The following is a 56,817-nucleotide window of genomic DNA, read 5'->3' as shown; positions in this document are numbered from 1 at the left end:
GTCGATCAGCGTGCCCTTCTCCCCGCGCACGATCGCCGGAATGTCGGCGAGCGCCCCGATCGCGGCGGTCCGGCCCGTGGTCATGGCGAACCGGCAGGCGGCGTCCACCTTCGGCCCCATGGACCCGGCCGGGAACGTGTGTTGGCCCATCGCCTCCGGGCTCGCGCGGTGGATGGCCCGCGCCTCCGGCGTTCCCCAGCCGAGGAACACCGCCTCGGCATCCGTCGCCATGATCAAAAGGTCGGCGTCCAGTTCGCGCGCCAGCAGCTCCGAGCAGAGATCCTTGTCGATCACCGCCTCGACGCCGACCAGCGTCCGCTCCTTGCCCGGCTGGTACATGGTGGGGATCCCGCCGCCGCCGGCGCAGACCACGACGGTTCCATGATCCAGCAGCCAGCGGATCGGCCGGATCTCGAAGATGCGCTTGGGCGCAGGCGACGGAACGACCCGCCGCCAGGACGCGCCGTCCGGCTTGAACACCCACCCTTTCTCGGCCGCGATGCGCTCGGCCTCGGCGGCGCCGTAGACCGGCCCGACGAACTTGGTCGGATCGCCGAAGGCCGGATCGTCGCCATCGACCTCCACCATGGTCAGCAGCGTGGCGAAGGGCACCTCGAACGGCAGCCGATTGCCCAGCTCCTGCTCGATCATGTAGCCGATCATGCCCTCGGTTTCGGCGCCCAGGACGTCCAGCGGATAGGCCTCGTCCGGCCGGTAGGCGGCGCCTTGGAGCGCCAGAAGCCCGACCTGCGGCCCATTGCCGTGGCTGATCACCAGCTGGTGCTCCCGGGCGACGGGGGCCATGGCCTCGGCAGCGATCCGGACGTTGCGGCGCTGCGCGTCGGCGGTCATCGGCTCGCCGCGTTTCAACAAAGCATTGCCCCCCAGAGCGACGACGACGCGCATGGCCTCATTCTCCCAGCGTGGCGACGAGAAGCGCCTTGATCGTGTGCATGCGGTTCTCCGCCTGCTCGAAGGCGATGTTCGCCTCCGATTCGAAGACCTCGTTGGTCACCTCAAGCCCGTCGGGCATCCCGTAGTCCTCGGCGATCTGCCGGCCCAGCGTCGTCTCGCTGTCGTGGAAGGCCGGCAGACAGTGCATGAACTTCACCTGCGGGTTGCCGCTGGCCGCCATCAGCGCCGGGTTGACCTGATAAGGCTTCAGCAGCGCGATCCGCTCCCGCCACACCTCCTTAGGCTCGCCCATCGAAACCCAGACGTCCGTGTGGATGAAGTCGACCCCGGCCACCGCTTCGGTGGTGTTGTCGGTGATCATCAGCCGCGCGCCGGACGCCGCTGCCAGCCGGCGGGCGATGGCGGTGTACTCCTCCGACGGCCACAGGCTCTGCGGGCCGCAGATGCGTACGTCCATGCCCATCAGGCAGCCGACGATCATCAGCGAGTGCCCCATGTTGGACCGGGTGTCGCCGACATAGGCGTACTTGATGTCGGCGATCGGCTTGTCGCTGTGCTCGCGCATCGTCATGACGTCGGCGAGCATCTGGGTCGGGTGGTATTCGTCGGTGAGGCCGTTGTAGACCGGCACGCCCGCATACTTTGCCAGCTGTTCCACGCCACCCTGCGCGGCGCCACGGTATTCGATGGCGTCGTACATCCGCCCGAGGACGCGCGCCGTGTCCTTGAAGGATTCCTTGTGGCCGATCTGCGAGCCCGCGGGATCGAGGTAGGTGACGTTGGCCCCCTGGTCGTGGCAGGCAACCTCGAAGGCGCAGCGGGTCCGCGTCGACGTCTTTTCGAAGATCAGGCAGATCTCCTTGCCGAGCAGGTGCTGCTGTTCGGTCCTGGCGTACTTCGCACGCTTGAGGTCGCGCGCCAGGTCGAGCACATAACGAAACTCCCGCGGCGTGTAGTCCTGGACGGTGAGCAGCGAACGGTTGCGCAGATTGAAGCTCATCGTTTCCCTCCGGGTTTGGTGTTCGCAGCTGTCCGTCAGTCGGCGGGCTCCCGCCAGATCGGGCAGGTCATGCAGTGGCCGCCGCCCCGGCCGCGGCCGAGTTCCGCCCCACGGACGGTGATGACCTCGACGCCGGCCTTGCGCAGCAGCGTGTTGGTGTGGGTGTTGCGGTCGTAGGCGACGACCACGCCGGGTTCCAAGGCGACGACGTTGTTGCCGTCGTCCCATTGCTCGCGCTCCGCCTCGTAGGCATTCCCGCCGGTGCCGACGACGCGGAGTTTGGGGTAGCCCAGCGCCTCGGCCACGACCTCCAGCAGCGGCGCCGCCTCCGGACGCACCTCGAAGCGTCCCTCGTCGTCCAGGGGATGGGCGCTGTAGCAGCGGATCTGGTCAACGACCTCGCGGAAGACCGTCACCAGATCGCGGTCGCAGAACGAGAAGACCGTGTCCAGGTGCATGGCCGCGCGGCTCTTCGGCATCAGGCAGGCGATGACCCGCGACGCCGCGTTGTTGCGGAACAACGCGCGGGTCACCTGGCCGACCGCCTGGCGGTTGGTGCGCTCACCCATGCCGATGAGGACGACGCCTTTGCCGATCGGCATCACATCGCCGCCCTCCAGTGAGGCGCCGGTGAAGTCCTCGTCGCTGTCGCCCCACCAGATGGTGAAGCCGCCGCCCCGGAAGCGGGGGTGGAACTTGTAGACCGCGCGTTGCAGCAGCGTTTCCGGCTTGCGGGCCGGCCAGAACATCGGGTTGCAGGTCACACCGTTGTAGATCCAGCAGGACGGGTCCCGCTGGAACAGGGTGTTGGGGATCGGCGGCAGCACGAAGTCGGTGCCGCCGAACGCCTCGTGCAGCAGCACGCTCACGCTGTTGTCCGGCAGGTCCGATATGGCGAAGCCGCCGATGAGATGGGCGGCGAGCTGCCTGGACGGCATCTCGTCCAGCCACGGGCGCATGACCTCCACAGCGGCGAGACCAACCGTGTTGGCGGTGACGCGGCGGTCGAGCACGAATTTCCGCGCCTGTGGATCGTCGAGCGTCTGCGCCAACAGGTCGTGCAGGTCCAGAACCTCGACTCCGCGCTCCTCCATTTTCAGCACAAGGTCGTGGTGGTCCTTCTGCGCCTCGTGCACCCAGATGACGTCGTCGAACAGAAGGTCGTGGCAGTTGCCGGGGGTGAGGCGCTGGTGCGCCAGCGATGGCCGGCAAACCAGGACGGTCCGCAGCTTGCCGACTTCCGAGTGCACGCCGACTTCAGACATGACGCGTCTCCCTGCTTAGATGGCCCGAAGGATTCCGCGCGCGGGCCTTGTGCGGTTGTCGTGTACCGTCAGAGGGGGCTGATCGTGCCGGTCCACATGAGCCAGGCGGCGAGCACGGCGAGGATGGCGATGAGCGCCGCGATGACCATCTCCACGCCGGTGAAGGCGCGCTCGCCGCAGTCGCGCCGGGCCCGGGCATAGACCAGGATTCCCGGCGCGAAGAGGACCGCGCACATCAGCAGGTACTGGAGGCCGGCCGCGTAGACGAGCCACAGGCCGTAGGCCGTCGCCAAGGCGCCGATCAGGATGCCCTTCGTCCGCGGTTCGCTGCCGTAGCTCTCGCCGGTCAGAGCCAGCTTCAACGCATAGGCGCCGGACAGGACGTAGGGGGGAAGGATCGCGACCGAGGCGATGAAGTAGAAGAACTGGTACGCGCCGCGCGAAAAGAAACTGAGGGCGAGGAAGAGCTGGATCAGCAGATTGGTCGCCCACAGGGCGTTCACCGGCGACCCGTTGGCGTTCTCGGCGGCGAACCATTTCGGGAAGGTTCCGTCGCGGCCGCAGGTGTAGGGGATCTCCGCGCACAGCAGCGTCCAGGACAGGAACGCGCCGCCGACCGAGATCACCAGGCCGATGTTGATCAGGGCGGCGCCCCACGGGCCGACGAGGGACTCGAACACGCCCGCCATGGAGGGCACCTTGAGGTCGGCGAGTTCGGGTTGCCGCAGGACGCCCGTCGCCAGCAGCGACACCAGCACATAGATTCCCAGCGCGCCGACGAACCCGATCACGGTCGCCCGGCCGACGTCGGAGCGGCGGGCCGCGCGGGCGGAATAGACGCTGGCGCCTTCGATGCCGATGAACACCCACAGGGTCACCAGCATCGTGCTCTTCACCTGATGCAAGACCGAGCCGAGGCCGCCCGTGCCGGCTCCGGCGCCGCTTCCCCAGAAATCGACTGTGAAGCGATCCCAATGAAAGCCGACGATGGCCACCAGGACGAACAGGAACAACGGCACCAGCTTGGCGATCGAGGTGACGACGTTCACGAAGGCCGCCTGCTTGATGCCGCCGAGCACGAGCGCGTGGATCAGCCACAGGCACAGCGACGCGCCGACGATGGAGGGCAGGTTGTTGCCGTCGCCGAAGATGGGGAAGAAGTGGGACAGCGCCGAGAAGATGGCCACCGCGTAGGCCACGTTCCCCAGAAAGGCGCTCAGCCAATAGCCCCAGGCGCTGTTGAAGCCGACGAACGGTCCGAAGCCGGCCTTGGCGTAGGCGTAGGGGCCGGCGTTCAGGTCGGGCTTGCGCACGGCCAGGCTCTGGTACACGAAGGCGAGCATCAGCATGCCGATGCCAGTGATGAACCAGCCAATCAGGATGGCACCGGGCGACGCGCCCTTGGACATGTCCGACGGGAGATTGAAGACCCCGCCGCCAATCATGGAACCGACGACGAGCGCCACCAGCGGGAGCAAGGTCAGCTTGTGTGACTTCTGCGTCTGCGCCGCATCAACCGTGCCCACTGGTGCCAAGCCGTTCACGTCCGCCGTCGTCATCGCCGTCTCCCCGCCGTCCGCATTTCCCTGCCGTCCTCGGGTGGAAGCCCAAATTTTAAGCTCCAGGGTACTGTCACAGAAGATTGATACGGTTTCCGCGCAGCCTCTGCGCCGCTCTCGAAGCTGCCCATTACGACGATAAACCACGCAGACAGAGCGGCGCAATTTGCGGACACGCCGCCAGCAACAGAATGTTACGGTAACTTCACATCTGCTTTTCGGTAACCTAAGAGAGGGGAATTGCCTCGGCACTGCTTATTTCGCAGTTGCGAATTTGCAGTTGCGAATAAACAGCCTTGTCTGCCTGGGACTGCGCTCTTAGCACGAATATTGATTCCAACTTTCAGGTCGGGACAGCTGCGTCGATGTGATTTTTGGCTGCCGCACCCGTCCCGCCAGCCTTTTCTCCGTCAGCATCAAACGCCCTTGGGGATGCCGAGCCTGTGCTTCTCAATTCGGCGGCGCGTTTTGCCCCACCAGCGGAACCACAGTCACCGGCCGCGCCGAAAGCGGGCGGACGGGTGACGGCCTCAATAAGGTAGTGCACCGAACTTTTGAGTGGATGGAAATTATACTTCTAAGTGTATTCCTCCGATTGCAAAATCAGCAATACGATAAAGCGCGCGCTACTTTGTATTGATGCTTAACTACATCGCAGTATCTTAAATTTTTGAAAAATAGACGTTTGCAAACACATTCTTTGACAAGAGGGTTTATTCACAAACCAATCGTTGAAGTTTTTAGCAAAACATTCGCGCACTTTCTGCGAGGCTCCTTTGCGATCCTGAACCCGTTGGTCGTCCACCGGATGTCAGGCGCCAAGAAGGAATACACCCATGCCATGCTTCCTAACAGGATGCGGAAAAACGGGCCGATGCAGCGCCTTCGCCTCTGCTGAGGCTTGAAGATGGCGTTTTGAACGCCCGTTTTGGTCGGGATGGAGCGTTTTTCCTCGCTCCGAGGCTCCCGGAGCCGCCGTTCAGGCGGACTCCGGGCACGATTACGCTGCAGCCAGCAGCTTGGGCAGGCGGATCAGGTTGTAGGCGGCAGCGGTCAGGGTGAACATCCAGCCGACGCGAGCCGTGCCTCGGTGACGGGTCTTGCGCAGCCCGGCCGCTTTGATCCAACCGAACACCTCTTCGATCCGCTTGCGGATCCGAAGGCTGACGGCGTAGCCGGGGTGACGGGTGGTCCGGCCGTCGATCGCCGAGCGGCGGTTGCTGGTGTTCTGCGCGACATGCGGGGCGGCGCCCAACTCGCGCAGGTTCGCCACGAAATCCTTGGTGTCATAGGCCTTGTCGGCGGCCACCGTGATGCGGTGGCGCCCGGGAATGGCCTCGACCATGGAGACCGCCGCCTCGCGTTCGGCCAAGCCGGTGGCCGCGGTGAGCCGGACATCGACCACCAGGGCGTGGCGGTTCTCCATCAGCGCGTGGCCCATGAAGGCCAGTTTCGCCGGCTGCCCGTGGCCCTTGCGGTACAGCCGCGCCTCGGGATCGCTGGTCGAGGCGTGCGTTTCGTTGGACCGCTTCTCGCCATGGAAGTCGCGTTCACCGTTGCGCCCCGGGCCCGGCGGCTCGCCGCTGCCGTCCTTGGGCCGGAAGCTCTTCACCGAGGCCCACGCTTCGATCAACGTGCCGTCCACCGAGAAGTGCTCGTCCGACAACAACGCCTTGACCTTCGGCTGGCCCAGCACGGTGGCCAGGAACTTGGCCGCCACATCGCCGGCCAGCAGACGCTCACGGTTCTTGGTGAAGACCGTCACGTCCCACACCGGGGCATCCATCGACAGGCCGACGAACCAGCGGAACAGCAGATTGTAGTCCAACTGCTCCATCAACTGGCGTTCCGAACGCACCGAGTAGAAGGCCTGGAGCAGCAGCGCACGCAGCAGCTTCTCCGGCGGGATCGAAGGCCGTCCGATCTTCGAGTACAGACCCTCGAAGGCTGGCGACATCACCTCCAGCGCTTCATCCACGATGGCCCGGATCGCTCGCAGCGGGTGGGTGGCCGGAACCCGCGCCTCGCAACTTACGTAGCTGAACAGACCCTCGCTGCGTTCGTCCGAACCCCGCATCGTCCCCTCGCCGGCCGCTTTCTCCACGACCGGAGGGAATCACGACCGCCCGGCCGGGCAAAGCCTTTTTCCGCGTCCTGCTAAACGACACCATTCCGCGCGAGCTGATCGTGGCGGCCCTGGAGCGCATTCTTGCCAGCCGGGAGTTCCGCAACTCCACCCGCAAGCGCCGCTTCATCCAATTTGTCGTGAATGAAGCTCTGGCCGGACGCTCCGACCACATCAAGGGCTACGCCATCGCGCTGGATGTGTTCGACCGTGACGCCGATTTCGATTCGATGCTCGACCCGATCGTCCGCATCCAAGCCGGCCGCATTCGCCGCAGCTTGGAGCGCTATTACGACACTGAGGGGGCCGACACCCAGGTTCGGATCACCATCCCCAAGGGCAGCTATGTCCCATGTTTCTTTCTCGTGGGGAGCGACGCCCCTCCCGCCCTTGAACAACAAAGTGTAAGCGTGGCTCGCACCCTTGCTCCGCCCGTTGTCGCCTCTTGGAGCGGCGCTCCCAAGGCGAACCAGCCGGTCGCCACGCCGCCCCCACGGTCCGTGTTCACCGCGCACACGATCAATCCACGTCTCGTTCTTATCACAGCGGCAGTCCTGGTGTTCGTGACAGCCCTCCTTGTGCCCATGGTGTTGGGCGTTCCATTCCGGACGAGGTTGGCATTGCTGGAGCCTTCGTTCAGCGACACGCGCGCGCCCTCGCTGATGGTGCTGCCCTTCACCAACGGCACCGGCGACCCGGCCCAGGACGTCGTTGCCGATGGCTTCACCGAAGATTTGGCCGGGGCCCTCGTCCAGTCCCAAAGAGTGCGTGTGTTCGGGGCGGACAACCACGAACCCACCCCACCGCCGTTGCACATAAGAATGCCTGACGTTCGTATGGATTACGTGCTTCGGGGCAGCATCAACCAGTCCGGCGAACAGGTCCAGGTCACGACTGTGCTGAGCGACGGCCAGAGCCGCCGCTACCTTTGGGCCGACAACATCCGCCGGGAGGCGAAACCCGACACGATGATCGCGGTGCGGCAGGCCATTGCCGTCGAGGTCGCCCGTGCCCTGACGCAACCGAAAGGCGTGTTCGACACCGAAGCGGTGCGAGGCTCCCTTATTCGCCCGACGGCGGCGCTCTCCACCCCGGAATGCGGGTCATTTCGTACGCTGATGGCTTGGATTGGGCTGACGGCGCCCTGCTGAGGACTGCATTTTAGAGGGGATGTCCATGCGATCTCTGCGACGTGTGCCACCGCTGCGTGGTGCCCTGTCGGCCCTGGCCGGCGTCCTGTTCGTTCTGCTCACCGCCACGGGCTGCGGCACGCCCACGCGCCTCGACGCGGTGCCGGTCGCCAGCGAGGCCAAGGCCAGCGTCGTCGGCATGCCCGAGGTGCGCTACTGGGGAGACGACGAGGTCAGTGACTTCCAGCGCGATGCCCTGGAGTCCGTGCGTCGGGAGCGGGACCTGCTCCAGCAGGCGGGCCATCGCGGGCCGCTGCCCCCGGCCGACTTCCTGGCGATCTCCGGGGGTGGCGAGGACGGCGCCTTCGGCGCCGGCCTGCTGGTGGGCTGGAGCGCCGCCGGGACGCGGCCGCGCTTCAAGGGCGTCACCGGCATCAGCACCGGGGCGCTGATCGCGCCCTTCGCGTTCCTCGGGCCCGCGTACGACGACAAGCTCAAGGAGGTCTACACGACCATCACGAACAAGGACATCCTCGAACAGCGCGGCTTCCTGGCCGCCCTCAACAACGATGCCATGGCCGACACCGCGCCGCTGCGGAAACTCGTACAACGGATCTTCGACCAGCCGATGCTCGACGCGATCGCGGCCGAGCATGAGAAGGGCCGCATCCTGCTGATCGGCACCACCAACCTCGACGCCCGCCGCCCGGTCATCTGGAACGTCACCAAGATCGCGGCCAGCCGTCACCCGCTGGCGCTGGAGCTGGTGCAAACCCTCCTGGTGGCCTCGGCGGCCATTCCCGGCGCCTTCCCCCCGGTCATGATCAGCGTCGAGGCGGACGGCAAGAGGTTTGAGGAGATGCACGTGGACGGCGGCGCCACGGCGCAGGTGTTCGTCTATCCGCCCGGCTTGAACCTGAAGGCGGAAGCGCAGCGGGCGGGGATCGTGCGCCAGCGGCGTCTCTACGTCATCCGCAACGCCCGGCTCGATCCGGACTGGGCCCAGGTCGATCGCCAGACCTTGAGCATCGCCAACCGCGCCATCGCCTCGCTGATCCAGACGCAAGGTGTGGGCGATCTGTACCGCATCTACATCGCCGCCCAGCGCGATGGCATCGACTTCAATCTCGCCTACATTCCCGAGAGCTTCAAGACGCCGCTCCGCGAGCCGTTCGACCCGGTCTACATGAAGGACCTGTTCAAGATCGGCTACGACTTGGCCGCCAACGGCTATCCCTGGGCCAAGACCCCGCCCGGCTACGCCGCGCCGCAGGTGGAGCCGCCGATTCCGCCCACGACGGCCGGGGCGACCAGGGCGGCATCCGCCAAGCGGGCCACGGCGGGGGCCGGCTCCTGAAGGCCGAGCTTCAGTGTTCCATCGCGCCGCCGATCGAAAGGCGACGGGCAAGCCCTGCGGTGTGCGCCCGTTTGGCCAAGGTGACTTGCGCGCGGCGCCCGCCATACTGATCCCTGTCCGTCCTGTCCGCGTCCGAGACGGACCCACAGCGGAGAGCATTCGGTCATGGCACATCCACTGCGTTTCAAGGCTGGCGAGGTGCTGTTTCGACAGGGGGACGCGAGCGACTGCGTGCTCTGGGTCAGGCATGGCGACATCGACGTCCTGCGCGAACACGGGGACGCGTCCATCCTGATCGGCCAAGTGCGGGGCGGCGAATGGCTGGGGGAAATGGGCGTGATCGAAAGCCGCCCCCGCAGCGCCACCGCCCGGGCGTCTATGGACGGCGCGGCCGAGGTGCTGAGCGCGCAGGACTTCCTGGATCGGGTGAGCCGCGACGCCGCGCTGGCGCGCGATCTGATCCAACGGCTCAGCGTTCGCCTGCGGACAATCGAGGACAAAATCGCCGGCGACCTGCTGCCCGAGGCGGCCGGGCCCGCCTCCACCGAGGGCGGCGGGGTGCCGTCCGACACGATGATCCCCGGCGACGCGCCGCTCACCCTGATCGCCCAGTCCGACGCCCTGCGCGGGCGGATCGGCGGAGGTCCCCTCCCCATCACGCGACTGCCGTTTGTCGTCGGCCGGGCTCCGGCCAGGGGTGAAGCCCCGCCGCTGCGGCGACCCGATCTGTGCATCGACGACCACGAGCCCTTTCGCCTCTCGCGCGACCATTTCATGATCGCCGGCAGCCAAGGCCGCCTGCTGGTCACCGATCTCGGCAGCACGCTCGGGACGGTGGTGAACGGGCACGCGATCGGGCAGAATTTCATGAGGGACACGGCCCCTCTGCGCCGTGGCGACAATCGCGTCGTCGCCGGCGGCGGGGGATCTCCCTTCGACTTCGCCGTGGCCGTCGGCTGAAGCGGGGCCGTTGCAAGACCTTCGAGCGTGAGGCGGTCAGCGGACGGCGCTTCCGGGAGACCACGGCCCGCCGCCGCGACCGTATCGGAGGGTTGAGGCCGGAGGGTTGAGGCATGCGCGTTCGTGTCAGCTATCAACTCTCGATCACGTTGATGGTCGGCGTCCTTGTTCTTGGGGTCGGGCTGGGGTTGGTCATCCTAAGCTTCGACCGGGCACGGTCGATCACCCGCTCCGCGGCGCTGACGTTCATCGAGCGCGTCGCGGAGCACACGGCCGACCGCGTCGACGGCGAGTTCAAGGGTGTTCTCGACACGCTGGAGGTGCTGGCGACGCTTCCCGCCATCACGTCCAGCGCCATCGCGAACAATCCCCCGCTGTACGCGGTGATGGCGGCGCTCTTGCGACGGCATGCTCAGCTTTACAACTTGTATGTCGGCTACGACGACGGTGCCTACCTTGAACTCAATGACCTGTCCCGGGTTGGCGACGCGGCACGTGGGCAAATGGGCACGCCGCCTGATTCCGCGTTCCGGCTGGCCGTTATCGGCGATGCGCAAGAGCAGCAAACGCGAGCTCAGGTCACGCAGTATCTATCGGCCGGCCTTGCACCCATAGCGAGTACAGAACGCGAGACCGACTATGATCCACGCGGCCGGCCCTGGTATCGCACAGCGATCGACGACACCGCCGGGGCCGTCACCGCTCCGTATGTGTCCGTACTGACGGCTTTGCCCGGCTACACGGTTCGGCTGCCGTTCCAAGGTGACCGGCACGGAGTCGTGGCAGGAAACATCCTCTTAGCCGACATCGGAGCATTCTTGCGCGCCCAGCAACTTGGCGCGTCGGGGGTCGTGCTGCTGTTCGACGACAACGGGCGTGTCGTCGCCCATCCGCGCATGGCGTCGGTCCTGCACCAACGTGCCCCGGGCGGGCAACTGGAGCTGCCGCACCTCGACCAGATGCTGGATGTCGACATCACGCCTCCCTTGAACGCCTGGATGGCCGGTGGCGCCGCGGAGCAGATTTTCTCGCGGGCGACCGACGGCCGTACGTATGTGGCGGCTTTCCGGTCGGTTCCATCGGCGGGTTCTGCCCACCTGCGGTTGGCCGTCGTCGCTCCGCTTGACGAATTCTTCGCGGCGGTCGAGGCCGGACGGCGTCGCCTGGTCCTGCTCGCCCTCGGGGTCGTTCTCGGAACGCTCCCCGTGGTCTGGTGGATCGGCTCGCGGCTGTCGCGGTCCATGAAGGATTTGGCTAGGGAAACCGAGCGCATTCAGAATTTTGAGACGGCCAGCCCTCGACCAGAGGTCCGATCTTTGATTCGGGAAATCGATGATCTCGGGCGGTCCGTGGCCACCATGCGGACGGTGGTGCTGACCTTCGCCCGGTTCGTACCCAAGCGCCTGGTCCAGCAGCTGGTCACGACGGGCGCGGCGCTGCGGCTGGGCGGCACCCGCCGGGAGGTGACGATCCTCTTCACCGACATCGAGGGATTCACCGCGATCACCGAAAAGGCGGCGCCTGAGCAGGTGATGAACCAGACATCCCGCTACCTCGGCGTGCTGTCCGCTGCGATCATGGAGCATGGCGGCACGGTCGACAAATTCATCGGCGACGCCGTCATGGCGATCTGGAACGCGCCGGCGGACGATCCCGATCACGTCGCCCATGCCTGCGCCGCCGTGCTGGCCTGCCGGACGGCGATCCAGCAGCTCAACGCCGCCTTCGAACAGGAGGGCTGGCCGGCTTACCGGACGCGCTTCGGGCTTCACACCGGCGAGGCCGTGGTCGGCACCATCGGCTCCGCCGACCGCATGGCCTACACCGTGCTCGGCGCGACGGTCAATCTGGCGGCCCGGCTGGAGCCGCTCAACAAGGATTACGGCACGGACATCCTGGTGAGCGCGGCGGTTGCCGAGTGCGTGTCCGACCGCTTTGTGTTCCGCGTGGTGGACACGGTGCTGCCGCGCGGACTTCAGGAGCCCATCGGTATCCTTGAGCTGTGCGCCGCGCGCGACCTCGTCTCGTCGACGCGGCCGATACACCGCGTCCGATGAGATCTTTTGCACTTAAACCGCGGCCAGCTGCTCCGGAGCGTCATCGGACAAAGCCTCGACAACCGGTTCTACCGTCCGACTCCCAAGGCTCTGCATCCGCCGCGGTGGCACGCCCAAAATCCGCACAGGAGGGGGAAACCACGCCATACTCAGCGTCATCGTTACCGTCCAGTCTGAAAACTGCACGTTAATAGGTTTCGCTGCCGGAGAGACCGCCAGGATCACCACCGTTGAGACCTGGACCGACACTGCCAAGACCATCGCTTGGGGCGACATCCGCGAATGCAGGGGGCGCCTCAGGCGAATGGCCCGTGTGCGAAAGTTCCGTGCCATCACGCGTCGGGGCGGCAAGCCCACGCGGTTCACAGACGACGTGGTCCGCGCGGAAGATGGATTGGAAGAGGTTGCACGTGTTCCCGGTGATCAGGTCCAGACCATGGTCGGCGATGGACTTGCCGGACATCCCTACCGAGACGACGTCAGCCACTATGCCGGCCGCACAGCCACACAGCGAAAGCGCGACGACGGAGACACCAGCCCAGACGCAAACGCTACCGCTGGTATGCTGTCTCTCCGATGGATGATAAGGGTTCCGCATCGCACACCTGCCACGGCTTCGTCACGGCATCGGGTCTCCGGTTTGCGGTCCGCGTCGAAAGAAGTCCGCCATTCCGGCGCGCGCGAGGGTGAACAGGGTCTTCAAAAAGGCCGGACGGTCGGCGCGGATGGTGATGGTCTCGTCGGCCCAATACGCTAGGCGCCGGCCGCTGCGGCCCGCCTCGCAGAAGTCGTCGACGCGGCCATCGCCGTTGAGGGCTTGGACGTCGAGCACAAGGCATAAGGCCACGTCCATCGCCAAGCAGCGCGAGACGCGTGCGACCGGCGCGCCATAGTCGAGCGTATCGTAGCATTGGCGGAGGGCGGGAAGGGCCTCGCCGGCACCGTCCGCCTGGTACAGCCTGAGGATCGCCTGAACACCCGGCGTTACGTCGTCTTCGACAAGCGCAGGCGCCCGCCCGCTCTCTTGCGCGAGGGCCGCGTGAGCCCCCAGAGCAAACACCGCCAGGACAAGCCCCCAGAGGATCGCGTCCCACCGCGTGGTGTCTGAGGCGTGAGGCTGGCCCGCCGGAGCGCTCCCCCATAGCTGGCGCAGGCGGGCCGGCCGTTCGGGAGCGGCGGTCACCGTGTTCTTCGGCTAAGTTGAGGTTGCTTAACGACCATCAACCAAGACGGAGACCACGATGACCGAGGACAGGATCGCTCTTCAGGAGCTGATTGGGAAGAGCGCCGATGCCGACTTTCTGCGCGAGATGGTCGGCTTCGCCGCCCAGCGCCTGATGGAGCTGGAGGTGGAGAGCCTGTGCGGCGCCGGGTATGGCGAACGCAGCGAGGACCGCCAGACCAAGCGCAACGGCTACCGGGAGCGGACCTGGGAGACGCGCGCCGGGGCCATCGACCTGCGCATCCCCAAGCTGCGGCGCGGCTCCTACTTCCCGGCCTTCCTGGAGCCGCGCCGCACCGCGGAGAAGGCGCTAATCGCGGTGATTCAGGAGGCCTACGTGCAGGGCATCTCGACGCGCAACGTCGATGATCTGGTCAAGGCGATGGGCATGACCGGCATCTCCAAGAGCCAGGTCAGCCGCCTGTGCCAGGACATCGACGAGCGCGTGCAGGCGTTCCTGAACCGGCCGCTGGAAGGCGACTGGCCCTTTGTGTGGCTGGATGCGACCTACGTGAAAGTGCGCCAGGACGGCCGCATCGTCTCGCTCGCCGCCATACTGGCCATCGGCGTCAACAGCGATGGCCGGCGCGAGGTGCTGGGGCTCGGCCTCGGGCTGTCGGAAGCCGAGACCTTCTGGACCGATTTCCTGCGCACCCTCACCCGCCGGGGCCTACGCGGCGTAAAGCTGGTGATCGCCGATGCGCATCTCGGGCTGAAGGCCGCCGCTTCCAAGGTGCTGGGCGCCACACTTCAACGCTGTCGTGTTCATTGCATGAGGAATCTCCTCGCCTGCGTCGGCAAGGCGCACCAGACGATGGTCGCGGCCACCATTCGCACCGCCTTTGCCCAGGAGACCGCTGAGGCGGCGCATGAGCAGTGGCGCCGGGTGGCCGACAGCCTGCGGCCGCGCTTTTCCAAGCTGGCGGCGCTGATGGACGAGGCGGAGTTCGACGTGCTGGCCTACATGAAGTACCCCAAGGACCTGCGCACCAAATTGCACAGCACGAATCCTCTGGAGCGGCTGAATGGCGAGATCAAGCGGCGCACCAACGTCGTCGGCATCTTCCCTGGCGAAGGGGCGGTTGTGCGCCTCGTCGGCGCCTTGCTGCTGGAGCAGCATGATGAATGGGCGGTGGCCCGGCGCTACATGACCATGGAAAGCCTGGCCGAGCTGTGCCACCCTCACACCCCTGATCCGCTGTCCATCGCAGCGGAGTAGACCGGCGGCCTCAACCCGCCGAAGAGCACAGAGGCCCCCTCAGACACCACGCCTCGGGGCACGATCCGAGCCTCAAACGCAGAGCCTTTTCGCTTGAGTTGGATGCCCATTGAAGCGAGCAGCGAGGGTACGATCCTCGCCAATCTCGGGGCGGCGAGCGCCGGACCAATCAACAACCAATCGCCGTCGGTGCGTACGATCGGCGCATCGAACAGGTCACGCGAATGACGGCCGAAGCTGACGGCGTCAAGGAAGGTATCGGCTTCGGAACTGGACAATGAACACCGGTTAAGGAGCGACAAGAGATCCGCCCTTGGTATTTTGAGAATACCGGAGTGGTTGGCCTTCATTCGCTTTGCAGTCCACGCCGCAAGGCATATGTAGCCCCTGACCCACTGAATGAGGCGGAGTCCTCCAGGCCTCTCCTGATCTTTGACGATTTCGTAGCCAACCGCTTCGCTTAATGAGAGGGCATTCAACGCCTCTTCGTTGGAGATCCAGTCCTGAGGCCCTAGCGCAAGAGGTGCATCAATTCCCTTTGCGATCCCTATCATGTCCATGGTGCTTGTAAGTTCTGCAACAGCGCTGCCTTCACGGTCGATCGCGCGTTCGTTTGCGATGAAATCGACCACGTCGCATTCGGCATCGCGGCTGTAGACAAGGTCTATGTTCTCCGGGCAGCCGGACGGCAGCGTCGAACCTGATAGAACGTGGATTTTATTGTCATGGTATCGGGCCGACTCATGGAGATGCGTCCAGCGGCGCCATGACATGGAGAGCAGCTCGCTATCGCCGGCGAGAAGTATCTCATGATCACTGACGGCCGGTAGAACGGGGAGTTTCAGCCAGCCCTTCTTTCGATCAAACCAGCCGTTCGCAAATCCTTCCATCATCAGGGTTCCACCAAGGGAAGCCACCATACCGGAGATTGTGCCTTCGCTCGAGACGATCCGGCCCGCCTGATCGCGGAGTTCCGGTCCTCCCGGCCAGACAATTCTCTTTGTCTGCTTGAGGGCAGCCTCAGCATCGGCGACGAACGCTGAGAGGTTCGCTTCCATCCGCGCGATCACTGCAGCGGCGCGCACATCAGGTGGCTCAGCCGAGAAGGAACTGCGACCAAGAGCGGCGAGGATGCGATGGTGTCCGTCCTCCGCGAAATGAATCATCTCTGCCGCCTCGTCAAACGACGCGAGATTGGCATCGGAGATGTTAGAGACGAAAAACTCCCGAATGTCCGCGATGAACGCGTCGCGTTTCCCCTGGCCGATTGGATCGGCCTCTGATGTATTAGAGCACCTGCTCGACGTATCAGGCCGGCAAGTTCTTCGATCGTCGATTGATCTGCATCGAGATCGGCCAAGTGGTCAATCAACGTCTTTGCCGCGCACGTCTTTGCAGCGGCGACAAACACCGACTCTTTTATCACATTTTCTTGATCTATATTTTCGCTCATAATGCACTTTTCTTTCATAGGTTGCCAGACAAAGGGTCGGAACCGACCACCGCTCACCAGGGGGGCCCATCATGGGTGCGCTTTCCCGTAGCTGCCCCAGACAGAAATACGATTACGCTGCAGCGCCTTGCGTCTGCCGCCGCCAGCCGCTGACCGCCTCGGCAGCGGCGCCCACGGGCGTCACATCCGCCCACTTGTCCCAGAAGTCGATGGTGCCGCTGTTGGGTGTGTGGGACGGCTTGGCGATGCGGATACGGCTCGGCAGGAGGCTGGCGTCGCCGACTACCAACGCCTCACCGGTGTCCAGGATCGGCAACAGATCGCCGAAGCTTCCAAGGCTGTCCGGCAACAGGCGCTTGATCACGCTCTGGTCCTCACCGTTGGTCAGACGCATGGCCACCACGTTGTTGCACTGGCTGAGCACCGTCCGGTTGACTTCCGACGGCCGCTGGCTGATCACCACCAGCCCCACTCCGTACTTGCGGCCCTCCTTGGCGATCCGCTCGAAGATCCCCACGGAGATGTCGTCCGCCGCCCCGGCGCCCACGCGCTCGGGGATGTAGAGATGCGCCTCATCGCAGAACAGGGCGATCGGATGCCGACGCCCGGGCGCGGTCCACTGCTGCACGGAGAAGGCGAGCTTGGCAACGAGGCTCACGATGAGCGGCAGGATGTCGGAGGGCACCTCAGAAAAGTTGATTATCTTCAAGCCGCCCGTGCCGCCCACCTGGTCCTGGCTGCCGGCGAGGAGCGCCGATACCAGCCGTTCCAACCATTCAAACGCCATCGTGTCGGCGCCTGGGCGGAACAGGAAGCCGAGGCGCCGATCCGACCGCTTGTTCTCCAGGCGGGCGATGAGGCGGCTGAGCTTGCCGTGGTAATCGCCCTGCTTCTCCTTACCGCCAGCGCCCTGCACCATCTCGGCGTTGAGCGCTCCCAGCTCGTCGAGAACCGCACTCAGTTCGAAGGGAACCGGGCTGTCGATGGTGAAGTTGTCGAGGACGTCCCGGTGCCCGCCATCCTCCAGATAGGCGCGCTTGGCGCGGGTTATGGCGCGCTGCATGATCATAGTCTGGTTGGGCGCGTTCTGGTCACTGCGGTCGACGAACATTGTGACCAGAGCTTCGTAGCCGAGCAGCCAGTACGGCAGGTAGAGTACGCCTTCCGCCAGCGAAGCAGCTTGGTCGAGATCGCCCGGCCCGGCGATCCGGAAATGCCGGATGCCGTCGGCCTGCAGCGTCTGGTACTCGCCGTGAATGTCGAACACAATGGCGTTCGCGTTGGGCAGCGCCGCCACCTGCTCGAGCATGCGCGCCGTGGTCCAAGACTTGCCCGAGCCCGTGCTGCCGACGATGACGGCGTGCCGTTGGAAGAACTTGTTGCCGTTCAGGAAGGCTTCCGCGCGGTCATCCAGGGTGTAGCAGCCCAGCGACAGGCGCTGGCCGTCGCTGGCGATGCTGGCGATCACCCGCATGAAGTTGGTGAGGCGCTCGCCTTCGACGGCGTAACAGTTCGCGTCGATTTCAGGGACGGTCTCCAGAGTGCGCAAGAACACGTTGCGCTGCTCGCCGAGCCGATCGACCAGGGTACCAATCAGCGCGATGCGCACAAGATTCAGCTCCGGCGCCACCTCCTCTTCGGCGCCGACGCCGATCTCACCATCGCTCCGGGCGCGCGGCGTTGCGGCGCTGCGCGTGATCTTCTGGATGATGCCAACCAGGTGCTGACCTGGCCGGCTGCTCTCCAGCACGGCCAAGCGGTTCACCTGTAACTGCCGCAGGCGGTCGATATCGGCGACCCTGACGACCACGACGGTCGTGTCGACCGACAGCACGCTGCCGAGAGCGTCGGAGTCCTTGAAGTCGAAGATGCTCACAATGCTCTCCCTACATCACCATCTTGAGAAACTCGTCAAGGCGCCAGACCGGATGATCCGGAATGTCGACACCACCAGGGTGCTCCGCGCTGTAGAGGCGCGAACCAGTGCCACTCTCCTCCAGCGCCATGAAGCGCCGGCACCCTCCCTTGAGCAGGAAGTCCTTGGCCGTGGGCGACACGACCTTGGTAATCAGCACCAACGGCACCGGTTGGGTCCGACAGCGCTCCAGCAGCTTCGGCTGGATGTGCGTGTCGTTGAATCCGTAGCCGATGCATAGGTATGCCCGCGCCGTCGCGAGTGCGGTGTCGGCGCCCGCCAGAATGGTGCGGAACGGCTCGTCGTGCGTGATCCGGTACTTTTCGACACCCGGCGTCACGATGACCGGGGTCATGCCGGCCGGCCGGCTCGGCAGGATCGGCAGCCCCACGGTGGTGCCTTCAGGATCACGGAACCAATCAAGCGAGCCGTGAACCTTCCAGACATTGACGGTGCGCGCCGGGCGCTGGTTCTGCGTGAACTTCAGCGGGTAATCCGTTTGGCGCAGCCGCAGATACCCGTGGCCGAACCCGGTGTGGTGGCAGAGGCCGCCCGCGTCGGCGGCGTACTCGGCGAGCCGGTCGTAGTTCGGGGTGACCACGTTGACTTCTGTGTGGGTGCTCTTCAGAAGGTGCTGGAACAGCCGCGTCAGCGGCAAATGGTGGCGGTCGCGGACCACTTGGTCGAACACCGCCATGTCCGCCGGCGCCAGCAGATCCCAGGTCGCGGCGACGACGTGGGAGGTCAGCGCTTCCGTCAGCGACACCGCGGTCAGCGCCTCCTCGAGATCAAGGGCCGCCGCCGCGTTCAGGAACTCCTGCCAGAGATCGAGTTCGCGCGCTCCGAGACCGGCCGGCAACGTGCTGGCCACGAGATGGTCACGCAGCTGCGGCATGCCAGGGAGCCGGTGCGCGGCGGACGCGCCGCTGCCAAGCACGATCACCGGCGCGCGCTGCACGCACTCCTGGGCGATCTCCAGTGCAAGCTTGAATGCTGTCAACGCGACGCCTCCGATCTCTACGCCATAGAGACCAGGGCAGCATCCAATTCTTAACAACTTGTTTCAAGTTTTCCACCAACGGATGCCGAGCGCCATTACCCCGACAACCGCCATACGAGGGTATGCTGATTGCCTCTTTGTTCCCCGTCGACGTCGTCGGCCGGCGCCGCAGGCCAAGCGTGGTGGATGCTCGGATTCTGCGTTTCCGGCGAATCGGCACGCGGTGGGGCCGCACCGTCTGACGGGCTGCCACAGGAAGGCACCCACGATACCGTGCGTGCGCACCCAACGCTGACGACGCAGGCGTCAACGGACATCTCGACGGTCGAACCACACCCAAACGGTTCCCAGCGGCGCCCTGAAGCAGATCGTCATGCGTCAACCGGCGATGGACATCCGTCTCCTCCCGGAAGTCCGCCAGGCCGTTGCACCCGCGCCGCCGCGCATGGGACCGGCATCTCCGTTCGCGCCGTTGAACCGCAGCACACCCCAGTGGTACACACGACCGTGTATCAGGCCCCTGGATGCCTTGTTCCGCCTGCGTTTGTTGGTTGCGCTGGGTTGTCCCACCCCATCCGCCAGCGGCCTCGCCGGCAGCATTGCGCGCGCGCCTCCGTACGCTCCGAACAGCCCCCGGCCACAGCCCACCCCCCGACCTTGATCCATGTTAAGGAAAAACCGACGGCGTTCTCCGAGGATCAACATCGCTGCCCTTTGCCGCGTCTGCCGGCGGCGTCCCAGTCGGGGAGGATGGCATGCATCCGTTCTTCTTGTTTACGGGCAGCGGCCCGCTGGTCATCCTGACGTCCTATCCGTCGATTGAGGATCCGGCGCTGCTGCGCAAGCTTGCCGCCAAGGGGATCGACAAGTTCATCGCCTTTACGGTGCCGCTATCCTTGGCAAAGGAACGCTATGGCCGGCATTTCGACCATGTCTGCGGGGATTTGAACGAATCGGACGACCTGCGCGTTCTGGACTACAATGGCCAACACGCGCTGCACCTGTTCCACTTCCGTGAACTGGGCGTTCCGCTGCTGCACGAGCCTGCGACATCGCGCTGGTGACAGCCGGTCACTCCAGCCCGGCGCGGCGAGCGGCGACTTTGGCCAGCGCGGCCCAGTCGCGGTCGGCGTCGCCGTGGGCGATGGCTTCCAGGAAGCCGTCGCGCAGCAGGCTGGCGAGCGGCAGCGGCACGTGCGCGGCCTCGCCCGCTGCCAGCGCAAGCCGGACGTCCTTCAGGCCCAGCGTCAGCTTGAAGGCCGCGGGGTCGTAGCGTTCCTCCACGATGATGCCGCCATAGCCCTTGTAGACGGGGGCGTCGAACAGCGTGTTGGTCATTACTCCCATCAGGTCGCCCGCGGGGATGCCGTGGCCGCGCCCCAGCGCCACCGCCTCGCCCATCGCCTCGATCGCGGCGGCGATCATGAAATTGCCGGCGATCTTCACCACGTTGGCGCGCACCGGGTCGTCGCCGAGCCGCCAGGTCTTCTGCCCCATGGCGTCGAGCAGAGGCTGCACGCGGTCGATCGCGGCCGGGTCGCCTGCTGCCAGGATGTTCAGCTTGCCAGCGGCGGCGACGTCCGTCCGGCCGAATACCGGCGCCGCCACATAGCCCAACCCGCGGTCCAGGTGCAGGGCCGCGAACTCCTGGACGAAGGCGGTGGACAGCGTGCCCATGCTGACGTGGACCAAGCCTTTGGCCGCCCGATCGAGCGCCCCGCCCTCCAGGAACACCGCCCGCGTCGCGGCGTCGTCGGCGAGGATGGACAGCACGGCCTCGCCTTGCATGGCGTCCTCGACGCGGGTGACCGGCTCAGCCCCTTCTGCCCGCAACGCCTCGGCCGGTCCGGGCGAGCGGTTCCAGACGCGCACCCGGTGCCCGGCCCTGACGAGGTTGGCGGCCATCCCGCGGCCCATGCCGCCCAATCCGACGAAGCCGATGTCCATGGTTCCATCTCCTCCAACTGGTCAGAGCTTGTCATCGGGGCGGCCGGTCAGAAGGCCAGTGACCTTCAACCGACCGGCTCCGGACTTCGTTTCATGACTCTGCTTGATAGGCCCTATCGCATTCCAGCGGCTAATCGGGCCCGGACGGGCGCACCAGCTCTGTCGGGACAGCATGCCCGGCGCGCGGGTCGCAGGCCGAAGCGGCCTGTGATCGCGGCCGGCCTGTGATCATTCGCCGTTCGCGCCGTTGACACCGGCGTACGTCAAGACCGTCCCCGCAGGCGGCGCAGAGAATGGAAGCACGACATGAACGATTCCCGCCACGATTCCGGCGACCTCGACATGACGCGGCGCGGTCTTTTGCTCGGATCCGCCGCCACCGTGGCGCTCTCCACGGTACCCCTCACGGCCCCGGCGCAGGCCGCGACGCCCGATAGACCACCTGCCGAAAAGCCCGCCTTGGCAACCGTAACCTTCACCGTGAACGGCCGATCACAAAAACTTGAACTGGATACGCGAACGACGTTGCTCGACGCGCTGCGCGACCACCTGCACCTCACCGGCACCAAGAAGGGCTGCGACCACGGCCAGTGCGGCGCCTGCACGGTGATCGTCGACGGACGGCGCATCAATTCCTGCCTGTCGTTGGCCGTGATGCACGAAGGCGACAACATCACCACCATCGAAGGGCTGGGCGCCCCCAGCGGCATGCACCCCATGCAGGCGGCCTTCGTAAAGCATGACGGCTACCAGTGCGGCTACTGCACGCCCGGCCAGGTCTGTTCGGCCGTCGCCATGCTGGACGAGATCAAGGCCGGTATTCCCAGCCACGTCACCGCCGACCTGACCACGGCGCCGCAACTCACCCCCATCGAGTTGCGCGAGCGCATGAGCGGAAACATCTGCCGCTGCGGCGCCTATTCCAACATCGTCGACGCGATCACCGAGGTCGCCGGGAGGGGGGCATGAGGACCTTCACCTACGAGCGCGCCAACTCCCCGGCGGAGGCCGCCGCGGCCGCGGAACGCACGCTGGGCGCCAAGTTCATCGCCGGCGGCACCAACCTGCTCGACCTGATGAAGCTGGAGATCGAGGCGCCGGCGCACCTGATCGACGTCAACGGCCTGGACCTCGACAGTATCGAACCAACCCCGGACGGCGGCCTGCGCATCGGCGCGTTGGTGCGCAACACCGACCTCGCTGCCGATCCGCGCGTGCGGCGCGACTATGGCGTGCTGTCGCGCGCGCTGCTCGCCGGCGCGTCGGGCCAGCTGCGCAACAAGGCGACGACCGCGGGCAACCTGCTCCAGCGCACCCGCTGTCCTTACTTCTACGACACCGCCCAGCCCTGCAACAAACGCCAGCCCGGCAGCGGCTGCGCGGCCATCGGCGGGTTCAACCGGCAGTTGGCGGTGATCGGTGGCAGCGAGGCCTGCATCGCCACCCACCCCAGCGACATGGCGGTAGCCATGCGCGTGCTCGACGCCACGGTGGAAACGGTGCGGCCGGACGGCGCCACGCGGTTCATCCCGATCGCCGACTTCCACCGCCTGCCCGGCGACACGCCGCACATCGAGACGGCGCTGGTTCCCGGCGAGCTGATCACGGCGGTGACCCTGCCCAAGCCAGCCGGCGGCACGCAGGTCTACCGCAAGGTGCGCGACCGCGCCTCCTACGCCTTCGCGCTGGTCTCCGTCGCCGCCATCGTGCAGCGCGACGGCAGCGGCCGGGTGGCGCTGGGCGGCGTCGCCCACAAGCCGTGGCGCGTGGAGGCCGCGGAGGCGGCGATGCCGCAAGGCGCCAAGGCGGTGACGGCGCAGCTTCTGGCCGGCGCCAAGCCGGCGCACGACAACGCGTTCAAGCTGCCCCTGGTCGAGCGCACGCTGGCCTCGGTGCTGACCGAAGCGAAGGGCTGAGACATGAAGTTCGACACACCCGCGACGACCAACCCCATCGACCAGTTGAAGGTGGTCGGCAAGGCGACCGACCGCATCGACGGCCCGCTGAAGACGACCGGCACCGCCCCCTACGCCTACGAGCACCACGACTCGGTGCCCGACGCGGCCTATGGCTACATCGTGGGTTCGGCCATCGCCAAGGGGCGCATCACCGCCATGGACGTGGCCGCAGCCAGGGCGGCGCCCGGCGTGCTCTCCGTCGTCACGGCCGAGAACGCCGGCAAGCTGGGCAAGGGCAAGCGCAACACCGCGACCTTGCTCGGCGGCCCGGAGATCCAGCATTACCACCAGGCCGTCGCGCTGGTCGTGGCGGAAACCTTCGAGCAGGCGCGGGCTGCGGCGACGCTCGTCCGTGTCGACTACGCCCGCGAGGACGGCGCCTTCGACCTCGCCGCCGCCAAGGACAGGGCGAAGCCGAGCGACAAGGATCCGGACTTGACGGTCGGCGACTTCGACGGCGCCTTTACGTCCGCGCCGGTGAAGCTCGACGCAACCTACACCACCCCTGACCAGACCCACGCGATGATGGAGCCGCACGCCTCCATCGCCCACTGGGACGGGGACAAGGTCACCGTCTGGACCTCCAATCAGATGATCGATTGGACGACCAGCGATCTGGCCCAGACGCTCGACATGCCGAAGGAGAAGGTGCGTCTCATCTCGCCCTTCGTCGGCGGCGGCTTCGGCGGCAAGCTGTTCCTGCGGGCCGACACGCTGCTGGCTGCGCTGGGCGCGCGGGAAGCCAAGCGCCCGGTCAAGGTGGCGCTGCCGCGCCCGCTGATGACGAACAACACCACCCACCGGCCGGCGACCATCCAGCGCGTCCGCATCGGCGCCACGCCGGACGGCACGATCACCGCCATCGCGCATGAGAGCTGGTCGGGCAACCTGCCCGGCGGCAATCCGGAGACGGCGGTCGACCAGACGAAGCTGCTCTACGCCGGCGCCAACCGCCTTACCGGGCTCCGGCTGGCGCATCTCGACCTGCCGGAAGGCAACGCCATGCGCGCGCCGGGCGAGGCGCCGGGCCTGATGGCGCTGGAGATCGCCATGGACGAGATGGCGGAAAAGCTGGGTATCGACCCGGTGGAGTTCCGCATCCGCAACGACACGCAGGTCGATCCGACCAAGCCCGACCGCCCCTTCTCGCAACGCCAGCTCGTGCAATGCCTGCGCACCGGGGCGGAGCGCTTCGGCTGGGACAAGCGCAACCCAAAGCCGGCGTCGGTGCGCGACGGGCGCTGGCTGGTCGGGCTGGGCGTGGCCGCCGCCTTCCGCAACAACCTGCTGACCAAGTCGGCGGCGCGGGTGCGGCTGGACAAGCGCGGCGTGGTGACGGTCGAGACCGACATGACGGACATCGGCACGGGGAGCTACACCATCATCGCCCAGACCGCGGCGGAGATGATGGGCGTCGGGCTGGACAAGGTCGTGGTGCGGCTGGGCGATTCCGCCTTTCCGGTGTCGGCCGGCTCCGGCGGCCAGTGGGGCGCCAACAACGCCACCGCCGGCGTCTACGCCGCCTGCGTCAAGCTGCGGGAGGAGGTGGCGCGCGCGCTCGGCTTCAACTCCGCCGACGCGGTCTTCGCCGATGGGCAGGTGCGCCTCGGCAACCGCAGCCTGCCGCTGGCCCAGGCGGCCGGCGACAGCGGCCTCGTCGCCGAGGATGGGATCGAGTACGGCGACCTGTCCAAGACGTACCAGCAGTCCACCTTCGGCGCCCATTACGTGGAGGTCGCCGTCGATTCCGCGACCGGCGAGACACGGGTGCGCCGCATGCTGGCGGTCTGCGCGGCGGGCCGCATCCTCAATCCCAAGTCGGCGCGCAGCCAGGTGATCGGCGCCATGACCATGGGCGTGGGGGCCGCGCTGATGGAGGAGTTGGCCGTGGACAAGCGCGCCGGCTTCTTCGTCAACCACGACCTTGCGTCCTACGAGGTGCCGGTGCACGCCGACATCCCGCACCAGGAGGTCGTCTTCCTGGACGAGACCGACCCGATCTCCTCTCCGATGAAGGCCAAGGGCGTGGGCGAACTCGGCCTCTGCGGCGTCGGCGCGGCGGTCGCCAACGCGATTTACAACGCCACCGGCGTGCGCGTGCGTGACTACCCGATCACGCTCGACAAGCTGCTCGACCGGTTGCCCCAGGTGGCGTAACGCCCGCCAGGGTTAAACCAACCCGGTCCATCGTCCGGACCCCACCGCCGTCCTTTCCGGCGGTGGGGTCCGGACTCCTCCCCAATCGATCGTGGTAGGGGATCGCGGTTCGTGCTCACCTGCACCCGTTCGCCGCATTCCTACCTCATCCGGAATTTCCGGATGTTGTCGCGGGCGTACATCCAGAAAAACTGCACCACCTAAAGAAGATTGCTCAACATCGGCAAGTTTTGTTCAGCGCTTGGACTATTCCTTCTTAGGCAATTGCGAACTCTCCCTCAGAAGTCGCATGTCATCCCGGCGTCGCTCGGCCCGCCATCATCAGGATCGCCGCGATCCAACGCCCCTGCGACCGAACGGACTTCTGAGGAGACTTTCCTTGACCGAGATCATCATCGCGGACGCGGGTTTGGAGGACATCGACAGCCTCCTGTCCTTCAAGCGCGCCGACGTGCAGGTCCTGCGCGTGACGGCGACCGAGGACGCCCACCCGCTGCTCGCGGCGGCGCTGGCCGAGCGGCCCTCGGCGGTGCACATCGTCGCGCACGGCGAACCGGGGCGGGTCCGGCTCGGCGCGCGTCCGCTGGACGCGGACTCCCTGTCCAGCCGCTCCTGGCCGCACGCGGAGGGGACGGAGATCCACATCCACGCCTGCCGCGCCGGGGCGGACGCCGCCGGCCGGCGGTTGGTGAACGGTCTGGCGGCGCGGACAGGCGCGCGGGTGGCGGCCTCGACCCGACCGGTCGGCCACGCGGCCCGCGACGGCAGCTGGGCGCTCGACGTCTCCACCGGTCCGATCCGCAACCCGTCGGCCTTCGTCGGCGCGGAGTCCTGGCCGCACCTGCTGGCCGTCACGGGCACGGCGACAGCGGGCAACGACACGCTGGTCGGCGACAATTCCGGCAACGTGATCAGCGGGCTGGGCGGCGATGACTCGCTGATCGGCGGCACCGGCCGCGACACGCTGCAGGGCGGCGAGGGCAACGACACGCTGAACGGCGGCCCGGGCGGCGACGTGCTGGACGGCGGCGGCGGCTTCGACGCGGTGACCTACGAGAACGCCACCTCCGGCCTTACCCTCAACCTGCTCGACCCGACCAAGAGCACCGGGGAGGCCGCGGGCGACACCTTCAACAGCGTGGAGCGCTGGATCGGCAGCGAGCAGGCCGACACGCTGATCGCCAACGACAGCGGCGTCTGGTTCTGGGGCCACGGAGGCGACGACCTGGAATATGGCGGGGCCGGCAACGACACGCTGGAGAGCGGCAACGGCAACGACACCGTCTATGGCGGCGGCGGCAACGACCTGATGTTCGGCCGCATCGACAACGACCGCGTCTACGGCCAAGCCGGAAACGACACGATTGGCGGCGGCGCCGGTGACGACCTCGTGGACGGCGGCGACGGCAACGACGTGCTGTTCAGCGATTGGGGCAAGGATACCGTCCAGGGCGGCATCGGCGACGACACCATCATGGCGGGCGAGGTCTCGTCCGGCGGCTACAGCGAGGTGCAGGCCGACATCATTTCCGGCGGCGACGGCAACGACACCTACATCGTCGCCAACGGGCTGGAGACCGGGACCGTGTCCTTCGACGGCGGGACCGGCACCGACACGTTGCGCGTCAGCTCCGACGACGTGGTCGATCCGGAAGGCAAGGTCGGCACCGCGACACCCCAGATCAACATCTCCGGCATGACGCTGGCCAGCGTTGAGGTGCTGGGCCTGACCGGCAGCCGCCACCACACCGTCACCATGACCGCGTCCCAGGCCAACGGCTTCACCGGCGGGGTCACCGGGGCCAGCGTTGGCGACGTCTTCAAAATCACCGGCACGGCCATGTCGGGCACCGTCGGCACCGGCAACGGCGCGACCCTGACCGCCGGACAGGTGCAGGCGGAGGTCGTCAACGGCGTCACCCTGCTGCACATCGGCACCAACGCCACGCCGGGCGGCGACGTGACCCTGCGCTTCGCCGGCAGCTTCACCGCCGACCAGTTCCAGGTCAGCGGCACCACCGTGACCCTGGTCCAGGGCGGTGGGTCAACTGGTGGCGGATCAACCGGGGGCGGCTCGACCGGCGGAGGCTCCACGGGCGGCGGGTCCACCGGGGGCGGCTCCACCGGCACCCCGGGCCAGACCCTGACCGGCACAGCAGCGCGCGACGTGATAACCGGCGGGACCGGCAACGATACCATCACCGGCAACGCCGGCAACGACTACATGGAAGGCGGCCTGGGCAGCGACACCTTCGTGCTGAAGCCCGGCGACGGCTGGGACTGCATCGGCGACTTCAAGGCCGGGGCGGGCGGCGACGTCATCAACCTCGGCGGCTGGACGGGCCTGTCCGACCTGACCAAGGTCCTGGCAACCGCGACGGAGGACAGCGGCGGCACCGTGCTGAACTTCAGCCCGACCGACAGTGTCCGGCTGATGGGCGTCACAAAGGCCTCCCTGACCGCCGACAACTTCGTGTTCGGGGGCGCCTCCTCCGGCGACAGCACCGGCGGCGGCAGCACCGGTAGCGGCAGCACCGGTGGCGGCTCCACGGGCGGCGGCTCGACGGGTGGAGGGTCCACCGGCACCCCTGGCCAGACCTTCCTCGGCACCGCCAACCGCGACGTGATCTTCGGCGGGGCCGGCAACGACACCATCACCGGCCTCGGCGGCAACGACTATATGGAAGGCGGGCTGGGCAGCGACACCTTCGTGCTGAAGCCCGGCGATGGCTGGGACTGCATCGGCGACTTCAAGGCCGGAGCCGGCGGCGACGTGCTGGACGTCCGCGCGATCGGCGGCTTGACCAGCCTGTCCGCGGTGCTGGGCCACGCCACCCAGGACAGCGGCGGCGTGTCGATCGACATCGGCGGCAGCAGCTCGATGCGGCTGATGGGCGTCACCCTGAACGGCCTGACCTCCGGCAACTTCCTGTTCTCCAACTCGTGAGGGCCAACGCGCAAGGACCAACGCGCAAGGGGTAATGCTTTTTCCGATGGGGCCGGCGCGATACACTGCGCCGGCCCACCCGGATCGAAGCCTGCTCCCTTGTCGCGCGCCGAACGCCTTCTCGACCTGATCCAGATCCTGCGCCGCCACCGCCGGCCGGTGAGCGGCCGTTCGCTTGCGGAGGAGCTGGATGTCAGCCTCCGCACTCTCTACCGCGACATCGCGACCCTCCAGGCCCAGGGAGCGCGCATCGACGGGGAACCGGGCGTCGGCTACATCCTGCGCCCCGGCTTCCTGCTGCCCCCGCTGATGTTCTCGGAGGAGGAGATCGAGGCGCTGGTGCTGGGCTCCCGCTGGGTGGCGGAACGCGGCGACCACCGCCTGGGCTCGGCGGCGCGCAACGCGCTCGCCAAGATCGCGGCGGTGCTGCCCGCCGACCTGCGCGACGACCTGGACGGCTCCGCCCTGCTCGTCGGGCCGGGGGAGCCCATCGCGGCCGGCGACGCGGACCTTACCACCATCCGGCAGGCGATCCGGACGGAGCGCAAGCTCGCCATCGCCTACCGCGATGGGGCCTCATCGGAGAGCCGGCGCACCATCTGGCCCTTTGCGCTCGGCTTCTTCGACAAGGTGCGCGTGGTCGTCGCCTGGTGCGAGATGCGTCAAGCGATCCGCCACTTCCGCACCGACCGCATCCTGGCCATCACCCCGACGGAAGACCGCTACCCGCGCCGCCGCCAAACGCTCCTGAAGGAATGGCGGGAGGCGGAGGGCATTCGCCCGCAACGAGCCTAAAAACGCGAGAGTTTGCCGCGCGCCGCCTGTTGCCCCTTCACACGGCAAGATTTCACCTCGGAGGTGGCGCATGAGCGACAAGATGCAGGACAGCACGCCGAAACCGGCCGACGGCGGCACCCACCCGCCGCGCAGTTACGACCCCGACCGCGAAAAGCCGGTCGGCAAGCGCGACGAAGCCGCCCCCGGCACACCCGGCACCGGCGAGGACATCGACCCCAAGACGGGCGAGACGTTTACCGAGGGGATTGGGGGGGCGTGAGTCCTACCCCCACCCCAACCCTCCCCCACTGGGCGGGGGAGGGAGACAGGACCTTTGCAACGCTCCAGCGGCAGTCCCCTCCCCCGCCCAGCGGGGGAGGGTTGGGGTGGGGGTAAACGCCTCCCTCAATGCGCGTGCTGACCGCGCGCGTGCCGGACCTTCTCCCACACATCCGTCGGAAGCTGGCTCATCAGCCCGATCGGCAGAAGGAACAGCGCGAAGTTCGTCCAGCAGAACCGCCGCTCGCCCGCCGTGGTCCCGCCGGAACGCCGCGCCCACGCCGCCCGCGGCCCCGACCCCGTACGCTCCATCCAGCCGCCGCTGGCCTCGTGGTATTCCGGCATCGGGTTCAGCACCGCGCCGGTCGTGTCGCGGGCCGGGCGGTTCTCGAACATGTTGCGGTCGATCATGTGGGCCATGACCCGCTCCGTCATCGCCGGGGCGACGGCGTTCTGGAAGGCGGCAACGCGGCCGACGTTGCCAACGAAGACGTCGCGCTTGGCCGGATTCTCGGCCATCGCCACGATGGCGTCGGCCACCTGCTCCGGCGGGTAGAGCGGGGTCATTGCCTTGATGGCACGGCCGGTGTAGTTGGCGGCGTGCTGCCATAGGGGCGTGTCGATCGGCCCCGGCATGACGGTGCAGAGGTGGATGTTCGGCTCCTCCACCAGCTCCTGCCGCAGGGTCTCGGTGAAGCCGCGCACGGCGAATTTGCTGGCGGCGTAGCTGGTCGTGTAGCGCTGTCCGACGGTCGAGGCCATGGACGACATGTTGATGATCGTCCCCTCGCCCCGGTCCAGGAAATGTGGCAGCACCGCCCGGCAGCCGTTGGCCGTGCCGAAGAAGTTGGTGCGCATCACTTCCTCGAAGACGTCCTGCGGCATCTCCTCGAACTGGCCGAAGGCGATTACGCCGGCGTTGTTCACCCAGACGTCGATGCCGCCGAAGGCGTCGATGGCGCGCTGGGCCAGGCGGTTCACCTGATCCTGGTCGCGCACATCGGTCGGCACGACCATGGCCCGCCCGCCGGCCGCGATGCATTCCTCCGCCACCTCGTGCAGGGCGGCGTGCCGCCGCGCCGCCAGAACCACCGCGGCACCACGCTGCGCAAAGGCCACCGCCGTCGCGTGGCCGATGCCGCTGGACGCCCCGGTGATGACGACCACCTTGTCGAAGTGCCCCTGCGCCATGGATCTGTTCCCGCCCCGTTGCGTTCCTGTCGTTCCTGTTCAACACCTTCGGGCAGCAAAGGTGCCGTGCGGGGCCGGGACCACCGCAACTGTGGAGACGCGGGCGCGAACCCGCTACAGTCCTGCTGTCGAAATCGGGTGGCGATCCCACCGAACGATCAAGGAAAGAGGGAGCGGCCGTGGCGGCAAAGGAACTCGACGTGAAGGGGCTGCACTGCCCGCTTCCCATCCTGCGGACCCGCGCCCTTCTGGACAAGATGGCCGCGGGGGAGGAGATCATCGTCTACGCCACCGACCCGGCGTCGATCATCGACTTCAAGCACTTCTGCAACACGACCGACAACCTGCTGCTGGCCCACGAGACGCGCGGCGAGGTGTTTGTCTACCACATACGCCGCGGCGTTTCCCGGGCGTAGGTCCACAATGATGGAGGCCGCATCCATGGCGACATCCCCGCCGAATCTGGGCCTGCGCCCCGCGGTCCCGCCGCCCCTGCGCCCCGGCGCCGTGATCCACGGCCCCGGTTCGCTCGCCGTGGACGAGTTGCTCGACCGCTTCGCCACGGAACTGCGGCGCCGCGGCTTCCGCGTGGGCGGGGTGGTGCAGCGCAATTACGGCGCGCTCGACGACTGCGCCGACCGGATGGAGCTGGTCGACGTCGCCACCGGCAAGGCCTTCAACATCTCGCAGAACCTGGGGCGCGAGTCGCAGTCCTGCCGGGTCGATCCCTCGGGCGTGGCCGACGCCAGCCAGGCGCTGCGCCGCGCCATCAATGAGCGCGCCGACCTACTGGTCGTCAACAAGTTCGCCGGGCTGGAGGCGCACGGCAAGGGCCTCGCCGACGAGCTGCTGTCCGCCATCGCGGAAGGCATCCCGGTCCTGACCAGCGTCGGCAGCCGCTACCTGAACGAATGGCAGGGCTTCACCGGCGGCTTCACCACCCTGCTCTCCCCCGACGAGGACGCGCTGTGGCGCTGGTGGGGCACGCACCGGCTCTACGACGACCTGCTGCACGGGGTGGAGGACGCGCCGGTCCGCCGCGTGACCATCGGCGCCAAGTGGATCATGGTGGAAACCGACCGCACCGTCGGCCTCGCCGCCCGTCCGTCCGCCTCCTTGGTGGGCGCCGACCTTCCCCCTCCGGAGCGCTGGGCCGGCGTCGGGCTCAAGGCGCTCGCCCTGCCCGCCGCCCGATCCTGGGACCCGCTGGAAACCGCCGTCGGCATCGCCGCCCTGAACGCCCATTACAACCACCCCGGCGTGACCGGCGATGCCGCGAACGGGCTGGACCTGTTCACGGGCATGGACGGGCGCGTGGTGGTGATCGGCGCCTTCCCGCAGCTCGCCAAGCGGCTGCCGAACGCCCAGGTGATCGAGATGAAGCCGGGCGCGGACGAATACCCGGAGGCCGCCGCCGAATGGCTGTTGCCGGGGGCGGAGGGGGCGGCGATCACCTCGTCCTCGCTTGCCAACCGCACGCTGCCGCGCCTGCTGTCGGCCGCCGTCGGCGCGCGAGTCGCTCTGGTCGGGCCGGGCACGCCGCTGACCGGCCGGCTGTTCCGCTACGGCATCGATTCGCTGGCCGGCTTCGTGGTGGAGAATCGCGAGGCGGTGCGCAGCGCCATCCTCGACGGCGGCTCCTCGCAGGGCTTCCACCGCTTCGGCCGATTCGTCACGCTGCACAACACGTAAGCAAATTCAGGAGGATCCAGAGATGGACGAACAAACCCGCATCGAGTTGGAGGCCGCCGCCTTCCGCGGCCTGGTCGAGCACCTGCGCAAGCGCACCGACGTACAGAACATCGACCTGATGAACCTCGCCGGCTTCTGCCGCAACTGCCTGTCGAAGTGGTACGCGGCGGCGGCCAAGGAGCGCAACGTCCCCCTGACCGACGAGGAAGCGCGCGTCGCCGTCTACGGCATGCCCTATTCGGAGTGGAAGGCGAAGCACCAGAAGGAAGCCACCCCCGAACAGCAGCAGACGTTCGAGGACACCAAGCCCCTGCACGCCGAAATCAGCGGCCACATGCCGAAGAAGTAAATCCCCCAGTCCCCTCTCCCCGGAGGGGAGAGGGAGAGAGGCTTACGCAAACAATCCCGTAAACGGCAAAAACTCCACCATATCCCCCGGCCGGATCGCCGTGGCGTCCGCGGGCATGTCGACCAGGCCGTCCGCCTCCACCATGGAGGTCAGCACGCCGGAGCTGTCGCTGGGGAACTTGTGGGCAACCGGACGGCCATCGGCGCCCAACGCCAGCCGGGCGCGCAGGAACTCCCGCCGGCCCGCCTTCTTGCGGAACTCGAAGCTGGAGACCACAAGGCAACGCGGAGTCGGCGCGCTCTCCGCCCCGGACAGGCGCAGCACCAGCGGCCGGCCCACCAGCATGAAAGTCACCATGGCCGAGACCGGGTTGCCCGGCAGGCCGAGGAAGGGCGTGTTGCCGATCCGGCCCAGCGCCAGCGGCTTGCCCGGCTTGATGGCCAGCTTCCACAGGTCGATGGCGCCCAGCGCGCCGACCGCCGCCTTCACGTGGTCCTCCTCCCCCACCGACACGCCGCCGGACGTGACCAGCAGGTCCGCCGTGTCGGCCGCCGCGGCGAGCGCCGCGCGGGTGGCCTCGCGCTTGTCCGGCAGGATGCCAAGGTCGCGCACCTCCACCCCAAGCGCGTCGAGCTGGGCGGCCAGCGTGTAGCGGTTGGCGTCGTAGATGGCGCCGTCCGGCTTGGCCGTGCCCGGCTCGCGCAGTTCGTCACCGGTCGAGAACAGCACGACCCGCAGCCGCTTGCGCACCGACAGGTGGGACCGTCCGACCGCGGCGGCGAGCCCGATTTCCTGCGCGCGCAGGCGCCGGCCGGGGGTCAGGACCACCGCGCCCGCCGCCATGTCCTCCCCCGCCTCGCGGATGTTGGCACAGCGCTTCACGTTGGCCGGGACCAGCACCGCGGCGTCTCCGTCGGCCCGGCAGTCCTCCTGCATAGCGACCGCGTCGACGTCTGCTGGCACCGGCGCGCCGGTGAAGATGCGCACCGCCTCGCCCGGCCCGACCATGCCGCCGAACACCACGCCTGCCGGCACGCGCCCGACCACGGCGAGCCGCACCGGCCCCTCGCCCGCGGTGTCCGCCGCACGGAAGCCCCAGCCGTCCATGGCCGACACCGCCATGGGCGGCACGTTGCCCGGCGCCGTCACCGATTCGGCCAGGATGCGGCCGAGCGCTGAGCGCAGCGGCACGCTCTCCGGCTCCGTCGCGGGGCCATAGGCGGCTTGGACACGGGCAAGCGCCTCGTCCAACGGCAGCGGAGCGGAGCCGGGAGCGGCGAAGCAGTCCATGCGATGTCCTTTCCCTGGGGCGTGCCAGCATGACCGCGGACGCCCAGTCGATTCAAGGGAGCTGTTCAAGATGGATATGCCGGCCCAGCGCGCCGGGCCACCTTGACCAGCGTCAAAATGCGGCGCCGAACAGGCGTCCCGGCCACTCCGGAAATCTGCGCGATTTTCCTCCGGAGACGGAACGAATGGTGGTTACACAAATTATTTTTCGCAGCGCTGCGTTTTCCGTCTTGCGCATTTGGATCGATCCAAATAGGGTCTGAACAAACGGCTGGGAAAGACGGGCACTCAGCCCGCGAACCGAGATGGCAATCCGCCGAAAGGGCAAGAAGCCCGGCGTGGTTGTGGAGGGATGCCCGTGAACTACAAATTTGATTTCGACGCGGTCCTCGCGTCGTGGGACTATCTGCTCGAAGGCGCATGGCTGACCGTCCAGCTGTCCTTCGGCGCGATGGCCATCGGCCTCGTGGTGGCGATTCTCTGCGCGCTCGGCAAGACCTCCGGGCCGAAGCCGGTGCGCTGGCTGATCAACGCCTACATCGAGGTGATCCGGAACACGCCCTTCCTGGTGCAGATCTTCCTGATCTTCTTCGGGCTGCCGACCGCCGCGGCATCCGGCTGTCGCCGGATCTGGCCGCGCTGATCGCCATGGTGGTCAACGTCGGCGCCTACGCGACGGAGATCATCCGCGCCGGCATCGAATCGATCCAAAAAGGCCAGATCGAAGCCGGACTCGCGCTGGGCCTGAAGCCGTTGCAGGTCTTCCGCTACGTCGTCATCAAGCCGGCGCTGCGCACCGTCTACCCGGCGCTGACCAGCCAGTTCATCCTGCTGATGCTCAGCTCCAGCGTGGTGTCGGCGATCTCGGCGGACGAGCTGACCTCGGTTGCGAACAACATCCAGTCGCAGACCTTCCGCAGCTTCGAGATCTACATCGTCGTGACGGCCGTCTACCTGTGCCTGGCCCTGATGTTCTCGGCGCTGTTCGCCGGCATCTACCGGCTGGCCTTCGCCTACGACACCGACCGCCGCTGAGGAGCCCCGCGCCATGATCCGCTCCTTCGGGTACAACGAGTTCCTGTTCCTGCTCAGCGCCGTGCAATGGACGCTGGCCCTGTCGGTGATCGCCTTCATCGGCGGCGCGACCGTGGGCCTGTTCGTCGCGCTGGGCCGCACTTCCACGATCAAGCCGGTCCGCCTGCTCGCCACCGGCTACATCCAGCTGTTCCAGGGCACGCCGCTGCTGATGCAGCTGTTCCTGGTCTTCTTCGGCGCGACCGTCATGGGGATCGACATGAACCCCTGGGCCGCGGCGGCGCTGGGCCTGACGCTGAACGCCAGCGCCTTCCTGGGCGAGATCTGGCGCGGCTGCATCCAGGCCGTGCCGCGCGGCCAGTGGGAGGCGGCCTCCGCGCTCGGCCTGCGCTTTCCGGGGCTGATGCGCTACGTCATCCTGCCGCAGGCGGTGAAGGTCGCGGTGCCGCCGACCGTCGGCTTCCTGGTGCAGCTGATCAAGAGCACGTCGCTGGCCGCCATCATCGGCTTCACCGAACTGACCCGCGCCGGCCAGATCGTCAACAACGCCACCTTCCAGCCCTTCCTGGTGTTCGGGATCGTCGCCGCGATCTACTTCGTCCTGTGCTGGCCGCTGTCGCTGCTGAGCGCCCGGCTGGAGCAGCGCTACGCGGCACCCGCCCGCTGAGATCGTTCAAAAATCAAAACGTGAGGGAATCGTCCATGAGCATCTCGATCACCCGCCGCCTCGTCGTCGCCGGCGCCCTGATGGCCGCCACCACCATGATGACGGCCGCCTACGTGGCCCCCGCCGCCGCCCAGACCGTCGACGAGATCAAGTCCAAGGGCAAGCTGACCATCGGCATGCTGGTGGACTTCCCGCCCTTCGGCATCACCACGTCGGACGGCAAGCCCGACGGCTACGACGCCGACGTCGCCAAGCTGCTGGGCAAGCACATGGGCGTTCCGGTCGAGATCGTCCCGGTCACCGGCCCGAACCGCATTCCCTACCTGCTGACCAACAAGGTCGACCTGCTCGTCGCCTCGCTCGGCATCACGGCGGAGCGCGCCAAGCAGGTGCAATTCTCCGAGCCCTACGCCGCCATCGAGATCGGCCTCGTCGCCCCGGCCAGCACCAAGATCAAGGAGGCCGCGGAGCTGTCCGGCAAGCGCGTCGGCGTCGCCCGCGCCAGCACCCAGGACAACGCCCTGACCGCCGTCGCCCCGAAGGACGCGCGCATCATGCGCTTCGACGACGACGCCAGCGCCGTGCAGGCGATGCTGTCCGGCCAGGTGGACGCGCTGGGCCTCAGCAACGTGGTCGCCAAGGAGATCAAGAAGCTGGCCCCGCAGTCCAACTACGAGATGAAGTTCGTGCTGAACCGTCAGGTGCAGGGCATCGCCATGCGCCAGGGCCAGGACGCCCTGCTGAAGTGGGTCAACGACTTCATCGAGCAGACCAAGGCCAACGGCGAGTTGAACGCCATCCACCAGAAGTGGCTGGGCACCGACCTGCCCCCGCTGACCAAGTCCTGATTTGCGCTTATTCCCCTCTCCTGGCCCTGCCGGGAGAGGGGAAGGGCACCCTGTTCCCAAGGAGTCCACCCATGGCGATGGCTTTCGATCACGCGGGCGATGGCGCGCCGCGCCCCATCAGCAGCGAGGTCGTCATCCGCATGGATGGCGTCCAGAAATGGTACGACAGCTTCCAGGTGCTGAAGAACATCAACCTGGAGGTCCACAAGGGCGAGCGCATCGTCATCTGCGGCCCGTCCGGCTCCGGCAAGTCGACCCTGATCCGCTGCATCAACCAGCTGGAAAAGCACCAGCAGGGCACGATCACCGTGAACGGGATCACGCTCGACAGTCAGCACCGCCACCTGGACCAGGTGCGGCGGGAGGTCGGCATGGTGTTCCAGCAGTTCAACCTGTTCCCGCACCTGACCGTTTTGCAGAACTGCATGCTGGCGCCGATGAAGGTCCGCGGCACCACAAAGGCGGAGGCCGAGGCCATCGCCATGAAGTACCTGCAGCGCGTCCGCATCCCCGACCAGGCGCACAAGCATCCGGGCCAGCTGTCCGGCGGCCAGCAGCAGCGCGTCGCGATCGCCCGCTCGCTCTGCATGAACCCCAAGGTCATGCTGTTTGACGAGCCGACCTCCGCGCTTGACCCGGAGATGGTCAAGGAGGTGCTCGACACCATGATCGGGCTGGCCGAGGACGGCATGACCATGCTCTGCGTCACGCACGAGATGGGCTTCGCCAAGTCGGTCGCCGACCGCGTCATCTTCATGGACCGCGGCGAGATCGTCGAGGAGGCGTCCCCGGCGGAGTTCTTCACCAACCCGAAGTCCGAGCGGACGCGCAACTTCCTCGGCCAAATCCTCTCCCATTAAGGACCGTTTTGCGATGAAGCCCGAGATCCTTCTGGTCGAGCCCATGATGCCGGGCATCGAGGCGGCGCTCGACGCAGACTACACCGTGCACCGCCTGTCGTCCGCGCCCGACCGTGAGCGCTTCATGGCGGAGGTGGGGCCGCGCGTCCGCGCCGTTGTCACAGGCGGCGGCACCGGTGTCAGCAACGCCGTGATGGACGCCTGCACCAACCTGGGCATCGTCACCATCAACGGCGTCGGCACCGACGCGGTCGACCTGAAGCACGCCCAGGCGAAGGGCGTGCGCGTCACCAACACGCCGGACGTGCTGAACGACGACGTGGCCGACCTCGCCATCGGGCTGATGATCATGGCGTCGCGCCGCATGGCCGTGGGCGACCGCTTCGTCCGCGCCGGCCAGTGGCCGACGGGCAAGCTGCCGCTCGCCCGCAAGGTGACCGGCAAGCGGCTGGGCATCCTCGGCCTCGGCCGCATCGGCTTGGCGATCGCGGAGCGCGCGGCCGGCTTCGGCATGGCGATTTCCTACACCAACCGCAAGCCGCGCACCGACGTGCCCTACCGTTTCGTGGCCTCGCCGGTCGATCTGGCGCGGGACAGCGATATCCTGATCGTCGCCGCCTCGGCCGGGCCGGAGTCCCGCAACATGGTCAACCGCGCGGTGATCGAGGCGCTGGGGCCGGACGGCCTGCTGGTCAACGTCGCCCGCGGCAGCGTGGTGGACGAGCCGGAACTGGTCGCCGCCCTCCAGGACGGCCGCCTGGGCGGCGCCGGCCTCGACGTCTTCGCCAACGAGCCGCACGCGCCGGAAGCCCTGTTCGCGCTTGACAACGTCGCCCTGCAACCGCACCAAGCCAGCGCAACCGTGGAGACGCGCATGGCGATGGGCAATCTCGTGCTCGACAACCTGAAGGCCTTCTTCGCCGGCCAGCCGCTGCTGACGCCGGTGGTGTAGGTTACCGAAAGCGCCTGATGACGATCCTGGACGAACGCGAAAACCGTGGCCCCAACCGCATCACCCTGACGGAGGTGGCAAGCCACGCGGGCGTGTCGCGATCGACGGTTTCGCTGGTGCTGCGCGACAGCCCGCTGGTCGCAGCCGACACCCGCGACCGCGTCCAGGCCGCCATCAAGGAGCTTGGCTACGTCTACAACCGCGGCGCGGCGACGCTGCGCGCCGCCCGCACCAACACGGTCGGGCTGCTGGTCTGTGAGATCAGCAACGCCTTCTACGGCGAACTGACCGCCGGCGTGGACGAGGTGCTGGGGGAGGAGGGCGTCGTCGCCTTCCTCGCCAACACCGCTGAATCACCGGAACGGCAGGACCGCTTCCTCCAACGGATGCGGGAGCACAACGTCGACGGCGTCATCCTCTGCCCCACCGCCGGTACCCAGCCCGACCTGCTCGACCGCCTGCACCAGTGGCAACTGCCCTTCGTCCAGGCACTCCGCTTCGTCTCGGCGCGCAACGGCGACTATGCCGGCGTGGATTACGAGTTCGGCATGGAGATGATGACGGAGCATCTGATCCGTCTCGGCCACCGCCGCATCGCCTTCGTCGGCGGCAACCTCACCCACTCCGCGACCGCCGCCCGCCGCACCGGCTTCGGCACCGCCATGCGCCGGCACGGCCTGTCGGCCGACCTGATCGTGCGCTGCGCGCCGACCCGCCGGGCCGGGGTGGACGCCATCGGCCCCTTGCTCGATCTGCCCGATCCGCCGACCGCGGCGCTTTGTTACAACGACATGGTCGCCTTCGGCGTCATGCTGGGGCTTGAGGCGCGCGGGCTGAAGGCCGGACACGACATCGCCGTGACCGGCTTCGACGATGTGGCCGAAGCGGCCTTCAGCCGGCCGGCCCTGACCACCATTTCCACCTCCGCCCGCCAGATCGGGCAGGAGGCGGCACGGTTGTTGCTGCGCCGCATCGCGGATCCGCAGGGCGCTCCGGAACGGGTGATCCTGCCCGCACGCCTTGTCGTCCGCGAATCCTGCGGCGCGATGAGCCAGCGAACAATCAACCAACGAACAAACACCCAGAGGTTCCCGAAATGAACACCACCGTCGACGCGCTGCTGGAAGCGCGCCGCACCCGCAACTGGCTGACGGCCCTTCCCGCTCCCCCCGTCAGCGAGGCCGACGCCTACGCCATCCAGGACGCCGTCGCCCGGCGCCTCGGCCCCGTCGTCGCCTGGAAGGTCGGCGCCCGCACGCCCGATTCGGAGCCGTTCCGTGCCCCGATCCACGCGGAAACCACCTTCACCGGCGTCGACCGCCTGCCGGCCTCCATGTTCCAGGTCATCGGCATGGAGGCGGAGATCGCCTACCGCTTCGCCAAGGACCTGCCGCCCCGCACCCAGCCCTACACGCGGGACGAGGTGCTCGACGCCGTCGCCTCCCTGCATCCGGCCTTTGAGATCGTGGACACCCGCTTCGCCGGCTTCGGCACGCAGGATGGGCTGAGCCACATGGCCGACCAGCTCAACCACGGCGCCCTGGTCGTCGGCCCGGCCATCCCCAACTGGCGATCGCTCGACCCGATCACGGAGCGCGTGACGCTGGACGTGGACGGCAAGCGCGAGAAGGACACGGTCGGCGGCAACTCCGCCGGCGAGCCCGTGCGCCTTCTGGTGTGGATGGCGAATGTGGGTGCCGTGAGCCTCGGCGGCCTGAAGGCCGGCGACGTGGTCACCACCGGCTCCCACACCGGCACCGTCTTCGTGAAGCCCGGCAGCCGCAGCGTCGCGACCTACGGGACGATGGGGACGTATGAGCTGACGGTGGAGTGACCGTAATCCCCTCTCCCCTCCGCTCACGCGCAAACAACGTTTGCGCTGACGCGGCAGGCGGATCTTTGGTCCGCCGAAAGCGGGGTGAGGGTTAGGGTGAGGGGCGCCCGTAAGGGCGTAAACGCAACCTCATTGCAGTGCTGGTCCGGCCTTCGGCCGCCCCCTCATCCTAACCTTCTCCCCGGAGGGGAGAAGGAATTTCTCCTCACCCAAACACCGACGCCCCGGCCTCGGCACTGCCCACCGCGCGCCGGAACACGCCGAACAGCTCCCGCCCGCAGCCGAAGTCCGACCCCGGCGGCACCTCCGTCTCGGTCGGCCGCGCGGCCCACTCCGCCGCATCGACTTGCACCTCCAGTGTGCCGCGCTCCGCGTCCAGCCGCACCACGTCGCCATCGCGCAGCTTTCCGATGGCACCACCGGCCGCCGCCTCCGGCGTCACGTGGATCGCCGACGGCACCTTGCCCGACGCACCCGACATGCGCCCGTCCGTCACCAGCGCCACCCGGTAGCCGAGGTCCTGCAACACCCCCAGCGGTGGGGTCAGCTTGTGCAGCTCCGGCATGCCGTTGGCCTTCGGGCCCTGGAAGCGCACGACCACAATCACGTCGCGGTGCAGTTCGCCGCGCCGGAAGGCTTCCTGCACCGATTCCTGGTCGGTGAAGACGCGGGCCGGCGCTTCGATCACGCGGCATTCCGGCTTCACGGCCGAGACCTTGATGACCGCGCGCCCCAGCGGGCCGGCCAGCACGCGCAGGCCGCCCTCCGCCGCCATGGGCGAGGCCACGGGGGCGAGCACCGCCGGGTCGGCGCTGGTCCGCACCGCGGCGCCCTGCACCAGCGCGCCGCCCTCCAGCAGCAGCGGGTGGCTGTAGCCGGCGATGCCCTCTTCGCCCCAAACGGCCTCCGCGTCGCCGTGCATCAGGCCGGCCGCGACCAGTTCCCCGATCAGGAAGGCCATGCCGCCCGCGGCGTGGAAGGCGTTCACGTCGGCGCTGCCGTTCGGGTAAACGCGGGCGAGCAGCGGCACGACCGCCGACAGATCCGCGAAGTCCTCCCAGGTCAGGCGGATGCCCGCCGCCGCAGCGATGGCCGGCAGGTGCAGCGTGTGGTTGGTGGAGCCGCCGGTGGCCAGCAGCCCCACCGCCGCGTTGACGATGGCCCGCTCGTCGACGATCTCGCCGATCGGCTTGCGCAGTTCCACCACCCGCCGAGCCGCGGCGTCGGTCAGCGCGTCGCGCGGTCCCGTGCCGGGGTTGGCGAAGCTGGCGCCCGGCAGGTGCAGCCCCATGATCTCCATCAGCATTTGGTTGGAGTTCGCGGTGCCGTAGAAGGTGCAGGTGCCCGGCGAGTGGTAGGACTCCGCCTCCGCCTCCAGCAGGGCGTCCTTGTCCACCTTGCCCTCGGCGTAGAGCTGCCGGATGCGGCCCTTCTCCTTGTTCGGCAGGCCGGACGGCATCGGCCCGGCGGGCACGAAGATCGTCGGCAGATGGCCGAAGGTCAGGGCGCCGATCAGCAGGCCGGGCACGATCTTGTCGCAGATGCCCAGGCACAGCGCGCCGTCGAAGGTGTCGTGCGACAGGGAGACGCCGGTCGCCATGGCGATCACGTCGCGGGAGAAGAGCGACAGCTCCATCCCCGCATAGCCCTGGGTGATGCCGTCGCACATGGCCGGCACGCCGCCCGCCACCTGCGCCACGCCGCCGGCCTCGCGCACCGCCGCCTTGATCCGGTCCGGGTAAGTCGCGTAAGGCTGGTGGGCGGAGAGCATGTCGTTGTAGGCGGTCACGATGCCGATGGATGGGCGGGAGCCGCCGCGCAGCTCCGCCTTGTCCTCCGTCACGGTGCATCCGGCGAATCCGTGGGCGCGGTTGGCGCAGCCCAGCGCCATGCGGCGCGGGCCCTTGTTCCCTTGCGCCCTCAACCGCGCCAGATACGCGCCGCGGCTCTCGCGGCTGCGCTCCTCGATCCGGCGGGTGACGGCGGCGAGCACGGGGTGAAGGCTCATGGGGCGATCCTTCGCTGGTGTCTTGAAATTGCGAAAATTCAGGAAACGAGCGGTGCGACGCGGGCGGCGATCTCCGCCGGGGATGCGTCGATGTCGCAGGTGATGCCGAACTCGTCCGCTGCCAAGGGCTCCAGCGCGGCGAATTGGCTGTCGAGCAGGCTGGTCGGCATGTAATGGCCGGTGCGCAGCGCCATCCGGCTGTGGATCAGCTCCGGCGTGCCGTGCAGGTGGACGAACAGGACGCGCAGCCCCCCGGCAGCCAGCCGCTCGCGGTAGCGGCGCTTCAGGGCCGAGCAGGAGACCACCACGCTCTCCCCCGACGCGCGGGCCTGCGCGATTCGGGCGGCGATGATGTCCAGCCAGCCCCAGCGGTCCTCGTCCTGGAGCGGGATGCCCGCCGACATCTTCGCGATGTTCTCCGCCGGGTGGAAGCTGTCGCCCTCCAGGAACGGCCAGCCGAGAATCCCCGCCAGCGCCTGCCCCACGGAGGTCTTGCCGCAGCCGGCCACACCCATCACGACGATGGCATCCACAGGACCAGCTTTCTCAGAAGCCATGTTAGCGGTAACATCAGAAGACGGATATGAGCGCATGCCGGGAAGCCTCAACGACATCAGTCAGGGAATGTTTCGATGTTACCGCTAACACCAAGGGCTTGTAAAGGGCTTTGCGACGCGGGATAATGGGGGGCTTAAAAACGCAACACCGAAACGCCCTGCCCGTGCCCACCCGCAAGCCCCGCTCCTCGCGCACCGGCCGCGCCACCATGGCCGACGTGGCGACCGCCGCCGGCGTCAGCGCCATGACGGTGTCGCGCGCGCTGAACCGACCCGACAAGGTCAGCGAGGAGGTGCGCGCCCGCGTCGCGGAGGCGAGCCGCCGGCTGGGCTTCGTGCCGAGCCGGCTGGCCGCGGCGCTGGCCACGGCGCGCAGCATGACGGTGACGGTGCTGATCCCGTCGCTGACCAATTCCGTCTTCATCGACGTGCTGGCCGGCATCCAGGAGACGCTGAGCCCGCACGGCTACCAGCCGGTGATCGGCGTCACCGGCTACACGCCGGAGGAGGAGGAGCGTGTGCTGCGCACGCAGCTCGCCAGCGGACCGGACGGCGTCATCCTGACCGGCCTCGACCACACGCCCGCGACCTGGGACCTGCTGCGCAGCATCCCCACGCCGGTCGTGCACACCATGGATCTGGCTCCGGACGCAGACGACGCCCTGACCGTCGGCTTTTCCCAGTTCGACGCCGGCCACGCCGTGGGGCGGCATCTGGTGGAGCGCGGGCGGCGGCGCATCGGCCTGATCGCCGGGCAGCTCGACCCGCGCACGCGCCAGCGCTGCGACGGCTGGCGCCAAGCCCTGGTCGAGGCCGGCCGGCACGACCCGTCGTTGGAACTCATGGTTCCAGACTCCACCAGCGTGGCGCTCGGCGCCGAGCTGCTGGAGCGCATGCTGGCTGCCCATCCGGACATCGACGCGCTGTTCCTGTGCAACGACGACTTGGCGCAGGGCGCGCTGTTCCATTGCGCGCGCCGCAGCATCGCCGTGCCGGGGCGGCTGGCGCTGGCCGGGTTCAACGACCTGGGCGGGGCCGCCTGGACTCTTCCGCCGCTGACCACCGTCGCCACCCCCCGCCACGCCATCGGCGTGGAGGCCGCGCACCTTCTGCTCGCCGCCATGAATGGACGCGACGACGGACCACGAAGCGTGGACCTGGGCTTTCGCCTGATGGTCCGAGAGACCACTTGAAGTCCGCAACCAACCTCCGCCGGACGGAGTTTAGGAAGGCGGAGTTTATGAAAAAGAGAATCGACGGGAGTTCGTTGTGATGGTGCAGGGTAACTCGGCCACCCCCGGTGTTGGGAACGGTGCTGCCGATATCGGTGTGGTTGGCCTGGGTGTGATGGGGCGCAACCTCGCCGCCAATCTGGCCGACCACGGGGCCAAGGTCGCCGGCTATGACCTCGACGCCGGCCGCCGCGCCGACTTCGCCGCCCATGTCGCCGCAGCGGTGCCCTGCGCCTCGCCGGAGGAGCTTCTGGGCGCCCTGAAGGCGCCGCGCACCATCCTGATGATGGTGCCGGCCGGCGCGCCGGTGGACGCGCTGCTGTCCGCCCTGCTGCCGCGCCTGTCGCCGGGCGACGTGCTGATCGACGGCGGCAACTCGCATTTCCGCGACACCAACCGGCGCTCGGCGCTGGCCCAGCAGAGCGGCGTGCATTTCGTCGGCCTCGGCGTGTCCGGCGGTGAGGAAGGCGCCCGGCGCGGCCCCTCCCTGATGGCCGGCGGTCCGGCGGAGGCGCTGGCCCCCGTCGCCCCGCTGCTGACCGCCATCGCCGCCCGCGCCCCGGACGGCGATCCCTGCTTCGCCCGCGTCGGGCCGGAGGGTGCGGGCCATTTCGTGAAGATGATCCACAACGGCATCGAATATGCCGACATGCAGCTCATCTCCGAGGCCTACTACCTGCTGCGCAATCTCGGCGGCTTCTCCTACGAGCGGCTGGCCGACAGCTTCGCGGAGTGGAACCGGGGGGAGCTGGCCTCCTACCTGATGGAGATCACCACCGACATCCTGCGGACGAAGGACGCCGAGACGGGCTCCCCGATCCTGGAGATCATCCGCGACGCCGCCGGCCAGAAGGGCACCGGCCACTGGGCCGCGACCACCGCGCTGGAGCTGGGCATGCCCGCCCCGACCATCGCGGAGGCCGTGCACGCCCGCTGCCTGTCCGCGCTGAAGGACGAGCGCATCCGCGCCGCGGCCGCCTTCCCCTCCCACACCGCGGCGGCGCCCGACGATCTGGTGTCCTCCGTCGGCGACGCTCTGCTTGGCGGGCGGATCGCCGTCTACGCCCAGGGTTTCGCGGTGATCGCCGCCGGCAGCCGCCAGTTCGGCTGGGACGTGGACCTCGCCGCCGTGGCGCGCATCTGGCGCGGCGGCTGCATCATCCGCGCCCGCCTGCTCGACCGCATCCTGGCGGCGCTCAACCGGGCTCCCGACCTGCCCAACCTGATGCTCGACCCGGAGATCGCCGGGTTGATGACCAAGGGAGACACCGGCTTCCGCCGCGTCGTGGCGCAGGCGACGCTGGCCTCCGTGCCGGTCCCCGCCATGTCCTCCGCGCTCGCCTACTGGGACGGCTACCGCAGCGGCCGGCTGTGGGCGAACATGATCCAGGCCCAGCGCGACTATTTCGGCGCCCACGGCTACGAACGCATCGACCGCCCGGGCATGGTCCACACGGAGTGGAAACCGGCGTAACTGTGCGGGGCTGAATAGTCGAATTGGGCCCCCACCCTAACCCTCCCCCATCTTCGCTCCCGCGCAAGCGAAGCTTGCGCTGACGCGGCAGGCGGACCTTCGGTCCGCCGAGAGCGGGGGAGCGAACTCCTCCGCTCCGACGCTCAACCCCTCCCCCCGTCGAAGATGGGGGAGGTCGGGAGGGGGGCCCAGCGCAACCACTCACCTCTCTCAATGCCGCCGCCCCTGCTTCAGGAAGCGTTCCCGGTCGGCGGAGCCCACGCGCAACTCAAACACGTCGCCCTCGCGCTCCACGGTCATGGGCACGTCGACCCCGGCCGGCCCGAGCGCCCACAGCGCGCGGTAGAAGTCCGCCAGCGTCCCCACCGGCTCCCCGGCCACCGCGCGCACCACATCGCCGGCGCGCAGCTCCGCGCGCTGGGCCGGGCCGTCGCCGGCCAGCCCGACCAGCACTACCCGCTCCTCCTCGTCCTGCGTGGCGTAGAGGCCAAGCCAGGGGCGCGTCGGCCCCTCCACCTTCCCCTTGGTCAGCAGGTCGTCCAGGATCGGCTTCAGCAGGTCGATGGGCACGCTCATGTTCAGCGGCAGGATGCGGTCGCCCGGCGCCCGGTATTGCAGCTGGAGCGACCCGATGCCCAGCAACTCGCCAGAGAAGCCCAGCAAGGCCGTGCCGCCCCAATTCGGGTGCGCCGGCAGGGTGAACAGCGCGTCGTCGATCATGTATTCCCAATAGCCGGCGAATTCCTGCTGGGCGACGATCCGCCCTTGGAGCGAGTGTTCCCGCCCGCCGGCCCCGGCGACCACGACGCTGTCGCCGACCTCCGCCCGCTTCGACGAGCCCAGCGCCAGCGCGGGCGTGCCGAGCGGCTGCATCGCCTTGACGAGGCCGAAGCCGCTGGCGTGATCGTAGCCGACGACGTCCGCCTGGACGGCGCGCCCGTCGATGGTGGTCAACCAGACCTCCTCCGCCTCCACGATCAAGTAGCCGATGGTCAGGACAAGGCCATCCGCCCGGATCACCGCCCCCTGCCCGGCCCGTTCCGTTCCCAGTACGTCGGCGGTGTAGGCATCCTCCGGAATCATGGCGCGCAGGCCCACCATGCAGGACAGCGCGCGGTCCAGGTCGTAGCCCACGGCATCCGGGTCGGGCTGGAACTCCGGCGGGATCCGCCAGTCGTCGGACGATTGCATCGCTGTCTCCTTAACCTGGGGCCGCATTGCTCGTTACGGGCTCCATGAAGGAGTAAGTGTGCCGCGCCCCCCGATTCGTGAACCCCCCAGGGAGAACCCCGGCCGCCTCCCGGTGTTGTCACAGTTCGAATCAACGAAGGGAGGCAGCCATGGGCCTGTTCGATTTCTTCCGCCGCGAGTTCGGCGAAAAGGTCAGCGACACCGATACCCCGACGGCCGACCAGCTGAAGTCGCACGTCTCGCAGATGGGACTGCCGACGAATGGGCTGGACATCCAGGTCGCCGACGACACCGTCACCGTGCGCGGCGCCGTCGCCTCGCAGGAGGAGAAGGAAAAGATCGCGGTGGCGCTCGGCAACGTGAAGGGCGTGTCGAAAGTGGACGACCAGACGGCGGTCGTGGGTTCCGCTCAGGACCAGCCGACCATGCCGCCCTCCAGCCAGCCCGGCCAGCAGACCCAGTTCCACACCGTGGAGAAGGGCGACACCCTGTCCGCCATCGCCAAGCAGGTCTACGGCGACGCCTCGGCCTACAACCGGATCTTCGAGGCCAACAAGCCGATGCTGAAGGATCCCAACAAGATCTACCCCGGCCAGGTCCTGCGCATCCCGCCGCGGTAGTCGTCGCGCTGGGCCCCCACCCCGACCCTCCCCCGCTGGGCGGGGGAGGGAGACAGGACTATCGCAAACGTGCAGCGGCAGTCCCCTCCCCCGCCCAGCGGGGGAGGGTTAGGGTGGGGGAAACAGCACAACCACTCCCCACCCCCACCTCACCCCCGCCGCCAGCGCACCGACAGCGCCGCGAGCCGGTCGAAACCGAAGTCCAGCACCACGGCCAGCGCTGCGACGATCACCGCCCCCTGGATCACATAGGCTTGGTTCGACCCGTTCAGTCCGACGATGATCGGCAGCCCCAGGGTCTTCGCCCCCACGGTGGAGGCAATCGCGGCGGTGCCCACGTTGATGACCACCGCCGTGCGCACGCCGGCCAGGATCACCGGGGCGGCCAGCGGCAGCTCCACCCGGAACAGCCGCTCCACCGGCCCCATGCCGAGGCCCCGCGCGCTTTCCAGCACCGACTCCGGCACGCCCTCCAGCCCGGCGACCGTGTTCTCTACGATGGGCAGCAGGGCGTAGAGCGTCAGCGCGATCAGGGCCGGCTGCGCCCCGAACCCCATGACCGGGACCGCCACCGCCAGCACCGCCACCGGCGGGAAGGTCTGACCCATGGCGGCGACCGCCTCCAGGATGCCGCGGAACTCCGCCCCCGACGGCCGCGTCACGAAGATGCCGGCGGCGCAGCCCGCCACCACCGCCGTCAGGCTGGACAGCCCGACCAGCGCCAGATGGTCGAGCGTCAGCGTTAGGAAGCTGTCCGCCTCGTAGAGCGGCCGGTCGAGCGTCGGGAAGGCCGCGGCGAACAGCGGCTTCAGCAGCGGCATGCCCAACACCAGCGCCACCAGCACCGCGACCGCCAGCGTCAGCCGGTCAGTCAGGAAGGCCATCCGCCAGCGCAGTGTGGTGGAGCCGGCCCTCATGACCGCACCCTCATGACCGCACGACGTCGGACAGGTGCAGCACGCCGGCCGGCCGCCCGCCCGCGTCCACCACCGGCAGCCGGTCGGTGCCGCGCGCCACCATCTCCGCGATGGCTTGGCGCAGCGGGGCGTCGGCCGGCAGCGGCGCGCCGATCGCGCCGTCCTCCTCCGGCCGGACGCGCTGGCCCACCGTCTCCACCGCCAGCAGCTTCAGCCCCCAGTCCTCGCGCCCGATCAGGTCGCGCACCGTGTCGTTGGCGGGGTGGTGCAGGATGTCCAGCGGCGTGCCGAACTGGACCAGCCGGCCGTGGTCCAGCACGGCGATGCGGTTGGCGAGCTTCAGCGCTTCGTCCATGTCATGGGTGACGAAGACGATGGTCGTGCCCGTCGCCTTGTGGATCGCCGTCATTTCCGCCTGAAGCGCCCCGCGCGTGATCGGGTCGAGCGCGCTGAACGGCTCGTCCATCAGCAGGATGGCCGGCTCCGCGGCCAGCGCGCGGGCGACGCCGACGCGCTGTTGCTGCCCGCCGGAGAGCTGGTGCGGGTAGGCGTCGCGGAAGCGCCGCGCGTCCAGCTTCAGCAGGTCCAGCAGGTCCGAAACCCGGTCGCGCACCCGCGCCTTTGGCCAGCCGAGCAGGGTCGGCACCGTGGCGATGTTGCGCTCCACCGTCCAGTGCGGGAACAGCCCGACATTCTGGATGACGTAGCCCATGCGCCGGCGCAGATCCTCCGGCCGCAGCGTGGCGATATCCTCGCCATCGACGCGGATGGTCCCCTCCTCCGGCACGATCAGCCGGTTGGTCATCTTCATCAGGGTGGACTTGCCCGACCCCGACGGGCCGATCAGCACGCAGAACTCCCCCGCCTCCACGGTCAGGGACACGCCGTCCACCGCCGTCCAGGGCTCGAACCGCTTGGTCACCCGGTCGAACGTGATCACGCCGCACGCCTCCCCAACAATGAAACGGCGAGCTTCAGCGCCGCGTCGACCGCCACCGCCAGCACGATCACCGGCACCGCCCCCAGCAGCACAAGGTCCAGCGCGTTGGCGAACAGCCCCTGGAACATGATCGCCCCCAACCCGCCTGCCCCGATCAGCGCCGCCACCGCGGCCAGCCCGACCGCCTGCACCAGCGTGATCCGCAAGCCCGACAGGAACACCGGCAGGGCCAGCGGCACCTCGACCTTCCAAAAGATTTGCCGCTTGGTCATGCCCATGCCGCGCGCCGCCTCGCGCACCGCCGCCGGGACACCGTCCAGCCCCTCCACCGTGTTCCGCACGATGGGAAGAAGCGAATAGAAGGTCAGCGCGATCACCGCCGGCACCGGCCCGACCCCGGCGATGCCCAGCCCCGGCAGGGCGTTCGCCAGCGCCGACAGGGGCGCCAGCAACAGCCCGAACAGCGCGATGGACGGTACCGTTTGGACGACGTTCAGCACCGGGAAGACCGCCCGCCGCACCCGCGGCACCCGCTGCGCCAGCACGCCCAGCGGCACGCCGATCAGCAGCGTCGGCACCAGCGCCGCGGCCACCAGCACCGCATGCCGCGCCACAGCGGCGGCAAAGACGTCCCGTTGGTTCGCGTATTCCCTGAGGATCGACAGCTGGTCAAGCCGGCCGGAGGCGAGCAGCAGCCCGATCAGCGCCGCCGCCGCCGCCCCAACGGCGATCCGCCACGCCGGGGCCAGCCCCAGGCGCCGCACGCCGTCCATGGCGGCCAGCAGCGCCGCCGCCTCCATTACCCAAAAGCCGGCGCCGAAGGAGGTGCGCGCCGCCGGCGCCGCGTTGGCGGCCAGCCGCGCCGCCTGCGCCCCCGCCAGCCAGACCAGCCCCACGGCGAGCAGCACCCCCGCCGCCACATAAGCCGCGGACACCGCCCGCCCCGGCCGCAGGAACGGCACCGCCAGCACCACCACGCCCGGCAGCAAGACAAGCCAATCCAGCGGCCCGACCAGTGCCGCCCACAGCGCGACCGGCCGTCCGGACAGCAGCCGGTTGGGCGCGAAGCCAAGGAACGGCAGCGTCAGCGCCGCCGCGGCGATCGCGGCGGCCAACAGCAGTGCAACGCGATTGTGCAGGATGGGTCGGTGGGGCATTCCCTTACGGTTGCCCGGTCACTTCACGAACCCCTTGGACTTCAAGTAGGCCGAGGCGACCTGCTTCGGATCCTGCCCCTCCACCGAAATCTTCGCGTTGAGCGACCGCAGAGTCTCCTCGTCGAGCGACGCGAAGACCGGTTCCAGCACCTCGCGCATCTTCGGATAGGCCTGCAGCACCGACGCGCGCACCGTGGGCGCCGGCTCATAGACCATCTGCGCGGACTTCGTGTCCTTCATGACGACGAGGTCGAGCGCCGCGATGGCCCCGTCGGTGCCGTAGACCATGGCGGTGTTGACGCCGGACGTGCCCTCCGCCGCCGCACGGATGGTCGCCGCCGTGTCGCCGCCGGCCAGCACCAGGATCTGATCCGGCTTCAACGTGAAGCCATAGACGCTCTGGAAGGAGGGCAGCGCCGCCGGGCTCTCCACGAACTCGGCCGAGGCGGCGATCTTGGCCTTGCCGCCACCGCCCACCCAGCGCGCGAAATCCTCCATGGTGGTGAGCTTGTTGGGCGCCGCCACGTCGCGGCGCAGCGCGATGGCCCAGGTGTTGTTGGCCGGGGCCGGCTTCAGCCAGACGATGTTGTTCTTGTCCAGGTCCAACTGCTTGACCGTTTCGTAGCCGCCGGCCGCGTTCTTCCACACCGGGTCGCTGTCCACGTTGAAGAAGAAGGCGCCGTTGCCGGTGTATTCCGGATAGACGTCGATCTCCCCCGCCAGCAGCGCGCTGCGCACGATCTTGGTGGGACCGAGCTGGATCTTGTTCTCGGTCGGGATGTTGTTGGCCTCCAGCACCTGAAGGATCATGGTGCCGAGCAGCCCGCTCTCCGCATCCAGCTTGGAGCTGACCCGGACCGCGTCCGCCGCCCGCGCCGCCCCGGAGGACAGGAGCACTCCAAGTGCCAGGGCGGCCACCGCCCCAATCGCCCGCTTCATCGACACCTTTATCGCCACTGCCCCCTCCATTCCCGCACAGGTTTCGTTTTGCAGGTAGGATGGGGGCCAATCGACGCCACGGCAAGCCGGGCTTTCCGCCAGCTTGCCGCATGCAAGGGGCTTCGAATGGTCAGCGCGGGATCACCCGAAAGGACGGGGCGTGGTCCGGCTGGGTCGTCACCACGGCCACGGGCAGCGCCGGCCGCGCCCCCGCCGGCATCTCCAGCCGGAAGCGGTGGAACAGCGATGCGAGCACCAGCACCGCCTCGGTCAGGGCGAATTGCGCGCCGATGCACACCCGCGGCCCGGCCCCGAAGGGCAGGAAGGCGAATCGCGGCGGCGGCGGGGCGCCGGGGAGGAATCGCTCCGGGTTGAAGGCGTCCGGCTCCGCCCACAAGCCGCGGTGCCGGTGCAGCACCCAGGGCGCCACCATGACAACCGATCCCTTGGGAATGTCCAGTCCTCCGGCCTGGTCCGGCCCCAGCGCCAGCCGCACGATGGCGAAGGCCGGCGGGTAGAGTCGCATCGCCTCGTCCACCACCGCCCGCGTGTAGGGCAGCCGCGCCACCGCCTCCAGTGCCGACTCGGGCGTGATGTCCACCCCCTGCGCCTCCGCCGCCACGCGCTCCTGCACGTCCGGCGCCTGGGTCAGCAGCCAGCAGGCCCAGAACAGCGCCAGCGCCGTCGTCTCGTGCCCGGCCATGATCAGCGTCGCCACTTGGTCGCGCAGCTGGTCGGGGGTGAAGCCGGCGCCCGTCTCCGGATCGCGCGCCTCGTCCATCAGGTCCAGCAGGTCGCGCGCGCCACCCACCCCAACACTCCCCGCCCGCCTTCGCTCCGCGATGATGCTCTCGACCAGCCCCATCCACTCCCGCCGGAAGCGGCGGCGCAGCAGGTCCCAGACCGTCGGGATGGACAACGGCACAAAGAAGTCGCTGGGGTGCGGGCGCGCCAGCCGCTCGTTGTAGCGCTGGATCATGCCGCGCAGCGCCGGGCCGAACCGCTCCATCTCCAGCGAGAACATGGACCGCCCGGCAATGTCCAGCGCCAGCGCCTGCATAAAGTTGAGAATGTCCACGCCCGCCCCCGCCCGGGCCATCCCGCCCAGCCGGTCCAGCGCCGGTTCCGTGGCGAACGCCACGTGGCGGGCCAGCATCGGCAGCGTGCGCGGGGTGAAGGCCGGGGCCAGCGTGCGGCGCTGCCGCTTCCAAGTCTCGCCACGCGACAGCAGCACGCCCTCGCCCACGATGGGCCGCAACACGCGCATGGCGGCGGGGGTGCGGGCGTAGTTGGCGTCATTGTCCACCAGCACGCGGCGGATGGCCTCCGGATCGTTCAGCAGGAAGCTCGGCCGCCCGAACACGGATCGCTCCAGCACCCAGTCCTCGTAGGCCCGCCGCGGCCAGGAGGTCAGCGCGTTGGTCCGGAAGGCGGTCAGCAGCTGCCACGCCGACAGGTCGGTCGGCTGCGGCTGCGGGACCGGCGGGACGACCAAGGGGGTGGCCCACGGTGTGGCCCAGGGTGCGGCGGTGTGCATGGCCATGGCGGATCCTCCTCGCGCAATCGCTCGCGACGCTTCGCCCTTTCACCGCTTATAATGAAAGCCGCCGGCCGACTTTCCAAGCCCGTCGCCCAAGTCCGTCGCCGCCCGCCAGCCCGACCGGAGCACGCCATGACCACCCGCACCCCAGCGCTCGCCCTGTCCATCCTGCTTCTCGCCACCGGCGCGGCCCACGCCCAAACGCCCGCCCAGACGCCCATGCCCATGGACCACGCCGCCCACCACGCCGGGATGACCCACGGCGCCACGGCGGCGCAAGTCACCCCCACCCTGCCCGGCCAGGACGCCTTCGGCACGATCCAGGAGATCGTCGCCATCCTCGACGCCGATCCCAACACCGACTGGACCAAGGTGGACATCGAGGCGCTGCGCCGGCACCTGATCGACTTGAACGAGGTCACGCTGAACGCGGCGGCCGCGGCGACTGCCATCGACGGCGGCGCGCGCTTTGCGGTCACCGGCGCCGGGCGCTCGCTGGACGCCATCCGCCGCATGGTTCCGGCGCACGCGCATGAGATGAACGGCACCGACGGCTGGACCATGGCCACGGAAACCCTGCCCGACGGCGTGCTGCTGACGGTCACCTCCGCCGACGCGCGACAGGCAGCCCGCATCCGCGGCCTGGGTTTCATCGGCATCATGGTGCAGGGAAGCCACCATCAGGCGCACCATCTCGCCATGGCGCGCGGCGGCTTCACGCACTGAGGACGGATTGGCCTCCGGCCCGGATCCGGATCGGATTCGTCCGAACCACGAACCGACTAAGGCAAGAATAGGACCAATGCCCCGAAAAGGCTTGCGATCAGCGTCGTCAACACATTGTTAGTCAAATCGCCTCTACCGTCTGCCTCAAGAAATCGAGGTTAGAGACACAAAATGACCATCGACGACGGAGACTGCCAAATTGTCTCGGAAGTCTTTAGTTTTGCAAGCGGACGTTTCACTGAAGACGCCGCTCTCCACTTGGCAGCAGAAGCCTTGCGGGCCCGCCACTTAAGCGCGAGCCTGTCGGAGGCGGTGAGCGCCACCATTGCCATCCTGTTCGGCGCGGGCGGGGTGCCCTGCTCCTGACCGGAGCATAGGGCGGCGGGCGGGGGCCAACCCCGACAATCCCCGCTATCCGTGCCTTTTCCGGGCCGGGGAAGCCGGGCGGCTTTACCGGGGGCCGTCCCTCGTGCAGTATCCGGCGCGCAAGGCGGGCCGGAGAGCGCCGCCATCCCGATACAACAAGCGTCTCTCATGGTCGCGGTCCTTTCGAACCACGGGTCGGGCGGGTTGGCCCCGCAGCGCCCGCAACTCACGCTCGGCAGCAAGTTTCGCATGATCAACTGGGGCCTCGTGCTCCTGGTCTGCGTGATCACCTCCGTCGGCGTCGGGCTGCTCTATTCCGCCGCGGGCGGCAACTGGAAGCCCTGGGCGCAGCCCCAGCTGGTGCGCTCCATCCCCGGGCTCGTCCTGATGCTGGGCATCGCGCTGATCGACATCCGGTACCTGATGAAGTCGGCCTACGTGATCTTCGTCCTGGTGCTGGGACTGCTGGTCGCGGTGGAGTTGATGGGCCGCATCGGCATGGGCGCGCAGCGCTGGATCGACCTCGGCTTCTTCCAGCTCCAGCCGTCGGAGCTGATGAAGCCGGCGCTGACCCTGGCGCTCGCCCGCTACTTCCACGGAATCTCGCTGGACCAAATCGGGCGGCCGCTGCTGCTGATCCCGCCCCTGCTGCTGGTCTTCACGCCCGTGGCCTTCGTGCTGATGCAGCCGAACCTCGGCACTTCGCTGCTGCTGATCATGGGCAGCGGCGCCGTTTTCTTCGCGGCCGGGGTGCGCATCTGGAAGTTCCTTCTGGTCATCGGCGGCGGCCTGTCGGCCATCCCCATCGCCTGGGAATTCCTGCACGACTACCAGAAGCAGCGCGTCTACACCTTCCTGGAGCCGGAGACCGATCCCCTCGGCGCCGGCTACAACATCCTCCAGTCCAAGATCGCGCTGGGCTCCGGCGGGCTGTTCGGCAAGGGCTTCATGGCCGGCTCGCAAAGCCAGCTGATGTTCCTGCCGGAGAAGCACACCGACTTCATCTTCGTCGTGCTGGCGGAGGAGTTCGGCATGGTCGGCGCGCTGACGCTGCTGGCGCTGTACCTGATGCTGCTGATCTACGGCGTGGTGATCGCGCTCAGCTGCCGCAGCCAGTTCGCCCGCCTTGTCGCGGTCGGCATGACGGCGCAGTTCTTCTTGTACGTCATGGTCAACGTGTCGATGGTGATGGGGCTGATCCCGGTCGTCGGCATCCCGCTGCCGCTGGTGTCCTATGGCGGGTCGGCGATGATGACCCTGATGATCGGCGTCGGCCTGCTGCTGAGCATGTCCGTCCACCGCGAGATCCGCATCCCGAAGAGCGGCGTCACCGACGTTTAAGGTCGGATTTTCACCACCAAGGCACCAAGAATCCCCGCACTGGACACGTCGTGGATTCTTGGTGCCTTGGTGCCTTGGTGGTGAATCCCAACGGAACGGGCGCCGATCGACGCCCCGCCCGCTTACCCCTCCGACACTTCCTCGTTCTGCTGGATCAGCACCTTGTCGATCCGGCGGCCGTCCATGTCCACCACCTCGAAGCGCATGCCGCCCCAGTGGAAATGCTCCGCCGCGGTGGGCACGTGGCCGAGGTGGTCGAGCATGAAGCCGGCGATGGTGTGGAAATCGCCCTCGCCCTTCAGGCCCTTCATGCCGACCAGCGCCTCAACCTCCTCGATCGGGGTCATGCCGTCGACCAGCCAGGAGCCGTCCTCGCGCTGCACAGCGCCGCCATCGGCCTCCTGCCCCAGCTCGGGCATCTCGCCGGCGATGGCCTCCATGATGTCGGTCACGGTGGCGATGCCCTCGACGCTGCCATACTCGTCCACCACCACAGCCATGTGCACGGTCGCCTGCTTGAACAGCTCCAGCAGGCGCAGGACCGGCGTGCCGTCGTGCACGACCAGCGGCTTCACCATCGCGGTGCGCAGGTTGAAGGGCTGCCCCTGGAGCGACTGGTCGAGCAGCGCCTTGCTGGACACGATGCCCTGCACCTCGTCCACGTCGCCGCGGCAGACCAGGAAACGGGAATAGCCGCTGCCGTGGATTTCCCGCGCGATGGCGTCCGACGGGTCGTCGAGGTCGAGCCACACCAGATCCGGGCGCGGCGTCATGATGGAGCGCACGGTCCGGTCCGACAGGTGGAACACGCCCTCGATCATCTTGCGCTCGGCCGGCTCGAAGACGCCGCTCTGCGTGCCTTCCTTGATGAGGCTCTTCACTTCCTCCTCGGTGACCGTCTGCTCGCGCGCGGTCGGCAGGCGAAGCAGCTTCATCAGCCCTTCGGTCGAGACGCCCAGCAGCCAGACCAGCGGCAGGCAGATCCGCGACAGCGTGCCCATGGGGCCGGCGACGGAGGCGGCGATGCGCTCCGCGTTCACCAGCGCCATGCGCTTGGGCACCAGCTCGCCGACGATCAGCGAGAAATAGGTGATCAGCGCCACCACGATGGCGAAGGCCACCTGCTGCCCGTAGGGGGCGATCCACGCCACCTCGCGGTCCAGGATCACGCCCAGCCGGTCGGCGAGCGTTGCGCCGCCATAGGCGCCGGCGATGATGCCGATCAGCGTGATGCCCACCTGCACCGTGGACAGGAAGTTGCCGGGGTCCTCCGTCAACGCCAGTGCGGCGCGGGCGCCCTTGCTGCGCTTTTCCTCGGCCATCTGCTGAAGCCGCGCGCGGCGCGACGACACCAGCGCCATTTCCGACATCGCGAAAAAGGCGTTCAGCAGGATCAGCAAAATGATGACCAGTACTTCCCAGATCATGGCGTCGTGCCCGCGGGCGCTCCCTCAACCGAAGATTTTGTGGAACAGAAGAATCGCGGCCTGCCCGAGCCCGAGCACGACCGCGGCGACGATGGCGATGGCGGCCAGCCCGGCCGCGAGGCCGGCGGCGACGAAGGCGCCGTCCTTTTCGATCAGGCCCAGCGCGATCAGCGCGATCGCGAAGGCCGGGGGTTGGTTGCCGAAGACGATGGGCAGCGCCAGGATGGTCGCCAGCACGATGACCGCAAGGCCGAGCAGCCGCTCCGCCGTCGGCGCGGTCAGCGCCGGCAGGCGCGGGCGCAGGTGGCGTTCAAGCCGGTCGACATAGGGATGGGCGCGCTTGACCACGCGCAGGAATGCGTCGCGGTCCACCGTGGCGGCGGCCACGCGGCGCGGCATCCAGGGCCGGTCGAGCCCCATCA

General features: G+C 68.1%; 51 protein-coding genes (2 of these 51 running past the window's edge). 29 read left to right on the top strand and 22 right to left on the bottom strand.

Annotation, left to right across the window (positions count from 1 at the left end):
• The 5 genes from arcC to M2351_RS38295 form a co-directional block, all read right to left on the bottom strand.
• Positions 1 to 906, bottom strand: partial view of a carbamate kinase gene (gene arcC / locus M2351_RS38315; protein WP_264661219.1) — the 5' portion only. It extends 33 nt beyond the left edge of the window; the window shows 906 of its 939 coding nt (coding positions 1-906); the start codon lies at positions 904 to 906; its stop codon lies off the left edge, out of view.
• Positions 907 to 910: 4 nt separating this feature from the next.
• Entirely contained in the window at positions 911 to 1,915 is a 1,005-nt protein-coding gene (locus M2351_RS38310) for an ornithine carbamoyltransferase (RefSeq protein WP_264661218.1), read from the bottom strand.
• Between the two features lie 35 nt (positions 1,916 to 1,950).
• Positions 1,951 to 3,180: an arginine deiminase gene (locus tag M2351_RS38305; protein WP_264661217.1), complete on the bottom strand. Its 1,230-nt coding sequence runs from the start codon at positions 3,178 to 3,180 to the stop codon at positions 1,951 to 1,953.
• 68 nt (positions 3,181 to 3,248) lie between these two features.
• On the bottom strand, positions 3,249 to 4,739 hold the full coding sequence (gene arcD / locus M2351_RS38300) for an arginine-ornithine antiporter (protein WP_264661216.1): 1,491 nt from the start codon (positions 4,737 to 4,739) through the stop codon (positions 3,249 to 3,251).
• Positions 4,740 to 5,739: 1,000 nt separating this feature from the next.
• Positions 5,740 to 6,816: an IS5 family transposase gene (locus M2351_RS38295; protein ID WP_264656639.1), complete on the bottom strand. Its 1,077-nt coding sequence runs from the start codon at positions 6,814 to 6,816 to the stop codon at positions 5,740 to 5,742.
• 110 nt (positions 6,817 to 6,926) lie between these two features.
• Here M2351_RS38295 and M2351_RS38290 point away from each other — a divergent pair, with 110 nt between their 5' ends.
• The 4 genes from M2351_RS38290 (at position 6,927) to M2351_RS38275 (ending at position 12,368) form a co-directional block, all read left to right on the top strand.
• On the top strand, positions 6,927 to 8,015 hold the full coding sequence (locus M2351_RS38290; protein ID WP_264661215.1) for a hypothetical protein: 1,089 nt from the start codon (positions 6,927 to 6,929) through the stop codon (positions 8,013 to 8,015).
• 25 nt (positions 8,016 to 8,040) lie between these two features.
• Complete coding sequence (locus M2351_RS38285; protein WP_264661214.1) at positions 8,041 to 9,351, top strand: patatin-like phospholipase family protein; 1,311 nt, start codon at positions 8,041 to 8,043, stop codon at positions 9,349 to 9,351.
• A 165-nt stretch (positions 9,352 to 9,516) separates the two neighbouring features.
• Positions 9,517 to 10,311, top strand: coding sequence for a cyclic nucleotide-binding domain-containing protein (locus M2351_RS38280; RefSeq protein WP_264661213.1), 795 nt, complete (start codon positions 9,517 to 9,519; stop codon positions 10,309 to 10,311).
• 113 nt (positions 10,312 to 10,424) lie between these two features.
• Positions 10,425 to 12,368, top strand: coding sequence for an adenylate/guanylate cyclase domain-containing protein (locus M2351_RS38275; RefSeq protein WP_264661212.1), 1,944 nt, complete (start codon positions 10,425 to 10,427; stop codon positions 12,366 to 12,368).
• 619 nt (positions 12,369 to 12,987) lie between these two features.
• On the opposite strand, the gene M2351_RS38270 is transcribed toward M2351_RS38275, so the two are convergent.
• Entirely contained in the window at positions 12,988 to 13,551 is a 564-nt protein-coding gene (locus tag M2351_RS38270; protein WP_264661211.1) for a hypothetical protein, read from the bottom strand.
• A 58-nt stretch (positions 13,552 to 13,609) separates the two neighbouring features.
• Between M2351_RS38270 and M2351_RS38265 the strand changes: the two genes are divergently transcribed.
• Complete coding sequence (locus M2351_RS38265) at positions 13,610 to 14,809, top strand: IS256 family transposase (RefSeq protein ID WP_264654291.1); 1,200 nt, start codon at positions 13,610 to 13,612, stop codon at positions 14,807 to 14,809.
• Here the strand turns inward: M2351_RS38265 and M2351_RS38260 are convergent.
• The 3 genes from M2351_RS38260 to M2351_RS38250 all read right to left on the bottom strand — a co-directional run bounded on the left by M2351_RS38260 (position 14,773) and on the right by M2351_RS38250 (position 19,177).
• On the bottom strand, positions 14,773 to 15,975 hold the full coding sequence (locus M2351_RS38260) for a hypothetical protein (protein WP_264661210.1): 1,203 nt from the start codon (positions 15,973 to 15,975) through the stop codon (positions 14,773 to 14,775). The genes M2351_RS38265 and M2351_RS38260 overlap by 37 nt on opposite strands.
• Before the next feature lie 399 nt (positions 15,976 to 16,374).
• The gene (locus tag M2351_RS38255; protein ID WP_264661209.1) at positions 16,375 to 18,138 is read right to left on the bottom strand and encodes an ATP-binding protein; all 1,764 of its coding nucleotides are present in this window, start codon (positions 18,136 to 18,138) and stop codon (positions 16,375 to 16,377) included.
• A gap of 10 nt (positions 18,139 to 18,148) precedes the next feature.
• A complete protein-coding gene (locus M2351_RS38250) occupies positions 18,149 to 19,177 on the bottom strand; it encodes an SIR2 family protein (protein ID WP_264661208.1) in 1,029 nt (342 codons plus the stop codon).
• A gap of 755 nt (positions 19,178 to 19,932) precedes the next feature.
• Here M2351_RS38250 and M2351_RS38245 point away from each other — a divergent pair.
• On the top strand, positions 19,933 to 20,241 hold the full coding sequence (locus M2351_RS38245; protein ID WP_264661207.1) for a hypothetical protein: 309 nt from the start codon (positions 19,933 to 19,935) through the stop codon (positions 20,239 to 20,241).
• A gap of 7 nt (positions 20,242 to 20,248) precedes the next feature.
• Here M2351_RS38245 and M2351_RS38240 read toward each other — a convergent pair whose 3' ends face one another.
• Positions 20,249 to 21,124: an NAD(P)-dependent oxidoreductase gene (locus tag M2351_RS38240; protein WP_264661206.1), complete on the bottom strand. Its 876-nt coding sequence runs from the start codon at positions 21,122 to 21,124 to the stop codon at positions 20,249 to 20,251.
• Positions 21,125 to 21,430: 306 nt separating this feature from the next.
• On the opposite strand from M2351_RS38240, the gene paoA reads away from it, so the two are divergent.
• The 6 genes from paoA (at position 21,431) to M2351_RS38210 (ending at position 29,243) form a co-directional block, all read left to right on the top strand.
• Complete coding sequence (gene paoA / locus M2351_RS38235; protein ID WP_264661205.1) at positions 21,431 to 22,093, top strand: aldehyde dehydrogenase iron-sulfur subunit PaoA; 663 nt, start codon at positions 21,431 to 21,433, stop codon at positions 22,091 to 22,093.
• A complete protein-coding gene (locus M2351_RS38230; protein WP_264661204.1) occupies positions 22,090 to 23,040 on the top strand; it encodes an FAD binding domain-containing protein in 951 nt (316 codons plus the stop codon). The genes paoA and M2351_RS38230 overlap by 4 nt, the downstream gene beginning before the upstream one ends.
• Positions 23,041 to 23,043: 3 nt before the next feature.
• Entirely contained in the window at positions 23,044 to 25,239 is a 2,196-nt protein-coding gene (gene paoC, locus M2351_RS38225; RefSeq protein ID WP_264661203.1) for an aldehyde oxidoreductase molybdenum-binding subunit PaoC, read from the top strand.
• A gap of 379 nt (positions 25,240 to 25,618) precedes the next feature.
• Complete coding sequence (locus tag M2351_RS38220) at positions 25,619 to 28,186, top strand: DUF4347 domain-containing protein (protein WP_264661202.1); 2,568 nt, start codon at positions 25,619 to 25,621, stop codon at positions 28,184 to 28,186.
• Positions 28,187 to 28,285: 99 nt separating this feature from the next.
• Entirely contained in the window at positions 28,286 to 28,981 is a 696-nt protein-coding gene (locus M2351_RS38215) for a helix-turn-helix transcriptional regulator (protein ID WP_264661201.1), read from the top strand.
• A gap of 70 nt (positions 28,982 to 29,051) precedes the next feature.
• Entirely contained in the window at positions 29,052 to 29,243 is a 192-nt protein-coding gene (locus M2351_RS38210; RefSeq protein ID WP_264661200.1) for a hypothetical protein, read from the top strand.
• 125 nt (positions 29,244 to 29,368) lie between these two features.
• Here M2351_RS38210 and M2351_RS38205 read toward each other — a convergent pair whose 3' ends face one another.
• Positions 29,369 to 30,433, bottom strand: coding sequence for an SDR family oxidoreductase (locus tag M2351_RS38205; protein WP_264661199.1), 1,065 nt, complete (start codon positions 30,431 to 30,433; stop codon positions 29,369 to 29,371).
• 179 nt (positions 30,434 to 30,612) lie between these two features.
• Here M2351_RS38205 and M2351_RS38200 point away from each other — a divergent pair, with 179 nt between their 5' ends.
• Genes M2351_RS38200 through M2351_RS38190 form a run of 3 tightly spaced genes read left to right on the top strand, consistent with a single transcriptional unit; the run spans position 30,613 to position 32,474 of the window.
• Positions 30,613 to 30,849 (top strand): sulfurtransferase TusA family protein, encoded by a 237-nt coding sequence (locus M2351_RS38200; protein WP_264661198.1) that lies wholly within the window; start codon positions 30,613 to 30,615, stop codon positions 30,847 to 30,849.
• A gap of 25 nt (positions 30,850 to 30,874) precedes the next feature.
• A complete protein-coding gene (locus M2351_RS38195) occupies positions 30,875 to 32,125 on the top strand; it encodes a DUF2478 domain-containing protein (RefSeq protein ID WP_264661197.1) in 1,251 nt (416 codons plus the stop codon).
• A gap of 22 nt (positions 32,126 to 32,147) precedes the next feature.
• On the top strand, positions 32,148 to 32,474 hold the full coding sequence (locus tag M2351_RS38190) for a DUF1244 domain-containing protein (protein WP_264661196.1): 327 nt from the start codon (positions 32,148 to 32,150) through the stop codon (positions 32,472 to 32,474).
• Between the two features lie 42 nt (positions 32,475 to 32,516).
• Here M2351_RS38190 and M2351_RS38185 read toward each other — a convergent pair whose 3' ends face one another.
• Complete coding sequence (locus M2351_RS38185) at positions 32,517 to 33,764, bottom strand: molybdopterin molybdotransferase MoeA (RefSeq protein ID WP_264661195.1); 1,248 nt, start codon at positions 33,762 to 33,764, stop codon at positions 32,517 to 32,519.
• A gap of 358 nt (positions 33,765 to 34,122) precedes the next feature.
• Here M2351_RS38185 and M2351_RS38180 point away from each other — a divergent pair, with 358 nt between their 5' ends.
• The 8 genes from M2351_RS38180 to M2351_RS38145 all read left to right on the top strand — a co-directional run bounded on the left by M2351_RS38180 (position 34,123) and on the right by M2351_RS38145 (position 39,960).
• Positions 34,123 to 34,407, top strand: coding sequence for an ABC transporter permease subunit (locus M2351_RS38180; protein WP_264661194.1), 285 nt, complete (start codon positions 34,123 to 34,125; stop codon positions 34,405 to 34,407).
• Between the two features lie 5 nt (positions 34,408 to 34,412).
• Positions 34,413 to 34,799, top strand: a complete 387-nt coding sequence (locus M2351_RS38175; protein WP_264661193.1) for an ABC transporter permease subunit — start codon at positions 34,413 to 34,415, stop codon at positions 34,797 to 34,799.
• 13 nt (positions 34,800 to 34,812) lie between these two features.
• Positions 34,813 to 35,466 (top strand): amino acid ABC transporter permease, encoded by a 654-nt coding sequence (locus M2351_RS38170; protein ID WP_264661192.1) that lies wholly within the window; start codon positions 34,813 to 34,815, stop codon positions 35,464 to 35,466.
• Positions 35,467 to 35,501: 35 nt separating this feature from the next.
• The gene (locus tag M2351_RS38165; RefSeq protein WP_264661191.1) at positions 35,502 to 36,314 is read left to right on the top strand and encodes a transporter substrate-binding domain-containing protein; all 813 of its coding nucleotides are present in this window, start codon (positions 35,502 to 35,504) and stop codon (positions 36,312 to 36,314) included.
• A 71-nt stretch (positions 36,315 to 36,385) separates the two neighbouring features.
• The gene (locus tag M2351_RS38160; protein ID WP_319801968.1) at positions 36,386 to 37,174 is read left to right on the top strand and encodes an amino acid ABC transporter ATP-binding protein; all 789 of its coding nucleotides are present in this window, start codon (positions 36,386 to 36,388) and stop codon (positions 37,172 to 37,174) included.
• A 13-nt stretch (positions 37,175 to 37,187) separates the two neighbouring features.
• On the top strand, positions 37,188 to 38,126 hold the full coding sequence (locus tag M2351_RS38155; protein WP_264661190.1) for a 2-hydroxyacid dehydrogenase: 939 nt from the start codon (positions 37,188 to 37,190) through the stop codon (positions 38,124 to 38,126).
• Between the two features lie 17 nt (positions 38,127 to 38,143).
• A complete protein-coding gene (locus M2351_RS38150; protein ID WP_264661189.1) occupies positions 38,144 to 39,226 on the top strand; it encodes a LacI family DNA-binding transcriptional regulator in 1,083 nt (360 codons plus the stop codon).
• Positions 39,223 to 39,960, top strand: a complete 738-nt coding sequence (locus M2351_RS38145) for a 2-keto-4-pentenoate hydratase (RefSeq protein ID WP_264661188.1) — start codon at positions 39,223 to 39,225, stop codon at positions 39,958 to 39,960. Before M2351_RS38150 ends, M2351_RS38145 begins: the two co-directional genes overlap by 4 nt.
• Positions 39,961 to 40,165: 205 nt before the next feature.
• On the opposite strand, the gene edd is transcribed toward M2351_RS38145, so the two are convergent.
• Entirely contained in the window at positions 40,166 to 41,968 is a 1,803-nt protein-coding gene (gene edd / locus M2351_RS38140; protein WP_264661187.1) for a phosphogluconate dehydratase, read from the bottom strand.
• A 38-nt stretch (positions 41,969 to 42,006) separates the two neighbouring features.
• Positions 42,007 to 42,525 (bottom strand): gluconokinase, encoded by a 519-nt coding sequence (locus M2351_RS38135; protein ID WP_264661186.1) that lies wholly within the window; start codon positions 42,523 to 42,525, stop codon positions 42,007 to 42,009.
• Positions 42,526 to 42,689: 164 nt separating this feature from the next.
• Between M2351_RS38135 and M2351_RS38130 the strand changes: the two genes are divergently transcribed.
• Positions 42,690 to 43,718, top strand: a complete 1,029-nt coding sequence (locus tag M2351_RS38130; protein WP_264661185.1) for an HTH-type transcriptional regulator GntR — start codon at positions 42,690 to 42,692, stop codon at positions 43,716 to 43,718.
• A 79-nt stretch (positions 43,719 to 43,797) separates the two neighbouring features.
• Positions 43,798 to 45,231, top strand: coding sequence for an NADP-dependent phosphogluconate dehydrogenase (gene gndA / locus M2351_RS38125; protein WP_264661184.1), 1,434 nt, complete (start codon positions 43,798 to 43,800; stop codon positions 45,229 to 45,231).
• A 210-nt stretch (positions 45,232 to 45,441) separates the two neighbouring features.
• Here gndA and M2351_RS38120 read toward each other — a convergent pair whose 3' ends face one another.
• Positions 45,442 to 46,422, bottom strand: a complete 981-nt coding sequence (locus tag M2351_RS38120; protein ID WP_264661183.1) for a S1C family serine protease — start codon at positions 46,420 to 46,422, stop codon at positions 45,442 to 45,444.
• 149 nt (positions 46,423 to 46,571) lie between these two features.
• Here M2351_RS38120 and lysM point away from each other — a divergent pair, with 149 nt between their 5' ends.
• Positions 46,572 to 47,042, top strand: coding sequence for a peptidoglycan-binding protein LysM (gene lysM / locus M2351_RS38115; RefSeq protein ID WP_264661182.1), 471 nt, complete (start codon positions 46,572 to 46,574; stop codon positions 47,040 to 47,042).
• A 149-nt stretch (positions 47,043 to 47,191) separates the two neighbouring features.
• Here lysM and M2351_RS38110 read toward each other — a convergent pair whose 3' ends face one another.
• The 5 genes from M2351_RS38110 to M2351_RS38090 form a co-directional block, all read right to left on the bottom strand.
• Positions 47,192 to 47,959 carry an ABC transporter permease gene (locus tag M2351_RS38110; RefSeq protein WP_319801967.1) on the bottom strand — a complete coding sequence of 256 codons (768 nt, stop codon included), beginning with the start codon at positions 47,957 to 47,959 and terminating at the stop codon, positions 47,192 to 47,194.
• Positions 47,960 to 47,969: 10 nt separating this feature from the next.
• On the bottom strand, positions 47,970 to 48,899 hold the full coding sequence (locus M2351_RS38105) for an ABC transporter ATP-binding protein (protein WP_264661181.1): 930 nt from the start codon (positions 48,897 to 48,899) through the stop codon (positions 47,970 to 47,972).
• A complete protein-coding gene (locus M2351_RS38100; RefSeq protein ID WP_264661180.1) occupies positions 48,896 to 50,056 on the bottom strand; it encodes an ABC transporter permease in 1,161 nt (386 codons plus the stop codon). Before M2351_RS38100 ends, M2351_RS38105 begins: the two co-directional genes overlap by 4 nt.
• A gap of 18 nt (positions 50,057 to 50,074) precedes the next feature.
• Positions 50,075 to 50,995, bottom strand: coding sequence for a glycine betaine ABC transporter substrate-binding protein OsmF (osmF, locus tag M2351_RS38095; protein ID WP_264661179.1), 921 nt, complete (start codon positions 50,993 to 50,995; stop codon positions 50,075 to 50,077).
• Between the two features lie 130 nt (positions 50,996 to 51,125).
• A complete protein-coding gene (locus M2351_RS38090) occupies positions 51,126 to 52,538 on the bottom strand; it encodes a cytochrome P450 (RefSeq protein ID WP_264661178.1) in 1,413 nt (470 codons plus the stop codon).
• Positions 52,539 to 52,667: 129 nt separating this feature from the next.
• On the opposite strand from M2351_RS38090, the gene M2351_RS38085 reads away from it, so the two are divergent.
• The 3 genes from M2351_RS38085 to rodA all read left to right on the top strand — a co-directional run bounded on the left by M2351_RS38085 (position 52,668) and on the right by rodA (position 54,968).
• Positions 52,668 to 53,261: a hypothetical protein gene (locus M2351_RS38085; RefSeq protein WP_264661177.1), complete on the top strand. Its 594-nt coding sequence runs from the start codon at positions 52,668 to 52,670 to the stop codon at positions 53,259 to 53,261.
• 171 nt (positions 53,262 to 53,432) lie between these two features.
• Positions 53,433 to 53,627, top strand: a complete 195-nt coding sequence (locus M2351_RS38080; RefSeq protein ID WP_264661176.1) for a hypothetical protein — start codon at positions 53,433 to 53,435, stop codon at positions 53,625 to 53,627.
• A 168-nt stretch (positions 53,628 to 53,795) separates the two neighbouring features.
• Complete coding sequence (gene rodA / locus M2351_RS38075; RefSeq protein WP_264661175.1) at positions 53,796 to 54,968, top strand: rod shape-determining protein RodA; 1,173 nt, start codon at positions 53,796 to 53,798, stop codon at positions 54,966 to 54,968.
• A gap of 122 nt (positions 54,969 to 55,090) precedes the next feature.
• Here rodA and M2351_RS38070 read toward each other — a convergent pair whose 3' ends face one another.
• A complete protein-coding gene (locus M2351_RS38070) occupies positions 55,091 to 56,395 on the bottom strand; it encodes a hemolysin family protein (protein ID WP_264661174.1) in 1,305 nt (434 codons plus the stop codon).
• 24 nt (positions 56,396 to 56,419) lie between these two features.
• Positions 56,420 to 56,817, bottom strand: the 3' portion of a protein-coding gene (locus M2351_RS38065) for an exopolysaccharide biosynthesis protein (protein WP_264661173.1). 277 nt of this gene lie beyond the right edge of the window; 398 of the gene's 675 nt are visible here — the last part of the coding sequence; its start codon lies beyond the right edge, outside the window; its stop codon occupies positions 56,420 to 56,422.

The organism is Azospirillum canadense (assembly GCF_025961225.1).
Taxonomy (GTDB): Bacteria; Pseudomonadota; Alphaproteobacteria; order Azospirillales; family Azospirillaceae; genus Azospirillum; species Azospirillum canadense.
Note: the sequence above shows the minus strand (reverse complement) of the source record. Positions and strands in the feature narration are given on the sequence as shown.

What these genes read in the sequence shown, in the direction of transcription:
- M2351_RS38310 (WP_264661218.1), bottom strand. Translation starts at nt 1,915, where the DNA reads ATGAGCTTCAATCTGCGCAACCGTTCGCTGCTCACCGTCCAGGACTAC.
- M2351_RS38305 (WP_264661217.1), bottom strand. Translation starts at nt 3,180, where the DNA reads ATGTCTGAAGTCGGCGTGCACTCGGAAGTCGGCAAGCTGCGGACCGTC.
- arcD (WP_264661216.1), bottom strand. Translation starts at nt 4,739, where the DNA reads ATGACGACGGCGGACGTGAACGGCTTGGCACCAGTGGGCACGGTTGAT.
- M2351_RS38295 (WP_264656639.1), bottom strand. Translation starts at nt 6,816, where the DNA reads ATGCGGGGTTCGGACGAACGCAGCGAGGGTCTGTTCAGCTACGTAAGT.
- M2351_RS38285 (WP_264661214.1), top strand. Translation starts at nt 8,041, where the DNA reads ATGCGATCTCTGCGACGTGTGCCACCGCTGCGTGGTGCCCTGTCGGCC.
- M2351_RS38280 (WP_264661213.1), top strand. Translation starts at nt 9,517, where the DNA reads ATGGCACATCCACTGCGTTTCAAGGCTGGCGAGGTGCTGTTTCGACAG.
- M2351_RS38275 (WP_264661212.1), top strand. Translation starts at nt 10,425, where the DNA reads ATGCGCGTTCGTGTCAGCTATCAACTCTCGATCACGTTGATGGTCGGC.
- M2351_RS38265 (WP_264654291.1), top strand. Translation starts at nt 13,610, where the DNA reads ATGACCGAGGACAGGATCGCTCTTCAGGAGCTGATTGGGAAGAGCGCC.
- M2351_RS38260 (WP_264661210.1), bottom strand. Translation starts at nt 15,975, where the DNA reads ATGATTCATTTCGCGGAGGACGGACACCATCGCATCCTCGCCGCTCTT.
- M2351_RS38245 (WP_264661207.1), top strand. Translation starts at nt 19,933, where the DNA reads ATGCATCCGTTCTTCTTGTTTACGGGCAGCGGCCCGCTGGTCATCCTG.
- M2351_RS38240 (WP_264661206.1), bottom strand. Translation starts at nt 21,124, where the DNA reads ATGGACATCGGCTTCGTCGGATTGGGCGGCATGGGCCGCGGGATGGCC.
- paoA (WP_264661205.1), top strand. Translation starts at nt 21,431, where the DNA reads ATGAACGATTCCCGCCACGATTCCGGCGACCTCGACATGACGCGGCGC.
- M2351_RS38230 (WP_264661204.1), top strand. Translation starts at nt 22,090, where the DNA reads ATGAGGACCTTCACCTACGAGCGCGCCAACTCCCCGGCGGAGGCCGCC.
- paoC (WP_264661203.1), top strand. Translation starts at nt 23,044, where the DNA reads ATGAAGTTCGACACACCCGCGACGACCAACCCCATCGACCAGTTGAAG.
- M2351_RS38210 (WP_264661200.1), top strand. Translation starts at nt 29,052, where the DNA reads ATGAGCGACAAGATGCAGGACAGCACGCCGAAACCGGCCGACGGCGGC.
- M2351_RS38205 (WP_264661199.1), bottom strand. Translation starts at nt 30,433, where the DNA reads ATGGCGCAGGGGCACTTCGACAAGGTGGTCGTCATCACCGGGGCGTCC.
- M2351_RS38195 (WP_264661197.1), top strand. Translation starts at nt 30,875, where the DNA reads ATGGCGACATCCCCGCCGAATCTGGGCCTGCGCCCCGCGGTCCCGCCG.
- M2351_RS38190 (WP_264661196.1), top strand. Translation starts at nt 32,148, where the DNA reads ATGGACGAACAAACCCGCATCGAGTTGGAGGCCGCCGCCTTCCGCGGC.
- M2351_RS38185 (WP_264661195.1), bottom strand. Translation starts at nt 33,764, where the DNA reads ATGGACTGCTTCGCCGCTCCCGGCTCCGCTCCGCTGCCGTTGGACGAG.
- M2351_RS38175 (WP_264661193.1), top strand. Translation starts at nt 34,413, where the DNA reads ATGGTGGTCAACGTCGGCGCCTACGCGACGGAGATCATCCGCGCCGGC.
- M2351_RS38170 (WP_264661192.1), top strand. Translation starts at nt 34,813, where the DNA reads ATGATCCGCTCCTTCGGGTACAACGAGTTCCTGTTCCTGCTCAGCGCC.
- M2351_RS38165 (WP_264661191.1), top strand. Translation starts at nt 35,502, where the DNA reads ATGAGCATCTCGATCACCCGCCGCCTCGTCGTCGCCGGCGCCCTGATG.
- M2351_RS38160 (WP_319801968.1), top strand. Translation starts at nt 36,386, where the DNA reads ATGGCGATGGCTTTCGATCACGCGGGCGATGGCGCGCCGCGCCCCATC.
- M2351_RS38155 (WP_264661190.1), top strand. Translation starts at nt 37,188, where the DNA reads ATGAAGCCCGAGATCCTTCTGGTCGAGCCCATGATGCCGGGCATCGAG.
- M2351_RS38150 (WP_264661189.1), top strand. Translation starts at nt 38,144, where the DNA reads ATGACGATCCTGGACGAACGCGAAAACCGTGGCCCCAACCGCATCACC.
- M2351_RS38145 (WP_264661188.1), top strand. Translation starts at nt 39,223, where the DNA reads ATGAACACCACCGTCGACGCGCTGCTGGAAGCGCGCCGCACCCGCAAC.
- edd (WP_264661187.1), bottom strand. Translation starts at nt 41,968, where the DNA reads ATGAGCCTTCACCCCGTGCTCGCCGCCGTCACCCGCCGGATCGAGGAG.
- M2351_RS38135 (WP_264661186.1), bottom strand. Translation starts at nt 42,525, where the DNA reads ATGGCTTCTGAGAAAGCTGGTCCTGTGGATGCCATCGTCGTGATGGGT.
- gndA (WP_264661184.1), top strand. Translation starts at nt 43,798, where the DNA reads ATGGTGCAGGGTAACTCGGCCACCCCCGGTGTTGGGAACGGTGCTGCC.
- M2351_RS38120 (WP_264661183.1), bottom strand. Translation starts at nt 46,422, where the DNA reads ATGCAATCGTCCGACGACTGGCGGATCCCGCCGGAGTTCCAGCCCGAC.
- lysM (WP_264661182.1), top strand. Translation starts at nt 46,572, where the DNA reads ATGGGCCTGTTCGATTTCTTCCGCCGCGAGTTCGGCGAAAAGGTCAGC.
- M2351_RS38110 (WP_319801967.1), bottom strand. Translation starts at nt 47,959, where the DNA reads ATGAGGGCCGGCTCCACCACACTGCGCTGGCGGATGGCCTTCCTGACT.
- M2351_RS38100 (WP_264661180.1), bottom strand. Translation starts at nt 50,056, where the DNA reads ATGCCCCACCGACCCATCCTGCACAATCGCGTTGCACTGCTGTTGGCC.
- osmF (WP_264661179.1), bottom strand. Translation starts at nt 50,995, where the DNA reads ATGAAGCGGGCGATTGGGGCGGTGGCCGCCCTGGCACTTGGAGTGCTC.
- M2351_RS38090 (WP_264661178.1), bottom strand. Translation starts at nt 52,538, where the DNA reads ATGGCCATGCACACCGCCGCACCCTGGGCCACACCGTGGGCCACCCCC.
- M2351_RS38085 (WP_264661177.1), top strand. Translation starts at nt 52,668, where the DNA reads ATGACCACCCGCACCCCAGCGCTCGCCCTGTCCATCCTGCTTCTCGCC.
- M2351_RS38080 (WP_264661176.1), top strand. Translation starts at nt 53,433, where the DNA reads ATGACCATCGACGACGGAGACTGCCAAATTGTCTCGGAAGTCTTTAGT.
- rodA (WP_264661175.1), top strand. Translation starts at nt 53,796, where the DNA reads ATGGTCGCGGTCCTTTCGAACCACGGGTCGGGCGGGTTGGCCCCGCAG.
- M2351_RS38070 (WP_264661174.1), bottom strand. Translation starts at nt 56,395, where the DNA reads ATGATCTGGGAAGTACTGGTCATCATTTTGCTGATCCTGCTGAACGCC.